Origin of the sequence: Gordonia zhenghanii (assembly GCF_021738965.1) — a bacterium.
Classification (GTDB): Bacteria; Actinomycetota; Actinomycetes; order Mycobacteriales; family Mycobacteriaceae; genus Gordonia; species Gordonia zhenghanii.
Genome location: NZ_JAKKOQ010000001.1, coordinates 1 through 56174 on the forward strand (window position 1 = coordinate 1; position 56174 = coordinate 56174).

Below are 56174 nucleotides of genomic sequence, written 5' to 3' on the forward strand. Positions count from 1 at the left end.
CGCGTGGCTGGCCCACCTGAGCTCCGGTCTGCGCATGCACGATCGCGTACACATGGTTACGGGCGTGGGTGTCCACGCCGATGACATAGGAATGGGTTTCTGCGACACTGGGCATCGGTGATCTCCTCCGTCGAGTCTGGTTGCAACCAACTACCGAGCACGGAGATAGATCCCCGCACCGGCGCGGTGCCGGTCAACCAAAATGGGTTGCGGCGAGACAGGTCTCTAACAAGTCAGTCACGCTCTCGACGACAGGCTTCTATTCAGTCATCGCCGCACAGGGAAGGCCGGCACCGACGCCCCGGGTAGACATGTCGAGACAAAGCCAACCCCACCAAAATGTAGGGCGGCAAGACTCCGCGAAGTCATACCCGAAGCGCCAGCAACCATCCTCCCCCAACCAGCCTCCGGCCAGTCACCATCTATTAGAGACTCCGCTCGACCAACGACAAAAAGGGCTCGACCAACGACAGAGATGGGCTCGACGAACGTCGACGAACAACTCTACCAGCGTCGAACGTTCAGGCAGCGAGCGACGACCGGCGCCGACTGCGCGACTTCAGTTCGGCGAGTGCGGTCCGCAGACCGGTGGCGCGCGGAGTGATGGAGTCGAATCGGCGTTCGGACGCGGTCTCCGGGGCGTCGTCGACCGAGTCGCGGAGGAAGCGGTCCGGCAACGCCAACTTGTTGATGGTCCGCAGCGTGCGCAGGTACTGCATGGTGAACGACCCCGTGTTGTACGGCAGGTCGTATTTGTCGCAGAGTTCACGCACGCGGACCGACATGTCGGCGTACCTGTTGCTCGGCAGGTCGGGGAACAGGTGGTGCTCGATCTGGTACGAGAGGTTGCCGCTCATGAACGCGAGGGTCGGGCCTGCGTCGAAGTTGGCGCTGCCGAGCATCTGACGCAGATACCACTGACCCTGCGTCTCGTTCTCGAGGGTGTCCATCGTGAACTTCTCGGCGCCGTCCGGGAAGTGACCGCAGAAGATCACCACGTACGCCCACAGGTTGCGGACGAAGTTCGCCGTCAGGTTCGCGGTCAGCGTCGACTTCGCGTTGGGGCCCGACAGCGCCGGGAACAGCACGTAGTCCTTGGCCATCTGGCGGGCGGCCTTGTGCACGAACTTCCGGATCTCCGGCCGCGCGACCTCCATCGGCTTACGGCCGCCGATCACCTCTTTGAGTTCGAGGTCGTGCAGGGCGATCCCCCACTCGAATGTCGCGGCGAGCATGACGTTGAAGAACGGCTGGAACGCGCGCCGCGGCTCCCACGGCTCGTCACGCGTCACCCGCAGGATCTTGTAGCCGACGTCGTGATCCATGCCGAGCACGTTCGTGTACTTGTGATGGATGTAGTTGTGCGAGTGCTTCCAATGGGGTGCCGCACAGACCATGTCCCACTCCCACGACGTGGAGTGCACTTCGGGATCGTTCATCCAATCCCACTGACCGTGCATCACGTTGTGGCCGAGTTCCATGTTCTCGATGATCTTCGCCAACGAGAGAGCACCGGTGCCCAGCCACCACAGCGACCGGCGGTTGCTGCCCAGCAGAGCTGCGCGGCCAACGATTTCCAGGGTGCGCTGCGCGCGGATCGTCCGACGCAGATACGTCGCGTCGCGCTCGCCTCGACTGGATTCGACGTCCCGACGCAGAGCGTCGAGTTCCGCGCCGAGAGCTTCGACGTCCGCGTCGGTCAGGTGTGCATACTCATTGATATCGGAGATCGCCATCAGGCCCCATTATGCGCTTGCGCGCTCCCTGCGGCGCGACCGGCTGTCCGAGATGGCCGTCTTCAAACCTCGGCGGCGTCCTGTACTCGCATCGATCACCGGCGCCAAGCGCGGTCCGTCGTCTTCTCGGAACCGGCGCTCGGACGCGGTCTCCGGCGCGTCGTCGCTGGTAGCGCTCAGATACTCGTTCGGCAGCGACAGCTTGGCGATGGTCCGCCACGACTTCCCGTACTGGACCAGGAACGAGCCTGTCGTGTACGGGAGGTCGTATTTGTCGCACAATGCCTGCACGCGCACCGAGATCTCGGCCAGCCGATTGCTCGGCAGGTCCGGGAACAGGTGATGTTCGATCTGGTACGAGAGGTTTCCGCTCATGAATCCCAGCACCGGGCCGGAGCGGAAGTTGGCACTGCCGAGCATCTGCCGCAGGTACCACTGGGCCTGCGACTCGTTGGTCATGTCGGCCTTGGTGAACTTCTCGGCGCCGTCCGGGAAGTGCCCGCAGAAGATCACCGCATTGGTCCACACGTTGCGCATCATGTTCGCGAAGAGGTTCGCGGTCGCGGTCTTGCGTGCCGCCCGCGGCGAACGGTTCAGGACGCCCGAGATCGCAGGCGCGAGCACGAAGTCCTTCCCGACCTGCCGACCGATCTTGCGGCCGACGTCAGTCATGTCGCGCTTGAGCTCGGCCTTGGCCTCGGGGGTCTTCCGCTTCTTGCCCAGCTCGAGATGCTGTGCGGCGACGCCGTATTCGAAGAACAGCGCGAGCAGCGTGTTGTAGGCCAGGTTGCCGAGGTTGAAGGGGCGCCAACGCTGGTCACGCGTCACTCGAAGCAGGCCGTAGCCCACGTCGTCGTCCATGCCGAGCACGTTCGTGTACTTGTGATGGATGTAATTGTGGGTGTGCTTCCAGTGCGCGCTGGGCCCGGTGATGTCCCACTCCCACGACGTGGAGTGCACTTCGGGGTCGTTCATCCAATCCCACTGCCCGTGCATCACGTTGTGGCCGAGTTCCATGTTCTCGACGATCTTTGCGACGCCCAGCGTCACCGCGCCCGCCCACCAGACCGGTCGGCGGCTCGCGCCCATCGTCAGCATGCGGCCGGTGAACTCCAGACCACGCTGGAACCGGATCGTGTTGTGCAGGTATCGAGCGTCCCGCGCACCGCGGTCGGCCTCGATGTCGGCACGGATCGCATCCAACTCGGCGCCCAATGCTTCGACGTCGGCAGCGGTCAGGTGTGCGTACTCGGGTACGTCGGCGATCGCCATCGTGACTCCTTCTCGCGTGGATAACTAACTTACGCAATCGTAGGTTACGCATCCGTAGGTTGTCCAGGAGTACTACCCCATGAGGCCGATCACACGTCGAGGGTGCAGTCTCCCGCAGCGGCCGTCACGCACGTCTGAACCCGTTCGCCCTCGACGTGTTCGACTCCGGTGCGCAGGTCACGGACGCACCCCTTGTCGAGCATGACGACGCAACTCTGGCAGATGCCCATCCGGCAGCCGAACGGCATGAGGACGCCCGCCTGCTCCCCCGCCTCCAATAGCGTCTGCGCCCCGTCGACCTCGGTAGTCCTGCCGCCGCGACCGAAGGTCACGGTGCCGCCCTGGGCGCCTACCGCACCGCGATCGAGTGCGAAGCGCTCCACATGCAGACGGTCGTCGCGACCGCCTTCCCGGAACATCGCCGTGAGCATGTCCACGAACCCGCCCGGACCACACGCCCACGTCTGCCGTTCGTCCCAGTCGGGGACCAACTCAGTCAGGGTGGCGGCGTCGACGCGGCCGTCGACGCTCGTCAGCCGGAGCTTGAGGTCCACCAGGCCGGCGTCGGCCAACGACCGAAGTTCGTCGAGGAACAGCACGCCGTCCTCGTCGGGCGCCGAGTGCACGAGCACCGCGTCGACGCGCTGCCCGCGCCGCGCCATGGTCCGCAACATCGACATGATCGGCGTGACGCCGCTGCCCGCCGTCGCGAACAACATCTTCTCGGGCGGCGGATCGGGCAGGACGAACTCGCCGGCGGGCGCAGCCAGTCGCACCACGGTGCCGGGCGTCAGTCCGTTCACCAAGTGCGACGAGAGGAAGCCCTCCGGCATCGCCTTCACCGTGATCGCCACGGTCCGGTCGGCCACCGAACTGTCGGGCTCCGAGGTCAGCGAGTACGAGCGCCAGGTCCAGCGTCCACCGACCAGGACGCCGATCCCGATGTACTGCCCCGGGTGGTAGTCGAACGAGAACCCCCACCCCGGCGCAATGACGATGGTCGCACTGTCGGCGGTCACCGGAGTCACTGCGACGACCTTGCCGCGCAGTTCCCGCGCCGACCACAGCGGGTTCACGAGATGCAGGTAGTCGTCGGGAAGCAGCGGCGTCGTCACCCGCGCCGCAGCAGCACGCAGCCAATTGCCGCCCTTACCGCCGGACACCCCTGCAACCGGTGCCTCGAATACTTCCCGCCAGCCCATGTTCGACTCCTCCGCCGTCCCGGTCCGATCGTCGAACCGCTAACTTACGCCTCCGTAGGTTAGCGGCTCGACGGCCAGAGGGCGAACGCTGAGGCTCACGCCAACAACGTGCCCGGCTCCGCCCGATACGGCGTGAAGAAATCATTGGCGGGCGCACCCGCGAGCGACGAGACCAGCCCCGGCACCGACTGCCCGTCGATCTCCTCGCGGATGATGTCGGCGTGCCCCGCGTGGCGCGCGTACTCCTCGAGAAGGTGCCCGAGGTAGTAGCGATTCTTGATCGGACGGGAGTCGAAGATCCCGGCCCACGGCGCGGGCAGTTCCATCGAATCGCCGTCCGGGTCACAGCCGCGGGCGGCCGCGATGAACTCCACCCGATCGGCGTCGAACCGTTCGATGAGCGCGGCAGCCGTCTCGTCGTCGGTCAGGGCGAAGCTGCCCATGTACTCCGCGAAACCGGCTTCGTCGAAGACTCGCTCGACCTTCTCGCCGCGCAGACGAGCCGCAGCGTTCGGAAGGTCACGCGCGATGTGCTTGAGCAGTCCGCCGACCGACAGTGCGCTCCGGCAAGGCGTGAGACGCGCCTGCTCCTCGGTCAGGCCGTAGAGCGCGGCGCGCAGGTGGTCGAGCTGCTGGTCGAGGTAGTTGACGAAGCCGGTGATCTCGTCGTCGCGAGCTGGTGCGTACATGATGTCCTCCAGGTGGTCTGATCTGCGTGTGCCCTCAGTCTCACAGCCCTTGCGGTCAGTTCTTGTCCTGAATTCGATCAATTGCCGGTCGAGACCTCCTACCGCGCGGGTGGAGTGCCTCCCCCGCTGGTCGAGCGGAGTCGAGACTTGATCGCTCGGTGCGGAAGGCCATGCTGGATCTAACCAACACGCCGGTCGAGCGGAGTCGAGACACTCAGCTGCGTCGTGCGAGGTCTCGACTCCGCTCGACCAGCAGGTTGGCGCGTCTCGCTTCAACGTGCAGCTACGATCCCGACTCCGCTCGACCAACAGGGGTGGAACGTGACCACTCGGTGCGCAAGATCGTGCTGGATCTAACCAACACGCCGGTCGAGCGGAGTCGAGACAAACAGCCGGGTCGGGAGAGGTCCCGACTCCGCTCGACCAGCAGGTTGGCGGCTCTCGCTTCAACGTGCAGCTACGATCTCGACTCCGCTCGATCAACATCGATGGCGAGTCCCGCGTGACCGCGCGGGTGCGGTCCCGAATCCGCTCGACCAGCGGGTTGGCTAGAGGAGTTCCAGAAGGAACGGGAGTTCTTGGGTGGCGTACCAGCCGAGGTCGTGGTCTTCCACGTCGCCGATGGTGAGTTCGGCGTCCTCGTCGCCGAGATCGGCGGCGTCGACGGCCTTCACTGCGGCCTGGACAGCGGACTCGGCGGCAGCTCCGTCAACGTGGACCGCGACGATGTCGGACGTCGCCACGCCACCGGCCACGCGCACGACAGCGTCGTCGAGGTCGGGGCGCACGGTCGCGTCTGCGTCCGCGACCACCACCACGCGCCGCGCGGGCAGATCCGACTCGTCTGCCGACAACAGCCGCAACGATGCGCGCGCGGCCTCACGCAAAGCCACTTCGCCTAGTTCCTCGTCGTCGCCCGACGTGTACGCCTCGCGCAGTGTTGGCGTCACAGCGAAACCCGTACCGCTGACCGGCAGGAACCGAGCTTCGTCCGCGGTGGTCAACTCCTGGATCATCGCCAACGTCGCAGGCAGATAGACACGCATCTATTTGATTCCCTCTCTCCTGGAAGCTCAGATTCTCATGGCTGCTCGGGCCCTCATGGATGCTTGGGCGCCAGGCCGACGGGCCCCGCCTGCAGCAGTTCGTCGAACGACTCGACGAGATATCCAGCCATCGCAGGCAGGTCGGTCACTACGGACCGGTCGGCGAGGAACGCGAACTGCACGGAGTCGCCGTACTCGTTCACGCTGATCGCCAGTGCACGTTGCGCGGAGAGCGTCGGGACCGTGTAAATCTGATCCACGCGACAACCCTTCAAGAAACGTTCGGAGACGCCGTCGCTCCAGAAGATCGGCACGTTGTACGCCCGCTGGAACATGTTGCTGAACGCGCGGCTCGAGAATTCGCCGAACGGGACGATCCCCAGTTCCGGGAGCAGCGGCTTCATCTCCGACGTCAATCGGCTGCTCGATCCCGAGTACCGGTCCGCGAGGCCGGCCACCTGCATCAACCGCACCACCGGCGAGTCCTCCCCGACCGGGAGGTCCGTGACGAACTCCGGGCCGCTCGCCGGCATCCAGGATCCGGCCCCGTCCGACCTGCCGGACCCCGTGTCGGCGTCTCGGGCCCGCAGCGGGACGATCACGCGCACGGTCTCACCGTGGCTCACCGAGTCCTTGACCGACAGCGACCACCGGCGCAGGACACCGGCAACGACGGCGAGCAGAACGTCGTTGAACGTGCAGTCGAAGCGGTTCGCGATCTTCACACAGTCGCGGCGCGGGATCTCGGCAGTCGTGAACAGCCGCGCCGACGTGGTGACGGTGTTGAGCGGGCTGTCCGGGGCCGCGTCGACGAGTTGCTGGACCGCCGAGGTCACCAGACGCGCCGACTTGTCGGCCACCGACCAGACGTCGGCGACCGGACCGTTGCCGCGCAACAGCGAATCGACGAGGTCCCGTGGACGGGTAATGGCTTCGGCGAGCGCGCCGACGGTCATCGACGTCTGCTTAGGAGGGGAACTCGGCATCCACAGGTCCTCGTCGAGGCTGCGGCCGGCCGGAGTGTCGTCGGTGACGGCCTCACTCAGGTCGCGGTCGGCCGGTCCCCCGATCAGGCAGCGGTGCGACTTGGTGAGGACCGCGGTGCGACCGCCCGCGAGGCCTTCGATCAAGTACATCTCCCACAGCGGACGCGTCCGGTCGAGCGGCCGCGACATCAAGCGGGCGATCAGTTCTTCCAACTGCTTAGCGGTCCCCGGTTGCGGGAGAGCCGACAGGCGCACGTGGTACGTGACGTCGAATTCAGGGTCGTCCACCCACAGCGGGCGGCCGAGTCCGAGAGCCACCTCTTTGACGACCTGCCGGTAACGCGGGACCAATTGCAAGCGACGCTCCACCAACGACACCAGCGACGGGTAGTCGAGTTGGCCCCCGCGCACCGAGTCGCTGGACGCCGAGGCACCGGACGTCGAGTCGACGATCATCAGCGCCCCGGTGAGCACGCTGGTACCTGGTCCGTCGAGGAAGTAGTACATCGCGTCTTCGGCCGACAATCGATTAACCATGATGCGTTCGAGTCTAAGGCGTTTCGCCGTCCGTGGCGCTATAGCCCCGACGTCTCCGGTCACAGGATGTGCCCCGACGTCTCCCGTCACAGGATCGCGAACTCGGTGAGCATCCACCGCTCGACCGCCTGCCGTCCCGGCGACCGAACCGTCCGGAGTTCCACGCGACCGGCGACCGCCCGGGTCCGCGCACCTCGTTCGACGGTGCCGAAGTAGTTCGCCGCCCGCAGCGACACCATCTGCAGGTGGACGCGACGCAACCGGACGGCTGGCCCGCGGACCGGAGCCCGGGCCACGTCGTCCTCACGCCTTCGCAGCGCGACCGCGATCTGCTCGAATACTTCGACGGTGACGACCGGCGACAGGTGGTCGGACGGCCGCCGCCCATCGAGCACTTCGACGATCCGCTGCAGGACCGCGATGACGCAGCCGCGCGCCGCGCGCGCCGCCTCGACCGGCGGCCCCGTCGTCGAGCGGCGGGGATCCTGCGTCGTTCCGGGACGATCTCGTGTGACGGTGCTCATACTCTTTGGACGCACGCAGAAGCCGTGCGGTTCCATGACACGCCGAGTCAGTCGAGCGACGGCGAGACCCTCACTTCGCGATCTCGACTCCGCTCGATCAGCGGGGTCGCGTTGCGCTCGATGAACGGCGGACCTTCTCGCCACGGTCAGTGGGCTGGGCTGGTCTCCTTCTTCCGCCGCGGCCACGGGATCACGTGCACGACGGCAAGCACGACGCCGCCCCACAGCGCACCAAACACCGCGGATGCGAGTGTGTTCGCGATCCAGCCGACCACCCCGCCGATGGCCGGGATCAGGTCGTGGAACCAGTGCTCGATGCTGTGCACGACGCCGTACGGGAACGCCCAGCCGAGTTCGTCGACGCCCTGCAGGACGATGTGGCCGCCCACCCAGCACATCGCGACCACGCCCACGGTGCTGAGGGTCGACAGCACCACCGGCATCGCGGTCACCAGACCGCGGCCGAACGCTGCGACCGCCTTCTGTTCGCGGCCGGCCAACGCGAGACCGATGTCGTCCATCTTCACGATCAGCGCGACGACGCCGTACACCAGAGCGGTGATCAGGATTGCGACGATCACCAGGATGATCGCGCGGGACAGGAACGCCTCCGAAGCCACCTCGTTCAGCGCGATCACCATGATCTCGGCGGACAGGATGAAGTCGGTGCGGACCGCACCGGACACGACTGCTTTCTCCTGCTCGGGACCGACTTTGTCGACGGTCTCTTCGGCTTTCCCGTGGCCGGAGAGCATCTCCCAGATCTTCTCGGCGCCCTCATAACAGAGGTATGTTCCGCCGATCATCAGGATCGGGGTGAGCAGCCACGGCAGCCACTGGCTCAGGATCAACGCGATCGGAAGGATGATGAGAAGTTTGTTGCGCAGCGATCCCTTCGCGATCTTGCCGATGATCGGCAACTCGCGATTCGGTCGCACACCGTGCACGTACCGCGGGGTCACCGCGGTGTCGTCGACGACGACGCCCACCGCTTTCGCGCTGGCCCGCCCGGTGGCCGCTGCGACGTCGTCCAACGACGCCGCAGCCATTTTGGCCAGCACGGCGATGTCGTCGAGAAGGGCTGCGAGTCCTGCGCTCATATCCAGACACGATAGCGCCCGGCGGCCGAAGCCACCGGGCGCTGCCTGTCAGTCTTACTTCTTGCGACGGTTACGTCGCTCGGCCTCACGGCGTTCCCGCCGACTTCCGCCGCTCGCGGCGCCGTTGTTCTGCACGGCCGTACGCGCAGGTGCAGGCGCGGAGCCCGCGAGTTCCTGCGCCTGCGAATGGATCTCGGCTGCCCCGTCCTCGCCGGGCCCGCTGAACATCTGCGACTGTTCGTCGTCAGCGGATCCGCCGCTGAGCCCGGCGAGCATGTCGCTGACGCTCGTGCCGAGCGCGGGCGCGGGAGCCTCCACCTGGACCTGCGCGTTGAACAGGATCGAGACGGTCTCTTCTTTCATCGCGTCGAGCATCGCGGTGAACATGTCGTAGCCTTCGCGCTGGTACTCGACCACGGGGTCGCGCTGCGCCATCGACCGGAGGTGGATGCCTTCGCGGAGGTAGTCCATCTCGTACAGGTGATCGCGCCATTTGCGGTCGAGCACCTGCAGGAGCACGGACTGTTCCAGGTTGGACATGCCCTCTTCGCCTGCGACACCGACGATCTCCTCGACTCGCTTGTCGTAGGCGCCGAGCGCGTCGTCGACGATCAGTTGGCGCAGCTCGTCGCGCGAGATGTCGTCGCGTTCGCCGAACTCGTTCTCGCCGACGACTTCCTTCGCGTCGACCCCGATCGGGTACAGCTCCTTCAACGCCGTCCACAGGGTGTCGAGATCCCAGTCCTCGGCGTATCCGGTGGCGGTCGCGCCGTCGACGTAGGCGCCGACCACTGTGGAGACCATGTCGCGGATCTGGTCGCGGTGGGTGTCCCCTTCAAGGATGTCGCGGCGTTCGCCGTAGATCACCTTGCGCTGGGAGTTCATCACCTCGTCGTACTTGAGAACGTTCTTGCGGATCTCGAAGTTCTGCTCCTCGACCTGCGTCTGCGCACTGCGGATGGCGCGGGTCACCATCTTCGCTTCGATCGGCACGTCCTCGGGCAGGTTGACGCGCGTCATGATCGACTCGAGCGCCGCACCGTTGAACCGTCGCATCAGCTCGTCGCCGAGCGAGAGGTAGAAGCGGGACTCGCCGGGGTCGCCCTGACGGCCGGAACGACCGCGCAGCTGGTTGTCGATTCGACGCGACTCGTGACGCTCGGTGCCGAGCACGTAGAGCCCGCCTGCCTCACGGACGTCGTCGACCTCTGCTGCCGCCTTCTCCCGCGCGGCGGTGATGGCGTCCTCCCACGCGGCCTCGTACTCCTCGGAGGTGTTCACCGGGTCGAGGCCCGCCTTGCGGAGACGCGTGTCGGCGATGATGTCCGGGTTGCCGCCCAGGACGACGTCGGTGCCTCGGCCTGCCATGTTCGTGGCGACCGTGACCGCGCCCAGACGTCCAGCCTCGGCGATGATCTGGGCTTCCTGCTCGTGGAACTTCGCGTTCAGGACCGAGTGGTCGACGCCTGCCTCGGCGAGCTGCTGCGACAGGTACTCCGACCGTTCGACGCTCGTCGTACCGATCAGCACCGGCTGACCCTTCGCATGCCGCTCGACGATGTCGTCGACGACGGCCGCGAACTTGGACTCCTCAGTCTTGTAGATGAGGTCGGCGCGGTCGGCACGAACCATCGGCCGGTTTGTCGGGATCGCCACGACGCCCAGCTTGTAGATCTGCTGGAACTCGGCCGCCTCGGTCTCGGCGGTACCCGTCATGCCCGAGAGGGTGTCGTACAGACGGAAGTAGTTCTGGAGCGTGATCGTGGCGAGCGTCTGGTTCTCGGCCTTGATCTCGACGCCTTCCTTCGCCTCGATGGCCTGGTGCAGGCCTTCGTTGAAGCGACGGCCGTCGAGCACACGACCGGTGAACTCGTCGACGATCATCACCTCGCCCTTGCGGACGATGTAGTCCTTGTCGCGGTGGAACAACTCTTTGACCTTGATGGAGTTGTTCAAGTAGCTGACGAGCTGTGCGTTCTCCGGCTCGTACAGGTTTTCGATGCCCAGCCGGTCCTCGACGAAAGCGACGCCTTCCTCGTGAACGCCGACGGTCTTCTTCTTGATGTCCACTTCGTAGTGGACGTCCTTCTCCAGCAGCGGCGCGATCCTCGCGAACTCGCCGAACCACTTGCTCGACGAGTCCGTCGGGCCGGAGATGATGAGCGGTGTCCTCGCCTCGTCGACCAGGATCGAGTCGACCTCGTCCACCACCGCGAAGTTGTGACCGCGCTGCACGAGTTCCTCGAGGGAGTTCGCCATGTTGTCGCGCAGGTAGTCGAAGCCGAACTCGTTGTTGGTTCCGTACGTGATGTCGGCGGCGTACGCGGCGCGACGCTGGTCCGGGCTCATCCCCGTCAAGATCACATCGGTGTCCAGGCCGAGGAAGCGGTGGACGCGGCCCATCCACTCCGCGTCACGCTTGGCCAGGTAGTCGTTGACGGTGACGACGTGGACGCCCTTGCCCGAGAGCGCATTGAGGTAAGCGGGTAGCACACAGGTCAGGGTCTTGCCCTCACCGGTCTTCATTTCGGCGATGTTGCCGAAGTGCAGTGCGGCGCCGCCCATGATCTGGACGTGGAAGTGCTTCTGGTCCAGGACACGCCAGGCGCCTTCGCGGGCGACGGCGAACGCTTCGAGAAGGATGTCGTCGAGGGTCTCCCCGTCCGCCAGCCGCTTCTTGAACTCGTCGGTCTTGCCGCGCAGTTCGGCGTCGCTGAGCGCTTCCATCTCGTCCGAGAGCGCCTCGACGCTCGTCGCGTACGAATCCAGTCGTTTGACCAGACGTCCTTCGCCGAGTCGGAGCAGCTTGTTGAGCAACGGTAATCCTCTTGGTAGGCGGTCGAGTTCGCCGCCGACCCACCGCCTTCGAGGCGACGGGCCGAACAGACCTCCAACCATGGTACGGGGCGCGCCGACGCAGGCACGTCGAGCACGCCGCTAAGGGGTGTCGGTGAGGCCCGAAGCACAACGATCCGGCCGCCCCCGAACGAGCGTGGGGACGGCCGGATCGGTGAACGGGTCAGGCCAGTCTGATCAGCCCGTAATCGAATGCGTGGCGTCGATAGACGACGGATGCCTTGTCGGTCTCCGCGTCGTGGAACAGGAAGAAGTCGTGACCGACGAGTTCCATCTCGTAGAGCGCGTCGTCGACGCTCATCGGCGACGCCGGGTGGTCCTTCACCCGGACGACCTGCCCTGGGCGGTACTCGTCGGTGCCGTCGTCCCACGGATCCCACGGGTCAGCGCCGTTCTCCTCGAGTTCGCCGACCTCCGCGAGCGGGGGCATCGCGTCGAGCGACACCTCGCCGAGTGACGGCGGCCGGTGTTGCCCGTCCTTGCGGATCTGCTTGCGTCGTTTCGAGCGCCGCAACCGCTTCTGCAGCTTGTCGAACGCGAGTTCTGTTGCGGCGTAGAAGTTCTCGCCCGTTCCCTGAGCTCGGATGATGGGACCGCGGCCGATGGCCGTCACCTCGACGACCTCGCTGTCCTTGGCTCGACGAGGGTTGGGTTCGTGATACAAGACGACGTCGAAGCGGAAGATCGAGTCGTCGAAGTGCTCGAGGCGGGAGAGTTTGTCACCGAGATATGCGCGGAAGTGGTCGGGAATCTCCACGTTGCGCCCGTTCCAGGAGACGTCGGCCTTCGGAACGGACAGCTCGCCCGCGTTCGACGAGTTCGGCGGTGGGGCGAACGCTCGCGCCGCCTCCTCCCGCGACTGCGGCTCGGGACCCTTCGGTTCGCGCTGACCTTTACGGTGAACGACCGTCATATCGAGTTCCTCCTCTGAATGCTCCCACTCGGGGCCCGCCCGGATGGGAAACCGATTTGCGTAGCGCACTGCGCGGTCCTGTTGTCGCAAGGACCCCGTGCGCTGCAGTGCAACGGCACATCTGGCAGCGACGTCTCCCCGACCACGGGCGTAGGCGTCAGGCTCGGAGAAAAGGTGCTTCACCTCCCGGCACTCGACGTTCATCACTGCCACTTCCGAAGGTATCCGCAAACTCGCCTTCCGGCCACGGTTTCGTGATTCGTCATCGCCTCGGAGCCACATCCTGACCACACTCTTGGCGTTCGCACAGATTTCACGCTCCCGCGAGCACGACGACGGCGTCCACACCGACCCCGGCGCGGGCCAGTCGCCGCGTCGACGCCGCGGCCGTCGCCCCCGTGGTGAGGACGTCGTCGACGAGGACGACGACGGTGCCTGCCGCGGTCACCGCGTCGGGTGGGGGCCGGGTCAACTCGATCGCACCCGCCAGGTTCGAGGCACGTGCTCCGGCGCCGAGGCCGGCGGAGTCGCGCGTCAGGCCTGCGGTCGCCAACAGCGGCAGCACTGCGGCTCGCGGCCCCAGCAGGCCGACCGCGACTCGCGCGACCGCAGTGACCGGGTCGCCGCCGCGCCGTCGGGCGGCTGATCGCCTGGTCGGAGCGGGAATCACCGCGAGCCGCCTGCCGGCAGGCAGATCGCCCCATTGCGCCAACGTCATCAGCGCACCGGCCAGGCCCTCCCCGAATGTCCGCGCGAGGTCGCGGCGACCGTGCTCTTTGAGCGCGAGGACGGCCGCCCGGAGCGGCCCGTCGTAGCGGCCGAGGGCCCACGCCGGAGCGTCGACCTCCACCCGCGGTGCGAGCACGCGGGGCGCGTCGCGCAGACGATCCGCGCACGCCCGGCACCAGGAGGTGCCCGGGCGTCCGCAGCCACCGCACACCAACGGCACGGCGAGGTCGCCGACGGCAGCGGCGACCTCGCGCAACGCACGAGCCGGCCCTCCGAGTCCCATCACCTGATCATCGTCGATCGCGACGCGCACGTCACCTGTGCCATCCACAGGCCCGGATCATCCACAGGCCGGTCATTCACCGGTCTGGATCATCCACAGACCGGGCGTGGACTCACCCCTCGGGAACCACCGGGACCGTTCCCGGGCTCATGTCCGGGGCGACGCCGGTCCAATACTGGTCCGGACGCCCCTTGCCGGTTCCCAATTGCTGCACTCCCTGGGTGTCGCCGACGTACACGGTCTCATCGCTGGCGGCGACCGTCGTCAACGGCGGTTTCAGGTTGCCTGCCACGAGACCGTCCGACGGTCCCCCGGCGAGCGAGATCCGCATGACGGGCGATTCCGTGCCTGCTCGGACCACGTACAGCACAGACGACGTCGCCCAGGCGACGTCCCGGACTGCGGTGTCGATGTCGTCGGCGGCCTTCCGCACCCCGGTCAGCGACGGGACGCCGCGCTCGTTGATCGAGATCACCGCGAGCACGGGCTCGCCCGCGACAACGAGCGCCACACGCACGCCGTCGGGAGCGACGCTCATCGCGGTGATCGGCCCCGGTGACTTCTCGGTCACCTCGGTCAGGTCCAGGTCGATGGTGCCCGTCGTGCCCTGCGTGTCCAGCGACCACTGGATGGGGCGTCCGTCGACGATTGCGTAGCCGACGCTCGAATCGGCGCCGTACGAGGGCGACGTCATCGTGCGTCCGGCTGCGATCTCTACGGGGTCGCTGCCGTACGGCCCCTCCACGAGGACCATGCGGTTGCCCTTGTCGAGAACGGCGGCAGCACGCGACATGTCGGCGGTCACCGCCGCGGCCCGCACCTCGCGGGTCGTGCCGAGGAGTCCGGGTACCGGGATCGCGCGGCCCGCCGTCGACCGGACGAGCGCACCGTCGTGGACCAGGTGCAGCGGCGGCGGCACGGCGTCCGGCTCGGCCTCGAACGACTGGACGTCGGCCGTCCGCCAGCCGCCGTCGTGTCCCCGGACGAGCGGTGCGCCGTCGGCGTTCAGGATGTACGTCCCGTTGACGCCCGCGCTGTCGAGCGTCCAGATCAGCTGTGCTGCGAGCACTGTCCGGTTGCGGGTGTCGTCGTCGGTCACGTTGCCGAGGTCGACGGTCACCGTGTCGCCGTCGGTGACGACCGGACCCGACAATGTTGCGCCCTTGTCGGCTCCGGAGCCGACAGCGCCCGCCAGGTCGGGCGCCGGGCCGCGCAGGAGCAACGCGACGACGTCGGTCGCCGACGGCGTGGCGCCGAATACCCAGCGCGGGTCGGTCACCAGTCTGGTCATGGTGCGTTCGGGGAAGTAGAGGTTCACCTGTCGATACGCCGTAAGGAACTGGGCGCGGTCGGTGATGGTGCCGCGCGGCAGGTCGCCCGAGATCCGCCAGGCGCCGCGCACCCGAGTCAAGGAGAGCGGAAGCACGACTGGTCCGGAGGCGGGCAGCAGCTGCCCGGACGAGGTGAGGACGCCGACCTGGTCGGCGGTGATCCGCAGCCGGACAGCGTCTTCGGTCCGCTCGTCGACGACCACTCCGACGTTGTCGACGACCCTCATGTCTCCCTGGTCGTCCCACCGGCCGGAGGCCCCCGACGTCAGGAACTTTCGGGCCGCGCGATGTCCGGAACTGGGATCGGCCATCGCCTTGATCGCGTTGCGGGCCAACGTCTCCGGGTCGTCATTGCGGCGCGGCACCGGAACTGCGTTTGCGGGGTCCTTGCGGTCGAACGCCTCGATCGGCTGCGGGGCAGACGAATCGGGCACCGCGACGCACCCCGTCGACAACGCGGTGGCGACGACGAGGACGATCGCGACGACAGTGCGGGCTGCGTGCGTCACTTGTTCACCTCCGGGGTCGGTCTGAGCGGCAGCGGACTGCCCAGCAGTTTGTGCCCGCGGAGCAGCGGGAGGGTCAGCCGGAAACACGATCCGACGCCGGGCTCACCCCACGCCTCGAGTCGTCCGGCGTGCAGGCGTGCGTCTTCGATGCTGATGGCCAGACCAAGACCGGTGCCGCCGGATCGTCGGACCCGTGACGGATCCGATCGCCAGAACCTGTTGAACACCAGTTTCTCCTCGCCTGCCCGCAGTCCGATCCCTTGATCGCGCACCGTGATCGCGACAGCGTCGCCGTCCGATCGCATGGTGAGGACCACCGGCCGGTGTTCGCCGTGGTCGATCGCGTTGGCGAGCAGGTTCCGCAGGATGCGTTCCACGCGGCGCGGATCGATCTCGGCGAGCACCGGTTCGGCAGGCAGGTTGACGACCAGTTCGGTGTCCGACTCGACAGCGAGGTGGGTCACCGTCGACACCGCGCCGTCGATGGGGATCGCGACGTCCATCCGCTCGGCGGCCAGATCGGCCATGCCGGCATCGTGTCGGGAGATCTCGAGGAGTTCGGTGAGCAACGTCTCGAACCTGTCTAGTTCCTTCGACAGCAGTTCCACCGACCGCCGCTGCATCGGATCGAGTTCGTCCCGACTCTCGTACAGCACGTCGGCGGCCATCTTGACGGTCGTCAGCGGCGTCCTCAGTTCGTGGCTGACGTCACTGGTGAACTGGCGTTGCAATCCGCCGAACTCCTCCAGATGGTTGATCTGTCTGGACAGGCTCTCGGCCATGTCGTTGAAGCTGACGGCCAACCGCCCGAACTCGTCGTCGCCGTTCACCGGCATCCGCTCGGTGAGGCGTCCGTCGGCGAATCGGACGGCGATGCGTGAGGCCGACCGCAGCGGCGCGATCACCTGACGGGACACCAGCCATGCGATCGCCGCGAGCAGTCCGAACAAGACGATGCCACCCGCCAGCAGAGTGCCGCGGACCAGTGCGACCGTGTTCTCCTCACCGGTCAGCGGGAAGACGAGATACAGCTCGAGGTCCTGCAACGGCGACTCGACGGGGGTGCCGACGACGAGGGCAGGCACGCTGTTGCCGTCACGTTCGACGGATGTGTACTGGTAGGCGACCTGTCCCCCGCCGACCATCGACAACAGCGATCGCGGGATCTCTTCGATCGGTCCGACCGACAGTCCGGCGTTGACCGAACCGCGGTCGCCGACCGTCAGCACGCTGTCGAAGGTGCCGACACCGGGCGAGGACTGCGCGGTCTCCGAGTCGGCGTCCGACAGCAGCGAGCGGGCGCGCGCCATGAGATTCTGAGCCGACGAGTTGCTGTCCGACGAGCTGAGCACACGTTCGACGGCGCCCCGAGCCCGATCGACCTCTTCGGTCGCCGCGGCCTGCTTCGCGTCGAGCAGCCGTCCGGTGATCTGGCTGATGAGCAGGAAGCCGACGATCAGCAGGACCACGAACGAGAGCATGAGCGTCGAGACGACGACGCGCATCTGCAGCGACCGCGACCACATCGCGCCGAACGCGCGGCCGACAGAGGCGGCCGCGCGTTGGAGTCGTGCGATGAGCCGGTTGAACCGGCGTCGACCACTCATGGCGGTCCGGCCTTGTAGCCGACTCCCCTCACCGTGAGCACGATCTCGGGGTTCTCCGGATCGGTCTCGACCTTGGCGCGCAGACGCTGCACGTGAACGTTCACCAGCCGGGTGTCCGCCGGATGACGGTAGCCCCACACCTGTTCGAGGAGGACGTCACGCGTGAACACTTGGCGCGGTTTGCGGGCGAGCGCGACGAGCAGGTCGAACTCGAGCGGAGTCAACGAGATCAGCTCGCCGTCGCGCGTCACCTTGTGTGCCGGTACGTCGATCTCCACCGGACCGATCGCGAGCAGTTCGGCGGGCTCGTCCTCGGTGCGACGCAGCCGTGCGCGGATGCGTGCGACCAGTTCTTTCGGTTTGAACGGCTTCACCATGTAGTCGTCGGCACCGGACTCGAGCCCGAGGACGACGTCGACCGTGTCGGATTTCGCGGTCAGCATGACGATCGGGACACCGGAGTCCGAGCGCAGCACACGGCACACGTCGATTCCGTTCATGCCGGGCAGCATCAGGTCGAGCAGGACTAGGTCGGGACGGACTTCGCGGACTGCGGTGAGCGCCTGCGTACCGTCTCCGACGACGAACGGCTCGAAGCCTTCGTTGCGAAGCACGATGGTCAGCATCTCGGCGAGGGCGGCGTCGTCGTCGACGACCAGGACGCGTGGCTTCATGGGAACCCATGGTGTCACCTCTTCTGTCCAGAAGGGGCTCCGACTCGCCGGACGACCCTCGACGCCTGCCTGCCCGGCACTCGCCGGGTGAGTCCGTAGACTGGGAGTCGTGGGGATCCTGGTAGCCATCGAAGGTCTGGACGGAGCCGGTAAGCGAACGATCGTCGGCCGCGTCCACGACGCCGCGACCGCACGCGGAGCCCGCACCACGACCTTCACTTTCCCCCGATACGGCGAGTCGATCACCGCCGATCTGGCGTCGGAGGCGCTTCACGGCGAGCACGGCGACCTGCGCGACAGCGTGTACGGGATGGCGGTGATGTTCGCCCTCGACCGTGCGGCTTCGGGCGCCGCCCTGACAGCGGCCTGCCGTGAGTACGACCTCGTTCTGTGCGATCGTTTCGTCGCCTCGAACGCCGCCTACAGCGCGGCGCGCCTCGGCGAGCGCATCGGATCGTCGCCGGTCGTCGACTGGGTAGCCGACCTCGAGTTCGGCCGTTTCCGCCTGCCGACCCCCGACCATCAGCTGCTGTTGGGCGTTCCACCCGAGGTCGCGATGGCTCGCGCGTCGGGCCGAGCGGCCACCGACGTCGACCGCCCCGTCGACCACTACGAACGCGACGGCGACCTGCAGTCCGCCGTCTACCGCGCCTACTCCGACCTCGCCGCCACCGGCTGGATGTCCACCTGGTCGCACGCCGCCGACGACGACGCCGTCACTGCCGTGCTCGACCTCCTGGCGTAGCCCCACTCGCCGGTCGAGCCCCACCCCGTCGGTCGAGCCTTACCCCGCCGGTCGAGCCTTACCCCGCTGGTCGAGCGGAGTCGAGACCCGTTCTTCCGCTGGTCGAGCCCTACCCCGCCGGTCGAGCGAAGTCGAGACCCCCCACGCGCGAGAGCTTCGACTCGCTTCGCTCGCTCAACCGACTACATGGCCACACGCCGGTCGAGCCCCCACACGCCGGTCGAGCCCCACACGTTGATCGAGCCCCACACGTTGATCGAGCCCCACACGTTGATCGAGCGGAGTCGAGATCCCTCCCGACTCCGCTCGATCGAACCGCACAACGCCGCTAGGGCTCAGTAGCGGTAGTGCTCCGGCTTGTACGGGCCTTCGACGTCGACGCCGATGTACTCGGCCTGGTCCTTGGTGAGCTTGGTCAGCGTTCCGCCGAGTGCCTCGACGTGGATGCGTGCGACCTTCTCGTCGAGGTGCTTGGGCAGGCGGTAGACCTCGTTGTCGTACTCGTCGTTCTTGGTCCACAGCTCGATCTGGGCGATGACCTGGTTCGAGAAGCTGTTGCTCATCACGAACGACGGGTGACCGGTTGCGTTGCCGAGGTTCAGCAGACGGCCTTCGGACAGCACGATGATCGAGCGGCCGTCGTCGAACACCCACTGGTCGACCTGCGGCTTGATGTTGATGCGGGTCACCCCGGAAGCCGACTCGAGGCCCGCCATGTCGATCTCGTTGTCGAAGTGACCGATGTTTCCGAGGATGGCCTGGTTCTTCATCTTCGTCATCTGCTCGAAGGTGATGATGCCGAGGTTGCCGGTGGAGGTGATGACGATGTCGGCGTCGGCGATCACGTCGTCGACGGTGACGACGTCGAAGCCGTCCATCAGTGCCTGGAGCGCGTTGATCGGGTCGACTTCGGTCACCTGGACGCGGGCGCCCTGGCCTGCGAGCGACTCGGCGCAGCCCTTGCCGACGTCGCCGTAACCGCAGACGAGCGCCTTCTTGCCGCCGATGAGGACGTCGGTGCCGCGGTTGATGCCGTCGATCAGCGAGTGGCGGGTGCCGTACTTGTTGTCGAACTTGCTCTTGGTGACCGAGTCGTTGACGTTGATCGCGGGGAACGTGAGGTCGCCTGCCGCTGCGAACTGGTAGAGGCGGAGCACGCCGGTGGTGGTCTCCTCGGTAACGCCCTGGACCGATCCGGCGATGGTCGTCCACTTGGCGGTGTCGGCGGCCATCGACTTGCGCAGCAGTTCGAGGAACACCTTGTACTCGACGGGGTGGCTCTCGTCGGTCGGCGGGACGACGCCAGCCTTCTCGAACTCGGCGCCTCGCAGGACCAGCATGGTCGCGTCGCCACCGTCGTCGAGGATCATGTTTGCCGGACGCGCTTCGCCGTCGGCGCCAGCAGGCCAGGTCAGCATCTTCTCGGCGGACCACCAGTACTCTTCGAGGCTCTCGCCCTTCCACGCGAACACGGGGACGCCCTGCGGCGCTTCCGGGGTGCCGTGCGGTCCGACGACGATCGCGGCTGCGGCCTCGTCCTGGGTGGAGAAGATGTTGCACGACGCCCAGCGGACTTCGGCGCCGAGCGAGGTCAGCGTCTCGATGAGGACGGCCGTCTGCACGGTCATGTGCAGCGAGCCCGAGATCCGTGCGCCCTTGAGCGGTGCGACGTCAGCGTATTCGCGACGCAGTTCCATCAGACCAGGCATCTCGTGCTCGGCGAGGCGGATCTCCTTGCGGCCGTACTCGGCGAGCGACAGGTCGGCGACCTTGAACTCGAGTCCGTTCACGGTCTGGCTGGTCATGGCGTCCGAAGGCGCTGTCATCTGATCCCTCTCACGTTCTACGTCGTTAACAGTCAAACGGTACCGGCAGCCCGTCGGGGCCACCGGTACCGTGTGTCCAGGTCTTCTACAGTAACGCGCTCAGTCGTGCGCGCCGGGACCGCCGTCGACCAACGGCTCGGAGCCGTCGGGGTCGGGCAAGTCTGTGACTTCCGGGTATCGGCGGATGAAGAGCACGCTGCCGATGAGGCCGCCCCAGACGATCAGGGCAGCCACAACCAGCATGATGATCGCGGTGGTGCTCATCGCTTGACCTCCTTCTTAACCGTCACGGATTTCGCTGGGCGGCCGAGTTCGGGCCACGGCCGGAAGCCGGGGTCGTCCCGTCCCTTCCAGGCGAACAACGGCCCGACCACGGCGAACAGGACGAGGAGGACGAGGGTGCCCCACCCGAACACGCCGACGAACCAGGTCGGATAGCCCTCATACCCTTCGGTGATCAGGTCGATGAGTTTGTCGACGAGAATGACGCCCAAGAAGATCGGCGCGTAGACGCCGATCACGACGACCCACCATTTGCCGACCTTGAACGTCGACACCGCACTCAGGTGCAGCCGGAGTTCTTCGATGTTGCGCATCACCCACACGGACAGCACGCACATCACGATGGCGGAGAACACGATGCCGACATTGTTCGAGAAGGCGTCGACGGTGTCCAGGGTGTAGAGGCCGGTGGTCGTCGAGAACAGCGCGAACGAGATGATCGCGGCGACGATGCCGACCGCGACAGCCGCCGTCCGACGGTTGAGTCCGAACTTCTCCTGCACGGCCGCGGACACACCCTGCACGATCGACACCAACGACGTGAACCCGGCGATCACCAGCGCACCGAAGAAGAGGGCGCCGAACAGGGCGCTGCCGGGCATCTCGGAGATGACGGCCGGGAACGTGACGAACGAGAGGATCGGGCCGGTCAGTCCCTCGAGCTCGGCCACCGGGACGTGGGACTGGTGCGCGAGGAAGCCGAGTGCGGAGAACACGCCGATGCCTGCGAGGAGTTCGAAGGACGAGTTCGCGAATCCCACGACCAGACCGGACGACGTCATGTTGGCCTTGCGGCGCTGGTACGACGCGTACGAGATCATGATGCCGAATGCGATCGACATGGAGAAGAAGATCTGGCCGTAGGCCGCGATCCACACCGAGAGGTCGGTGAGTGCGTTCCAGTCCGGGGTGAACAGCGCGTTCAGTCCGTCGGAGGCTCCGGGAAGGGTCACCGCGCGGATCACCAACGCACCGAAGCCGATCACCAGCAGCGGGATCCCGAAGACGTTGAGCTTCTCGACGCCCTTGGCCACGCCGAGCGCGAGCACCGCGACGATGGCGACCCAGACTCCGACGAGTGGCCACGCGACACCGGCGACCAATTCCGTGGAGACGCCGACCTCGTCGGGCAGTTTCAGATACTCACCGGTGAAGAAGTCGGCCGGTTTGTCGCCCCACTTGGTGCCGAACGAGAAGTAGAAGAAGCTGAGCGACCACGCGATGATCACCGCGTAGTAGACGGAGATGACGAAGAGCAGGCCCACCTGGAACCACCCGAGGCCCTCGGCCTTGCGCTTCATCCGTCGGAAGGCCAGCGGAGGTGCGCCGCGGTACCGGTGGCCGATCGCGTAGTCGAGGAACAGCACCGGGATGCCGACTGTCAGCAGCGCGATCAGATACGGGACCAGGAATGCGCCGCCGCCGCTCTCGTAGGCGACGCCGGGGAATCGCCAGATGTTGCCGAGCCCCACGGCGGAGCCGATCGCCGCCATGATGAAGCCGCTGTTACTAGTCCACGACTCCCTCGCGGCACCGCTCTTCGGCTGCACTTGCGTCAAGGCGTGGCCCCTTTCGTTGCTGAAACTGATGCCGCTGAAAACTGATGCGAACCTATCGCATCGAACTTGTGCGTCCGGCCACATTGCCGACTCTGACGCGAGAAGAGAATATGCATCGCGCCGAATGCGCTTTCATCGACACCCCGTAACCGCCCCTGGAATTAATCGGACCGCGGTCCGGTTATGCTGGATGACGACGCGCGCAAGCGCACGAGACCAGACGAAAGCGAGAGGTCAATGCAGTTCGGCATCTTCAGCGTCGGCGATCTGACCGCCGACCCCACCACCGGCACCACCGTCAGCGAGCACGAGCGACTCAAGGCGATCATGGCCCTCGCGTTGAAGGCCGAAGAGGTCGGCCTCGACGTCTTCGCCACGGGCGAGCACCACAACCCGCCGTTCGTCCCCAGTTCGCCGACCACCATGCTCGGCTGGATCGCCGCGCGCACCGAGACACTGCAACTGTCGACCGCGACGACCCTGATCACCACGAACGATCCGGTCAAGATCGCCGAGGACTACGCGATGCTCCAGCATCTGTCCGACGGCCGGGTCGACCTGACGCTCGGCCGCGGCAACACCGGTCCGGTGTACCCGTGGTTCGGCAAGGACATCCGCAAGGGCATCCCGATGGCCGTCGAGAACTACCACCTGTTGCGTCGCCTGTGGCGTGAGGAGTCCGTCGACTGGCAGGGCGAGTTCCGTACGCCCCTACAGGGATTCACCTCCACGCCTGCGCCGCTCGACGGTACGCCGCCGTTCGTGTGGCACGGCTCGATCCGGTCGCCGGAGATCGCCGAGCAGGCCGCGTTCTACGGTGACGGGTTCTTCCACAACAACATCTTCTGGAACAAGGAGCACACCGAGCAGATGGTGAATCTGTATCGGCAGCGCTTCGAGCACTACGGCCACGGCAGTGCCGACCAGGCGATCGTCGGACTCGGCGGCCAGGTGTTCATGGCGTCGACCGAAGCCGAGGCCAAGCGCCGGTTCCGGCCGTACTTCGACAACGCGCCCGTCTACGGGCACGGCCCGTCGCTCGAGGAGTTCACCGAGATGACGCCGCTGACTGTCGGCACCCCCGAGCAGGTCATCGAGAAGACGTTGGCGTTCGCCGACTACGCGGGCGACTACCAGCGCCAGATGTTCTTGATCGACCATGCGGGACTGCCGCTCGAGGCCGTCTTGGAGCAGGTCGAGATCCTGGGACGCGACGTGGTTCCGACGTTGCGGGCCGAGTTCGAGCGTCGCCGTCCGGCACACGTTCCGTCCGATCCGCCGTCGCATGCCGATCTCGTCGCCGCGGGCGCCGACAGCAAGCACCGTCTGGTGATCCCGAATCAGGGTGTCGCCGCAGGAGCAGCGCAGTGACCCGCCGTGTAGTGGTCGTCAACGCCGGGGTCTCGGCCGCGTCGTCGACGCGGCTGCTCGCCGAGCAGTTGGCGGGTGCGGTCGATGCGGCCGTGTCCGCGCGCGGTGAGCAGGTGCAGATCGACTACGTCGACGTGGCCTCGCTCGCTCGCGACCTGGCGACCGCCGTCACCTCCGGCGTGCTGTCGACGCAGGTGCGTGCGGCGCACGATCTGGTCGCCGACGCGGACGGCCTGATCGTCGCCACGCCGGTGTTCGCGGCGTCGTACAGCGGCATCTTCAAGATGTTCTTCGACACCCTCGATCCCGACTCGATCTCCGGGGTGCCGGTCCTCGCGGCGGCGACCGCCGGGACGCCGCGGCACTCGCTGGTGATCGATCACGCGATCCGGCCGTTGCTCGCCTACCTGCGTGCTGACGTGCTGCCGACCGGAACCTTCGCGGCGACCGACGACTTCGGGTCGGCCGAGCTCAGCGGTCGCATCTCGCGGGCGGGAGCCGAGTTGGCGCACCGCCTGGTGTCCGACGGCGCGGTCGCAGGCTTCGGCGGACCGACCGAGTCGGCGCCTCGTCGCAGCGGCCACAGCACCGATCTCGGTCCGGTGACCGATTTCGCGAGCCTCCTGCAAGGGCACACCGGGCAGGCTTGACCGGGCACGCCCCCCCAACACCGACGCCGACCGGTGCCGCATCCCCCGACGAGATGCGGCACCGGCGGTCTCGGTCAGGCGCTGAACGTGCGGCTGACGCGCAGATCAGTCTCCCGCATCGTCGTCGCCGCCCGCTGCACGCCGACGCCGAGCCCGTCGAGACGGGTCCGCGCATCCGCGAACAGTCTGTCCCACTGCGCCTGAGCCTGCTGATACGACATCGCGCCCCCGGAGTCCCAGTGGCTTCCCAACGCGGTCACTTGCCTCTTCAATTGCCCCGACAGTTCCTCGAGTCGCTGGAACTGCGATCGTAGGTCGCCCGACAAGTTGTCGAGCCCTGCGAAGTTGTAACGGATCACTCCGGACATGTCTGTTCTCCCCCTGTGAATCGTCGATTGGCCGGTCGGCGGCTACATCGCCAACGTGCCGTTGCCCGAGGCGCCGACCATCGTCGCCGCCGTCGCATCCTCGTCGTCGTACCCTCGGAATCCGGTCGTCAGCTTCGCCTCGATCTCGTCGAGCGCGTGCTGCAGCCTGGTCGCAGTCCCATGCCAGTCGGCGTGCGTACCCCCGAATGCGTTGGACGCCTTGCCGTCCCACGTGCTCTGCCCGGTCCCGGCCGCCGACTGGATCCGGCTGATGATGCCCTGCATCTCGGACACGATCCCTTTGATCGACGACGCCGACGCCTGCGAGGCTCCGAGGTCGACGTTGAGTCCTGTCGCCATGTGGTCTTCCCTTTCTCTATGCCGGATCAGACGGATCCGGCGAGGTCTGTGTGCGTCGCGTCGAGGCGGAGCCCGACGTCGGTTCCGAACGGCTGCGCGAGCAGCGCCGCGAACTCGTCGAGCTGATCGCCGGGCGAAACAGTCGGTTCATCGACGGTCGGCGGCGGCGCGGTCAGACGGAGCCCGGTGTCGTCGACGGGTCGGGCCGCACCGCTCGCCGACATAGGTGCCATAGGCACGCCGCCGACGCCGCCGCCAGTGTGAGATGCGGAGACCACACTCCCGGCAGGCGTGGTTCCGTTCGGCGAGGCCCCTACGGTCATCGACGCGTTGCTGGTGACCGGGCGGTCGGCCAACTCGATCGGCGTCTCACTGACGCCCATGGCGGGCGCCGCACTGCTCGAGACGGCCCCGGCGCCTGCCCCGACCGTCGCCGCCCCGATCGACGCGGGCCGCACGGACGGCGTTGCATTCCCGCCGGTTCCACTCGATGTACTCGTACTCCCCGCGGTCGTGGCGGTCCCGGTCGTCGTCCGATCGCAGGGAGCACAGCAGGCCCCCGCCGTTGTCGGCGCCGGTACTCCGGCGGCTCCCGCGAGGTCGGCGCTTGTGCTCTGCGTGGTCGATGGGTCGCCGCCGACTCCGAGCATGCCGCCGACGAGCTCGACACCCGCGTCGAACAGCGGTCCCGCCTGCTGCAGCACGGTGGACAGCGTGTCGCCCGACAGGCCTGTCGGAGCCTCCGACACGGCGACCGGACTCCCGACCGCACTGATGTGCGCGGTCGGTGCGGTCAGTTGGGCGCGAGTGTCTGCGACGACGGCGAGTCCTTCGGTGAGGCCTTCGGCCGCGATCCCGAGCGCCGCTACCTGGCCGGCAGGCGTCACGAGTGTCGGAGCCGCAGCCGTGAGCAGCCCGACGGTCTTGGCGACCACTCCCTGCAACTGCACGAGTCCGGCTCCGACGATCGTCGCGGCGGTCTGCACGTCTGCCGCCATCGCTGTGCCTTGCGCGGCGATCTGTTCGGACTGTCCCACGGTCCGGGCTGCGGTCCCGGTCGCGGCGGCCGCGGCCTGGCCGACCCAGTCGGCGTCGACGCTCGAGATCGCGTTCAGGAGGGTCGACGCACCCGACTGAAGCAGGCCCGCGAGGCTCCCCAACGACTCGATCGGACTGCCCGCACCCGACAGGCTTCCCGATCCGAAGGTGCCGAGAAGGTCGACGATCGGCTTCACCAGCGCGGTGGGATCCAGACCCGGCAACGTCGGCAATGCCGGCAACCCGAGGTCCGACAGGTCGGGCAGGCCCACCGACATCGGCGCACCGAACGCTGGCAGCCCGAGATCGTTGAGCACGTCGGCGACGGGAGTGTCGAGGAAAGACGTGAGACCGGTCGGCTCGAGCAGGTCACCCACTGTCACGGCCTCCCCCGACGTGCCGCCCGACGCGACAACCTCGTCGCACACCGTCATCGCGGGCTCACACCGATCGCGGACGCCGTGTCAGCGGCGGTGAAACCGGCGAGTCCAGCGGCGGTGGCGGCCGCTGTCCCCGCGTGAACGGCGGCGAGTCGGCCGACCGCGTGCAGGTGGTTGGTCTCGGCTACCGCGTACGCGGCGAGGAACTCTTGGCCGATGAGACCGAAGGCCGCGGCTATGACCGCGGCCTGTGCGGCGTCGACCGTCGCAGCGCCTGCCGTCGCCGTGGCGAGCGCTCCCGACTGCGCACCGAACGCTGCGACGCCTGCCGGCACCACCTGTACCTGACCACTCATGACTCCCCCTCGGTGAACGGCTCTCGATAACTTGGACGCACGCCGCGGCCGTTCGGTTCCATCGACTCGCCGGTGAGCTCGGCGAAGTCGTCCACGAACACGGCCATGATCTCCGCGCGTTCGGTGAAGGCCTGGGTCGCTGCGCGCACTGCGGTCCGCACGATCGCGTCGGCCAAGGCCGCGGGCCGCCCGTTTCCGGCACCGGGCAGCAGTTGCAGACCCGTCATCGCACCGGACACGTCGACGTCCACGATCACGCGCCCGTCGTCGCCTGTCTCACGGACCGTCAACGCGGCCAACGTGCGTTGCACGTCCTCGAGCATGTCGAGTTGCCGCTCAGCCGTGCGTTGCACGTCGTCCATCACGCTCATCGCACACTCCGCGCCGTGCGTGCCTTACCTGTGTCGGCCGCGTCTTCGGATGCCAGGAGGTCGGCACGCGACGGCAGCCCCAGCAGGGAGAGCGTCTCCTCCGGGACCCCGTCGGCAGCCAGTGCGGTCCGACGCCGAACGCCTGCGGTGACCCCGGCGAGACGGCACAACGCGACGATGTCGTCGGCCAGCGCCGACATGTCGCGTCGACATTGCGCAGGCTCGAGCTTCATCGCGACGGGCAGACCGGCGGGTGTGCAGGTCACCGTGATTCCGCCGCCACGCGAGCGCACCGTGGTCATCCGTTCGGGTGCAGAGGCGTCGGCACCGGTCTGATCGAGTGATTTCTGTGTCTCCATGAAAGGTCAGACGCACGCCGCACCCGTCCGGTTCCATTGAGTTTCTTTCGGGCGAGTCGCGAGACAGCGGGCGTAGCGTTCGCCCTCACCGCATCCCAGACACCAGCGCGCCACGACGCGGCACCGAAGGGGACCAAGCACATGACCACGGACATCACCTCGCCTTCGGGCACCGGATCGTACGACGCCGACACCCCGCCGTGGCTGATCGCGCCCCAGTCAGCCCAGCCGAGTCAGTCAACCCAGCCGAGCCAGCCAGCCCAGCCGGGTGAGCCCAATCGGCTCGAGAGCGGAGTCTCCACGCAGGGCGATGAGGTCGATCTGTCGGGGATCGTGCCGCCGCCCGCAGCGGCGTTCGGCCCGCCGCCCCGACCGCCGGTCGCACCCATGCCTCAACCGGTGCCGCCCGCCCAGCCGTACGCCCCGCCGATCCAGTCCCCGGTCCCGTCTGCGCCCCGCCCGTCTGCACCTGGCCCGTCAGGTCACCGTGCCGGACCGGCTCTGGACGAAGTCGCGTTGATCCGGAAGGCTCGGCGCCCACCGGTCCGAGGCTGGCGGCGAGCGGTCCACACGTTGAGCGGCGGCACCGTCAACCCCGGCGAGTCCGCAGCCGAACTCGACTACCGCGACCTGCTCGAGCGCGTTCGGCAGCCGGTCCGCGGCGACTACCGGATCGCGGTCCTCTCCCTCAAGGGCGGTGTCGGTAAGACCACGACGACCATCGGACTCGGATCGACGTTCGCGTCATTGCGCGGTGACCGCGTCATCGCCGTCGACGCGAACCCCGATCTCGGCACCCTCGCGCAGCGGGTGCCACTTCAGACCCAGTCGACGGTCCGCGACCTTCTCGCCGACCCGGTCGTCGCCCGCTACTCCGATGTCCGCGCCCACACGTCCCAGGCGCCGAGCCGTCTGGAAGTCCTTGCCTCCGAACGAGACCCAGCCGCAGCCGAAGCCTTCGACGAGAACGAGTACCGCGGTGTCATGTCGATCCTGCAGCGCTTCTACAACATCATCCTCACCGACTGCGGCACCGGAATGTCGCACAGTGCGATGCGCGGCGTACTCGACCTCGCAGACGCGATCGTCCTGGTCAGCTCGCCCGCGCTCGACGGCGCGCGCAGTGCAGGCGCCACCCTCGACTGGCTCGCAGGCCACGGATTCGGGCACCTGATCGCGCGCAGCGTGGTCGTCCTGAGTTCGGCGCGGCCGGGTGCGTCGTCGATCGACATGGGCGACCTGACTCAACATTTCCTCACGCGGTGCCGCGCCGTCCACGAGATCTCCTTCGACGATCATCTCGCCGAAGGCGCCGACATCGACCTCGATCTACTCGGCAAGCACGCTCGACGGTCCTTCGTCGAACTGGCGGCCACCATCGCCGACGACTTCGGCGGCACCGTGCTGCGACGTCATCCGCCTTTCGAGGGGTGAGGCGGCGACGCGCAGCGGCCTGGAGGGCGGGTTGGACGCTCTCCAGGCCGGGTGATGCGAAGTGGTGTCAGGCGGCGGTCTCGACTCCGCTCGACCGGCGAGAAGAACCGCTCGAGTCACGAGAAGATCCGCTCGAGTCACGAGAAGAACCGCTCGAGTCGCGAGGGGAACCACTGGAGTCACACGAAGACTTCATCGGCGCGCCGCCACGCGCGGCCTGCACGAATCCGGGGCGCGCACGCCCGGCGAAGGCCTTGAACCACGATGCGACGGCGGCGACGCGGTTACGGAAGCCGACGAGGTAGAACAGGTGGACGCCGAGCCACGCCAGCCAACCGAGCACACCCGTCAGCTTGATGCCGAACGGCGCGTCGACGACGGCGTTGTGCCGGTTCACCACGGCCATGCTGCCCTTGTCCGTGTACATGAACTCGCTGCCCGCGGCCTTCTTGCCGCGGATCACGTCGGCGACGTGGCGGCCCTGCTGCATGGCGACCGGGCTCTGCCCGGGCAAGCCCTTGAGGCTCGTCATGTCGCCGATGGCGAAGACGTCGTCTCGCTCGCCGACTGTCAGGTCGTCGTCGATGAGGAGGCGTCCGGCACGGTCGGTCTCGCAGCCGGTCGCCTCGGCGATCACGGACGCGAGGCCGGTCGCCTGCACGCCGGCCGACCACACGATGGTCGCGGCCGTCAGGACCCGCTCGTCGTCGCCGCTGCGGATCACGACCTTGCGGCCGTCGATGTCGGTGACGAACGTGTCGGTGAGGACCTCGACGCCCGCCTTCTCCAAGGTCTTGCGAGTGAACGCCGACAGCTTTCCGCCGTACACGGGGAGCAGGTCGCCCGCTCCTTCGACGAGGTACACGTCGGCGGGCGCCTCGGTGAAGTATCGGGCGCTCAACTCACGGATCTGGCCGGCGATCTCCACACCCGTCGCACCGCCGCCGACCACCACGAAGGTGTGCGCCTCGGTGTCGCCTGCCGGGGCGGCGAAGCAGTCCATGAGGTGTGCGCGCAGAGCCACTGCGTCGTCGAGGGTCTTCAGGGAGAACGTGCGGTCGGCCCACTCGTCGTGGCCGAAATAGCCCTGTGCGACACCGGCCGCGGCCACGAGTTCGCGATAGGAGACCTGCTCGGAGCCCTCGTCGGTGCGGTAGGTGACGATCTTTCGCTCGACGTCGATGTCGGTCACGTATCCGCGAACGACTGACACGGACTCCTTCGAGGCGAGGACGTCTGCGATCTTCGGCGCGATCTCCTCGGTCGGGAGCACACCGGTCGCCACCTGGTAGAGCAGCGGCTGGAACAGATGCTCGTCGGTCGCCGAGATGAGCATCGTGTCGATCTTCGACTTCGCGAGCCTCTTAGCGGCAGCCAAGCCGCCGAATCCCGAGCCTATGATCACCACGTCGGTGTTGCGCATGTCCGATGCTCCTCTCGCGTCGTGTGCGTCTACAACCAGGTTGCTAGAACTGCGATCTATCGACAAGGCGGACGAGCAGGCATTCTCTTGTACTTTCGATCTGTTCTCTTCATAGAATGGCGGAATGGAGTTTCGTCAGCTCGAGTACGTGGTCGCCGTCGCCGAGACCGGCGGGTTCTCGCGCGCGGCACAGCGCTGTTTCGTGTCCCAGTCGGCCATCAGCCACCAGGTGGCCGCACTAGAACGCGAGTTGGGCGCCGAACTGTTCGACCGTTCGCAGCGCCGGGTCCGCCCGACCGAAGCGGGCGAGACGCTCGTGCCGTACGCCAGGGACCTGCTCGCACTGCGCGACGACGCGATCGCCGCGACGGCTCCGCGCCCGGACCGCGTCCGCGTCGCCGCCAACATGTCGTTCGCCCGCGCCGCCCTGACCGCGGTCTCCGCAGTCCGGGAACGCAACCCCGAAGCCGAGATCGACTTCTTGATCAAACCGTTCAACCAACGAATCGAGGCGGTCGCCTCCGGCGAGGCCGACCTCGCGCTGATCCGCGGCACCGTCGACCGCGACGGTCTGTACTTGGATCCGTTGTGGGTGGACCAGCCGGTCATCGCCTTCAGCTCCCGGCACCCGCTGGCTGCGGGCGGTCAGGCTCCGACGCCCACCGACCTCGCCGACTACCCGTTGATCCTGCCGCCCGCCGATCGCCAAGTCCTCTTGCATCAACTCGTGGACCGCGCATTCGCACGCGCCGATGCCGAGGTCACCTACGGCCCGGAGATCAGGGAGGGCCATTCCGTCGCGTTCGAACTCATCAACCGTCCGACGGCGTGGACGCTCCTGTACGAGGATCCGCTGCAACCGGGCATCTCGTGCCGCCGGAGCCTGAACTTCACCCTCCCGGTCTCGGCCGTCCTCCGCGTCGACGCGACCCCGAACGAACTGGTCGCCGAACTGCTCACCGAACTGGCGAACGGATTCCGGCGGACCTGAGCGTCGGGCCCGTCCCGCGTCACGATTCGAGAAGCCTGCGCGGCCCGGCGCCGCGCAACCCGTACTCGTCGCCGGGGTTCACCAGCGCACACCGCTCCAGGGACAGGCAGCCACAGCCGATGCAGCCGGTGAAGTCGTCGCGCAACTGCTGCAGTCGGTGTATCCGCTCGTCGAGTTCGTCCCGCCACCCCTCCGACAGCCGCGTCCAGTCGGCGGCCGTCGGCGTCCGACCTTCAGGGAGTCGCTGCAATGCGGCTCGGATGTCGGCCAACGGGATCCCGACGCGCTGCGCGATCCTGATCAGCGCGACTCGTCGCAGAGCGTCGCGACGGTACCGTCGCTGGTTTCCGCTCGTCCGGCGCGCCTCGATCAGGCCTTCCCGTTCGTAGAAATGCAGCGCCGACACCGCGACGCCGCTGCGCACCGACAACTCGCCCACAGTGAGCTCCCTGCTGCGCCCCACCTGCCGATCGGTCACCGTTCACCCCTTCCGTCGAACCCCAGCGCTTGACCTCAACCTTAGTTGATGTTTCAGACTCGAGGCATGAGTATGGAGACGACAGCGTGGAGCACGATGCACGCCACGATGAACGCCCAGACCGGACACCGACGGATCGACCCGGCGCTGCTTCGCCGAATCGCGCGCTTCGCCGCACCGCACCGACGACGCCTCGCCGGGTTCGCGGTGGTCAGCGTCGTCGTCGCGGGTCTCACCGTCGCGACGCCGCTGCTCGCCGGACGCGTCATCGACGCGATCACCCGGTCCGCACCGTCGTCCACCGTGGTGGTGCTGGCGTCGATCATCGCCGGGGTGGCGCTCGCCGAAGCCGGATTCGGACTCGTGCAGCGGTGGCTGTCGTCGACGATCGGCGAACGCCTCATCTTCGACCTGCGCACGGCCGTCTACGACCACGTCCAGACCATGCCGGTCGCTTTCTTCAGTCGAACCAGGACGGGCGCGCTGGTCAGCCGATTGAACAACGACGTCATCGGCGCGCAACGCGCGTTCAGCGACGCGTTCTCGGGCGTCATCAGCAACACCGTCACGCTGCTGCTGGCGCTCGTCGCGATGGTGAGTCTGTCGTGGCAGATCACGCTCGCGACGTTGGTGCTCTTGCCCGTGTTCCTCTTGCCCGCACGACGTTTCGGTGCTCGCGTCGCCGAGTTGCAGCGCACCCGTGCTGCGCACAACGCGGCGATGGGCGACCGCATGACCGAACGGTTCAGCGCGCCGGGAGCCACGTTGATCAAGTTGTTCGGCGGGGCCGATCGCGAGTCGGTGGAGTTCGCCGATCGAGCCGCCCGGGTCCGCGATGTCGGCGTCCGGTCGGCGATGGTGCAGGAGATCTTCTACCTGGCGTTGATGGCGGTGTCGGCTCTCGCGTTGGCGCTCGTCTACGGCGTCGGCGGGGTGCTGGCGTTGAACGGGCAGATCCAGACGGGCACCGTCGTGTCGCTGGCGATGCTGCTCACCCGGCTGTACGCGCCATTGACCGCGCTGGCCAACACCCGGGTCGAAGCGATGAGCGCGATGGTCAGTTTCGAGCGAGTCTTCGAGGTGCTCGACCTCGCGCCGCTCATCGCCGATCGCACCGACGCGCGCCGAGTCCCGGACGGCCCGATCGGCGTCGAGTTCGACGGCGTCGCATTCGCGTATCCGGCGGCCACGCAGATCTCGTTGGCGTCGCTGGAGGACGTGGCCGTCCTCGATCCACGAGTCGGGGGCCAGGTGCTGCACGACGTGTCGTTCACCGTGGAGCCGGGGCAGACGGTGGCGCTGGTCGGCACGTCCGGTGCCGGCAAGTCCACGATCGCCAGTCTGCTCCCCCGCTTGTTCGACGTGGACGAGGGTTCGGTGCGCGTCGGCGGGGTCGACGTCCGCGACCTGGCCGCTGCGTCGCTGCACTCGGCGGTCGGCATGGTGACCCAGGACGGGCATCTGTTCCACGACACGGTGCGCGCCAATCTCACGCTGGCTCGACGCGACGCGAGCGACGACGAACTGTGGGACGTCTTGCGGCGGGCCCGCCTCGACGGTGTCGTCGCCGCACTGCAGGAAGGCCTCGACACGATCGTCGGCGAACGCGGGTACCGGTTCTCCGGTGGTGAACGCCAACGGCTGACGATCGCGCGCGTCCTGCTCGCCAAGCCGCGCGTGGTGATTCTCGACGAGGCCACCGCTCATCTGGACACGACGTCGGAGGCCCAGGTTCAGCTCGCCTTGTCCGAGGCGCTCACCGGCCGCACCGCGATCGTGATCGCCCACCGGCTGGCCACGGTCCGCGACGCCGACCGGATCCTCGTCGTCGAAGACGGTCGAGTCATTGAGTCCGGTTCGCATCTGGAGCTGGTCGACGCGGGCGGACGGTACGCCGAGTTGTACAGCGCCTGACCCCTGGTCCGGCGGGTCGAGTCAGTCGCCGCAGCAGCCGCCTGCGCCGCCGGCGAGATCGCTCTCGTCCCGGACGTCGCGCGTGAGTTCGGCGCGCGTCGCCCACTGGTCTGCGGGCGGGTACGCGACGTGGACGAGGCTCAGTCCGCGAGCCTGTGCGACGGGCACCTGGGCGGACCGCGCCTTCTCGCGGAGCAGCCCGGCACACCAGTCGAGGTCGCGTCGTCCGTCGCCGACGACGGCCACTGCACCGACGAGGGACCGGACCATCGACCAGCAGAACGCGTCGGCGCGGACCACGGCGACGAGCACGCCGTGTCGGTCACGAGTCCAGGAGAACTCTTGGAGTTCGCGGATCGTGGTGGATCCGGGACGGAATCGACAGAAGGCCGCGAAGTCGTTGAGGCCGACGAGGACCGCGGACGCCGCGTTCATCACGTCGACGTCGAGGGGTCGCTGCCAGTCGGCGGTGGAACGGGCGAGAGTCGGTTCGGCGCCCCACGGCGCGTCGGCGAGCCGATATTCGTAGGTGCGGGCGAGCGCGGCGAAGCGCGCGTCGAAGTCGGTGGAGACGGCGTCGACGGCTTTGACGCGGACGTCGTCGGGAAGCATCTTGGCGAGGCGGCGGACGAGGCGGGCGGGGTCGCCTCCGATCGAGCGGGTCTGCAGCGATTCGGTCGGCACGTCGCAGTGGGCGACCTGTCCGGATGCGTGCACACCGGCGTCGGTGCGGCCTGCGACAGTGAGGCGGACCGAAGTCCGCAGGATGGTGGCGAGGGTCGTCTCGATCGTCTCGCACACGGTGCGTCTGCCGGGTTGGGTGGCCCAGCCAGAGAAGTCGGTCCCGTCGTATCCGATCGTGAGGCGGAGACGACACTGCCCGCCTTCGTCAGTGACGAAGGCGGGCAGGTGCGTGTCTGGAAGGATCAGTCTTCCTGCTGTGACGGCGGCAGCGAGTAGCCCGCAGCCTCCGCGTCCGCCTCAGTGGCGAACCAGATCTCCGCGACGGTCGACTCGTAGAAACGAGTGCCCGGGCGGTGGTACAGCTTCGACTGGGCGTTGCCCTTGATCGGGAAGCCCTCCGGCTGCGCGTCGCCCTCGATCGGGGCGTGCGAGCCTGCCGGAGCGTCGGCGTCGGCGACCACGGCTGCGGTCGACTCGTCGTCGACTGCCTCGGCGATTGCGTCGGCGTTCTCGACCTCAGCGTCCGTCGCGTCGGCCTCGACGGCCTCGACGACGTTGTCGGCTGCGGCAGCCTTCTTCTTGGAGGCCGCGGCGCGGGTTGCGCGGTTGGCCTCGTTCGACGCTGTGGCTTCGCGAACCAGCTCGATCACTGCCATGGGGGCGTTGTCGCCCTTGCGCGGCAGAGTCTTGACGATGCGCGTGTACCCGCCGTTACGCTCCGCGAAGTGCGGACCGATCTCGGCGAACAGCGTGTGGACGACATCCTTGTCACGGATGTCCTTGAGCACCTCGCGACGATTGGCCAGCTGGCCGGTCTTCGCGTGGGTGATGAGCTTCTCGGCGTACGGACGGAGCCGCTTTGCCTTCGCTTCGGTGGTGGTGATGCGGCCGTGCTCGAAGAGCGCCGTGGCAAGGTTCGCCAAGATCGCCTTCTGGTGGCTGGCCGACCCGCCGAGGCGGGCACCCTTTGTGGGCTTGGGCATTTCTCTCTCCTAGGAGGGGACTTGCGATCTGCAGACCGAAAGTCGTAGTGGTTCTAGCAGCCCCTTAGAGCTGTTCGGTCTCCGCGAAATCCTCACCGGAATCGGCGTCGTACGACGCCTCGTCCGTCCATGTGCCGGTGGCCGGGTCGTAACCGGCGACCTGCGACGGGTCGAAGCTGGCCGGGCTGTCCTTGAGGGCCAGACCCAGACCGTGGAGCTTCACCTTCACCTCGTCGATCGACTTCTGACCGAAGTTGCGGATGTCGAGCAGATCCGACTCGGTGCGTGCAACCAGCTCGCCGACGGTGTGAACACCTTCGCGCTTGAGGCAGTTGTACGAACGGACGGTCAGCTCCAGATCCTCGATCGGCAGCGTGAACGCAGCGATGTGATCGGCCTCGGCAGGCGACGGCCCGATCTCGATGCCCTCGGCCTCGACGTTGAGCTCCCGAGCCAGGCCGAAGAGCTCGACCAGGGTCTTGCCTGCGGATGCGAGTGCATCGCGGGCGGTGATGGAGTTCTTCGTCTCGACGTCGAGCACCAGACGATCGAAGTCGGTGCGCTGCTCGACACGGGTGGCCTCGACGTTGTAGGTCACCTTGAGGACCGGCGAGTAGATCGAGTCGACCGGGATACGGCCGATCTCGGCGCCGGACGCCTTGTTCTGCACTGCGGGCACGTAGCCGCGGCCCCGCTCGACGACGAGCTCGATCTCGAGCTTGCCCTTGTCGTTGAGGGTCGCGATGTGCAGGTCCGGGTTGTGAACCGTGACGCCTGCCGGCGGCACGATGTCAGCACCGGTGACGGCGCCCGGACCCTGCTTGCGGACGTACATGGTGACCGGCTCGTCCTCTTCGGAGCTCACGACGAGTCCCTTGAGGTTCAGGATGATGTTGGTGACATCTTCCTTGACTCCGGGGACGGTGGTGAACTCGTGCAGGACGCCGTCGATGCGGATGCTGGTCACTGCTGCGCCCGGGATGGACGACAGCAGCGTACGCCGCAGCGAGTTGCCGAGGGTGTAACCGAAGCCCGGCTCGAGAGGTTCGATGACGAACTTCGACCGGTCCTCGGCAATGACCTCTTCGGACAGTGAAGGCCGCTGTGAGATGAGCATGTGAGGGTGTTTCTCCTTCGTGACCGCCCGCTATTTGACGGTCTGGAAGCGGATACCGAACAGCAGCAGCTTGCTGCCATTTGGTCTTTTCTTGTTTGATCGAACGGCTCAGGCGTTCGAGTCTTCTCTGCAGTAACTCGGGGGACGGAGTCCCCTGAGGGTTACTTGGAGTAGAACTCGACGATGAGCTGCTCGGTCAGCGGGACCTCGATCTGAGCACGCTCGGGCACGGAGTGCACGAGGATGCGCAGCGTGGAGGGAACCACCTGGAGCCATGCCGGGGTCGGACGATCGCCGAGGGTCTCCTTGGCGATCTGGAACGGCGTGGTCTGCAGCGACTTCTGACGAACGTCGATGATGTCGTACTGGCTGACGCGGTAGCTGGGCACGTCCACGCGGACACCGTTGACGGTGAAGTGGCCGTGGCTGACCATCTGGCGAGCCTGACGACGCGTGCGGGCGAGGCCTGCACGGTAGACGACGTTGTCGAGACGAGTCTCCAGGATCTGGAGCAGCACGTCGCCGGTCTTGCCGGTGCGACGGTTCGCCTCTTCGTAGTAGCGGCGGAACTGCTTCTCCATGACGCCGTAGGTGAAGCGAGCCTTCTGCTTCTCCTGCAGCTGGAGCAAGTACTCGGATTCCTTGATCCGCGCGCGGCCGTGCTGGCCGGGCGGGTAGGGACGACGCTCGAACGATGCGTCTCCACCGATGAGGTCGACGCGGAGTCGACGCGACTTCTTAGTTGCGGGGCCGGTATAGCGAGCCATTTGTTATCTCTTCCTTCCCGCTTAGACCCGGCGCCGCTTGGGCGGGCGGCAGCCGTTGTGCGGCTGCGGGGTCACGTCGGAGATGGTGCCGACCTCGAGGCCGGCTGCCTGCAGTGAACGGATTGCGGTCTCGCGGCCGGAGCCCGGTCCCTTGACGAACACGTCGACCTTCTTGACGCCGTTCTCCTGCGCCTTGCGAGCAGCGTTCTCGGCAGCGAGCTGCGCGGCGAACGGGGTGCTCTTACGCGAGCCCTTGAAGCCCACGTGGCCGGACGAGGCCCAGCTGATCACGTTGCCCTCGGGATCGGTGATCGAGACGATGGTGTTGTTGAACGTCGATTTGATGTGCGCGTGGCCGAGCGGGATGTTCTTTTTATCGCGACGGCGGGTGCCCTTCTTCGGGCCTGCGCTTCGTGACTTCGGAGGCATTACTTCTTCTTCCCGGCGATGGTCTTCTTCGGGCCCTTGCGAGTGCGGGCGTTGGTCTTGGTGCGCTGACCGTGGACCGGCAGGCCGCGACGGTGGCGCAGACCCTGGTAGCAGCCGATCTCGATCTTGCGACGGATGTCGGCCTGCACCTCGCGGCGGAGGTCACCCTCGACCTTCACCGAGGCTTCGATGTATTCACGCAGCTTCGAGACGTCTGCGTCAGACAGATCCTTCGCGCGGAGGTCGGCCGAGAGACCGGTTCCGGCGAGAATCTGCTTCGAGGTGGTGCGACCCACCCCGTAGATGTACGTGAGTGCGATCTCCAGCCGCTTTTCGCGGGGAAGATCCACACCAGCAACACGTGCCATGTGGCGATTCCTTCGTATCTTTCAGAGGTCTGCTTCCAGTCCGTCCCGAACTCATATGTCGGGCCCCGGCCTCTGAACCGGGGGTAGGTGTCCACGCGTCTGCGAACACTGGTGCTGGAAGTACATTCGCGATATTCAGTTGTCTGTGTTCAAGCGACCCAAAGAAGGGCGTTGATCAGCCCTGACGCTGCTTGTGACGCAGGTTGTCGCAGATCACCATGACCCGGCCGTTACGGCGGATCACTTTGCACTTCTCGCAGATCGGCTTGACGCTCGGCTTGACCTTCACGTCAGCGTTCTCCTTGTTGAACTTCGAGGGTTACTTGTACCGGTAGACGATGCGTCCACGGGCCAGGTCGTAAGGCGAGAGCTCTACGACCACGCGGTCCTCGGGCAGGATGCGGATGTAGTGCTGCCGCATCTTGCCACTGATGTGGGCGAGAACTTTGTGTCCGTTCTCCAGCTCAATGCGAAACATTGCATTGGGCAGGGGTTCGACCACGCGACCCTCGACCTCGATGGCTCCGTCTTTCTTCGCCATTTCCTCCGCGATTCTCCGGAGGCACGCTTGTACGCGACTCCGGGCCTGGATCCTTCGACTTCCGGTACGGTGGCACGCATTGGTTCCCTCCTCGCCGAGTGATTCACACCACTCGGTTGCGGACACGCGGAAACCGCACGACGCACCGACGTTCGAGTCTACGCGAGGTCAGCGGCTACGACCAACTCGCGCCGTGTGACGTCTTCTCGATACCCAGCGATGCCACTCCGACCATCGCCGCGCACGCTTTCAGTCGTTTCGGACGATTGCCGAGTTCTGCCGACCGGGCGCGCCGTCGCACATATGCACCAGAGCCCCGATGACACAATTCTCGCGTTCTTGTTACATACGTGGTAGAAATCTTCTCGTCGCCCAGAAGTGGCGACCACCACAGCAGGTGACGGTCGGGGCGCGGGCACGGTTCCGCAGGCGAGTAGGACGGGGTCGGGAATCCAGTGGGAATTCCATCAACATACGAACCCGGACCCGTCCGATGGTTCATCCGGACCAAGGACGGCATCGACCTGTCCCTGTCGTACGTCGGCCAGTTCCTCACCTTCGTGTGGCAGACGGTCCGGTACGTCCCCGTCACCCCGTTCCGGTATCCGCGTCAGACCATCCGCACCATCACGGACCTCACCTGGGGCCGAGGCGCTGTCGTAGTCGGCGGCGGAACCGCACTGCTCATGGCGGGTCTCGGCGTGGCGGCCGGAGCGACTGTCGCGATCATCGCCGACAGCACCCTCGACCTCGTCGGCCTCGGCTCGGTGACCGGTTCGGTGTCGTCGTTCGCGATCACCCGCGAGTTCGCTCCGATCCTCGCCGCCGTCGCCTTCGCCATCCAGGCCGGTTGCCGCATGACCGCCGAGATCGGCTCCATGCGTATCAGTGAGGAGATCGACGCCCTTGAGGTGATCGGCGTGCACTCGATGTCGTTCGTCGTGTCCACCCGCGTCATCGCGGGCATCCTCACCACGATCCCGACCTTCCTCGTCGCACTGGTCGCCAGCTACCTGAGCAGTGCGTTCGTCGTGGTGTTCCGGGGCGGGTCCCGCGGCGCATACGCCCACTACTTCGACCAGTTCGTGAACTTCCCCGACCTGGTGGCCGCGACCGTGAAGGTCGTCTCGTTCATCGTGGCGATCACCCTCATCCACTGCTACAAGGGGTTCTTCGCTCACGGCGGACCCGAAGGCGTCGGCATCGCGTCGGGCCGAGCAGTCCGCGCCAGCCTCGTCGCCATCATGGTCCTCGACCTCGCCCTGACCCTGGTCTTCTGGGGCGTCAACTCGCCGTTCCTGTTCCGAGGGTGAGCCGATGACCGAGTTCCGTATCCCCGGCATGTCCGCCTCGGCGGGCGCCTACCGCAACCGCGCGCTGATCACGATCGCCGCAGTCGCCGTCGTCACGACCGGAGTCGTCGTCGGACTCAAGCTCGTCCCCGACGACACGACCGAGATCACCGTGCTAGCGAGTTCCGTGGCCGGCGGCATCCGACCCGGAGCCGCCGTCGTCCTCAACGGCTCGGAAGTCGGCGTCGTCAGCGGCATCGCCGCGACCGCTCCGGACAGCTACTCCGTGACGCTCGACCTCACCGGCGACCGCGCGGACGACGCCCTCGCCGTCCTCAGCGACCAGACCGTCGTCTCGTACGCGCCGAAGAACCTGTTCGGGATATCCGCCGTCGTCCTGACGAGCCAGTCGGGTGGGACTGCACTGCACAATGGATCCACGCTCGACGCGGGCGACCCCGAGGACGCGACGATGACGACGTTGCTGCGCAAGCTCAGCGACGTTCAGAACGAGGCGTTCGACCCGTACATGAGCGATATCCTGACCGTCGCCGCGAAGGCGACCGACGGCCTGCTCCCGATCCTCGGTGTGGCCGGTCAGATCATGAACGACGTCGCCGAGACCCAGGTCGTGAGTCCGCGCCAGACGTTGCCGCAGTTCGCGCAGCTGGTCGGCGGGGTGCGCGGCACCGTCGACGACCTGCTTCCGCCCATCCGCCGACTGATGGACTGGCAGGCTCCACGACGAGCGGGCTTCAGCGAGCTCGCCGAGCAGGGGCTGTCGTTCACCGAGGGGCCGGTCATGGACGAGATCACCGCGCTGCTCTCCGATTCCGAACTCGGGCAGACGTCTCCCCTCATGCCGGTGCTGACCGCATTCTTCGACCGCGTCAACGACACGTTCCCCGATTCGCGGACCAACGGAATCCAGATCGCGACGCTGATCGAGAGACTCCGCAAGGCCCTGCCCGCAGGCCCCGACGGCAAGCCGGTGCTCACCGTCAACGCGGTACTCGAATCCGCGCCGGGACTGAAAGCCGCCCTGGATCTGACACCCGAGAAGGGACGGGGTGCGAAATGACCAAGTTTCCCCGCGCCCTGGTCTACCTGATCGTGTTCGCCGTGTTCTGTGTGGCAGGCGGACTGTTCATCAGCAATGCCATCGTCCGCCCCATCGACACCGCGACCACGAAGTACACCGCCGACTTCACCAGCGTCGCCGGACTGAAGGTCGGCAGCGACGTGCGCGTCCTCGGCGCGCGCATCGGCAAGGTCACCGACGTCCGGGTCCACCATGACGACCAGGACGGCACATCGGTCGGCCGCGTCGAATTCGAGATGGACGAGAACCAGAAGATCTACGACGACACCCGGCTCGCGATCCGGTACCTCAACCTGACGGGGATCCGCTACGTCGACGTGCAGCATCAGGCGAAGACGGGTGCCGGAGTCCGTGCGGGTCGGGTGGTCGGCACCGACAAGACCGATCCGTCGTTCGACGTGACCCGCGTGTTCCACGGCCTGGCTCCGGTGTTCGCGACCATGAACACCGAGGACATCAACCACTTCTCCGAGAGCCTGCTCGCGGTGATCGAGGGCGACGGCTCCGACTTCAGCGAGTTCGTGGCCTCCCTCACCGACGTCGTGCGGTTCGCCGACGACCGCGCCGCCGTGATCAACACGCTCGTGGACAACCTGGCCGAGCTCTCCGGCTCGGCGACGGGCCGCTCGCAGTACATCACGCCGATCATCGACTACATCTCCCGCTTCGGCAGCGTCCTCGCGCGGTGGACGCCGTCGCTGCGTGAACTCGCCGACACCACCGGCGACCTCTTGATTCAAGCCGACAGCCTGCTGGCCTCGCTCGGTATCGAACCGAACGGGACCCCGGACGCGAGTTCGTTTCTGGCACAGGCGAAGCCGACGCTCGAAGCCGCCGTCTCGTTGCTGTCGCTGGCCCCCGTCCTGCTCGACACACTCAATTCGGTGCTGCCCGCTCCGGGTGCGACCCCGACCGCGTCGACGTGCGGCAAGGGTCGCGCCGAGATCCCGAAGCAGGTCCAGCTGTTTCTCCGCGAGAGCCAGGTGACCTTGTGCAAGCGATGAAGATCGTCACCGCGCCGTTCCGGTGGATCGGCGCGCTCATCGGGTGGGTCATCAACCCGCGCAATCGAACCGCTTCGCACGACCGTGCGCTCGACTTCGGATGGGGCGTCGCAGCGCTCGGCGTCACCGTGGTCGCGCTCGTGGCGGGCGTCGCCGTCTACTGGTACTCCCCCGGCCACTACCGGGTCGTCGCCCAGTTCGCCGAAGCCGGCCAGCTCGAGTCCGGCGACAGCGTCCGAGTCGCGGGCGTACCCGTCGGCACAGTCAAGAAGGTCGAACTGCGCAGCGACCACGTCGACGTCGAGATGGCCGTCGACTGGGGCACGTTCCTGGGCGACGAGACCAACGCCGACGTGAAGATGCTGACCCTCGTCGGCGGCAGCTACATCGATCTGACCACCGTCGGCACCGATCCGCTCCGCGAGCCGATCCCCGAGAGCCGGACCAGCATCCCGTTCACGCTCGCCGAGACGTTCCAGAAGATGCAGCCCAAGCTCGACCAGATCGATGCGGCGCCCGCACGCACGAGCATCGCCCAGATCGGCCAGGCGCTCGACGACAATCCCGACGCCCTGCGCGAGAACCTGACGACGATGCGATCGATGCTCACCAACCTGCAGAACCGTCAGGACGAGTTCGGCTCCATGCTTGCGCTGGCCGCCGACTACTCCGAACAGATCAACGCCAACGGCGACGTGCTCACCCAGCTGGCGCGCAACCTCGACTCGTTCGTCACCGAGTACTCGGTGTTCGGATCACGACTCAACGTCGTCCTCGACCACCTGGCGCTGCTCCTCGAACGAGTCCGCGGCTTGTCGATGATCTACCTGGCCGACATCCAGCCGCTCGTCGACCAGATCGACGCCGTCGGTCGCGAGTTCGGGCCCGCGCTGGAGCGCTACGGACCGATGATCGGCCAGGCTCGCGACCTCATCTATCGCCTCGAGGGGATGGTGCAGCCCGACGGCTCGATCGTCGTCGATCAGGGCAAGATCGTGCTGACCTCCGACTTCTGCATCCCCATGCCGGGGGTGAAGTGCTGATGATCGCCAAGGTCCTCGCATCGCGCTGGCTGATCACCGCGGGCGCCATCGCCGTCGTGCTCGCCGTCGCCGCCGGGTTCCTCATCGCCGACGCACGGTCGTCACGCACCGCGCAGTACTGCGCAGAGTTCAACGACGCGATCGGGCTGTTCACCGGCAATCAGGTGACCCGGCGCGGCGTCCCCGTCGGCGAGATCACCGGCGTCGAGTCGACGGGCGGGCACGCCGTCGTCCGATTCACCGTCAGCGACGACGTGCAGATACCGGCCGACGCCGAAGCTGCGACGGTGGCTCCGTCGGTGATCGCCGTCCGACAACTCGCGCTCCTCGGCGACTACGACGGCGGCCCCGAGCTGCAGCCCGGACACTGTGTCCGGCTGGCGAACACGAACACCCCGGCATCCATCTCCGAGTCGCTCCAGAGCCTGTCGGACGTCGCGTCTCAGCTGACCACCGCGGGACCGCTCAGCGAGACCAAGCAGATACTGTCGGCGATGTCGAACCTCGACAAGGCCCTGGACGGCACCGGCCCGCTGCTGAACACCATCATCAAACAACTCGCGACGCCCGGGAACTCGCCGATCACCGGTGCGCTGGACGACACGTCGCGCATCATCGACAGCGTCAGTTCCCTCTCGACCGGTCTCGCAGACAACTGGCCGTTCCTCGAATCGTTCATCACGCAGATCTCCGACGTCGTGAAGCCACTGATCCTGCCGACCATCGGCAGCGTGAGCCGGATCATCGGCGCCCTCCCGGAGACCCTCACCGTGCTGAGCACAGTGATCGACCGGTACAGCCACTTCGTGTGGCCCGCCGCCGACGTCGTCGTCCCGATTGCGCGGGTGGTCGGCAACGGCATGCGCAACTTCGGCGACATCCTCGGGATCGTGCCGGTGCTCATCCGCGCCTTCGACATCTCGTTCGACCAGCGCTCACTCGGTCTGCGCATCAAGTACACCCCTCCGACCACGCGTGTCCCCGCCGAGGACCCGACGAGGACGTGCGCCAACATCAACCGCTACGCGCCGGGCCAATGCACCGTGACCGATCCCTCCGGGATGGAGATCGACGCGTTGACGCTGGCCTTGACCTTGACGGGAGCGGCCCGATGACCGCCTCGATTCGCGCGGCAGCACGTCCCGTCGTCCGCATGATCGTGCTCGTCGTCGCGTCCGCCCTCGCTCTCACCGGCTGCTCGACGTACGCCGAGTTCGCGCCCGAGAACCTGCCGACACCGCAGGGACTCCGGGACGGACGCCAGATCAGTGCGCTGGTCCCGACCGCCGTCAACCTCCCGCTCGATTCGACGGTGCTCGTCAACGGCCTCGACGCAGGCGGGGTGTCGGCGATCGAGCCTGCCGACGGCGCCACCCGGATCACGATGCGCATCGACGACGCGACCGCCGTCTCGGCGCGGGCACGATTGGAACTCAAGCAAGACACCCTGCTCGGCGACACCTACGTGTCGATCACCAACCCTTCCGACCCGACGGCCGACGCGTTGCCTGCGGGCGGGACGCTGGGCATCGAGCAGGTCGCCGAGCCGGTCCAGATCGAGCAACTGCTCTCGAGCCTCGCGAACTTCCTCGGCAGCGGAAGTCTGCTGCAACTCGGCGCCACCTTCAACCGGATCGACGGCCAGTTCCCCGAGGACCCGAAGGACATCGTCAAGATCCGGTCGGTCCTCGCCGACACGCTCGACACCTGGGCGTCGAACACCTCCGACCTCGGATCGATCCTCACCGACGTCGCGGGCCTCTCCCAGAAGCTCGCATCGACGAAGGGCACGCTCGAATTCGCGCTGAGCCCGGCGGGCGTCAACCAGTTCCGCGCCATCAGCAGCACCACCTACATGGTCGCCATCCTCGCCCGACTGTCCGACGCGCTCGGTCCGGCGATGCCGCTGGTGCCGGTCCTCTCGAGCTTGACCCGAGTGGTCCGGGACGTCGTCACTCCGCTCCTGATCCCCGGGTTCCCACAGAACGACGTCTCGAACGCCGAACTGCTCACCGACGTGATCGACGACAAGGTCCTGCCGTGGCTCAAGAACGCGCCGGGAGTGAATCTGCGGTCGGTGACTGTCGCGAACGGCGTGTCCGATCGTGACCTCTCCCGCGAGATGGCCCGCGTCTTCCGCATGTTGGGCATGGTCCGATGAACCGGAACAGTCGGATCGAGCTGGCACTGAACATCATAGCGTTCGCGACGGTGATCATCGTCTGCGGGGCCTACCTCGCGACCCAGGCCTACCACTGGCGACCGCTCCAGGACACGAGGACCGCGTACGTCGAAGTCACCGACACCAACCTGGTCCTCGAAGACACCGGCGTGTTCGTCAGCGGCATCCGGATCGGGAAGGTGTCCGACGTCAGGATCCAGCCGGACGGCGCCACCCTGGTGCTCCGATACGACGCCGCCCATACGCTGCCCGCCGACTCCGTTCTATCGATCGGCCTGCAGTCGGCCCTCGGCGAGCCCTACCTGAACTTCACCCCCGGCTCCAGCGGCGGACCTGCACTCCAGAACGGTGCGACGATCGCCGCGGAGAATCTGAACGAACCCGAATCGATCCCCGGGATCTTCGATCAGGTCTCGACGATGTCGTCGGTGTTCGACGCCGGTCCGATGTCGGGGATCTTGGAGTCCGTCGCGCAAGCCCTCGACGGCACGGAGGGATCGCTCGACCGCATCAGCGACGGAACTCGCCTGGTGGCGACGATGCTGATGACGCACTCACCGCAGATGCGAAAGATGTTCGCCAACACGCAGGTCTACACGTCCAACCTGGACTGGATCATCAAGACGCTCCCCCAGTTCTCGGGCGGTCTGCGCGACATCGTCGTCAAGTTCCTGGCCGCGTTGGAGGCGACCGGCGACCTCGTCGACAAGGGGCATCTGAACTCGGCGGCGCGCGACTCCCTTCAGCCCTTCCTCGCGAAGCTCAACCCCTATGTCGCGGACATCATCCCGCCGGTGATGGACGCCGTCGGTCCGCTGATGCCGATCGCGGTCGCGGTCGACGACACCGTTCCGCAGATCGACATGAGCGCCTTCCTCGCCCAAGCACTGAAACTGTTCGGCGGCGGCGACGGCGTCGACCTCGTCATAACTCAACCGAACTGACCCACTCACCCCGACTGCATTTCCGTATCGAACAGGAGTATCCGATGTCTGAGAACGATCCCGACACGAGCGGCGTGGCCACGGTCGACGACGCGGTCGACGAGAAGACCGCCCCAGAGATGGCTAACACAGAGACGACCAACGCCGAGACGACCGACACCGAGACCTTGTCTCAGAAGAACGCCCGGGAACCGGGTCGACGGGGGCAGGTGACGATGTCGATTCCCGCCCTGGTCGCCTCGCTGATCGCCGGACTGCTGATCGTCGTGCTGGCTGCGACGACAGCACTGTTCGTGCTCCGGGACTCGTCCGCGCGCAGCGATCTCGACACGATGCGTGCGACCGCCGCCGATGAAGCCGGAGCCGAAGAGGTGGCGGGCAAGTACGCGGTGTCGGCGGCGACGCTCGACTACCAGGATCTGACGCCGTGGATCACGGCGATGAAGAAGGGCGTCAGCCCGGAACTGTCCAAACGCTACGACGCGGTCGGTCAGACGATGGAACAGATCATCACCCCGTTGCGTATGAAGACGAGCGCCGAACTGGTGACGACGTCGGTCTCCGACTCCGAAGGCGACCTGTTTCGGGTCGACGCCGTCGTCAACGTCAACACCGCTACCGTGCAGAATCCGGGCGGCGCCAATGCCGTCGCCGTCTACAAGCTGACGCTGGACCGGTCGAAGGACTGGCTCATCACCGAAGTCGGCGACCCGACGAACACCGTCGCAGGGAACCTCGGATCCGCACCCGATGCACCGGCGCCTGCCGCGCCCGCGCCTGCCGCCCCGGCCCCCGCTGCCCCCGCCGACGGGGCGCCCGGTAACTGACATGCGTATCGATGACCGGCCGCGGCCGTCCGCGATCGGCGGCTTCACCGACAACTTCAACGACAACGCACTCGGCCCGGTCCGCACGTTAGGACGCACGTTCCGGCTGGCGATCGTCTCGATCGTCCAGATGTTCCTGGACATCGTCCGCGGCGAGTTGAAGATCCGCGAGACCATCGTCATGGGCTGGTATCTCGTCAGCGTCACTGCGGTGCCCGCGTTCTTGATGGCGATCCCGTTCGGTGTCATCGTCACCATCCAGATCGGCAACATCATCAACCAACTGGGCGCCCAGTCGTTGCTGGGCGCCGCGAGCGGCTTCGCCGTGATCCAACAGGCGGCCCCGCTGGCGTCGGGGGTCCTCCTCGGCGGCGCGGGAGCGTCGGCCATCGCAGCCGATCTGGGCGCACGAACCGTGCGTGAGGAGATCGACGCGATGCGCACGATGGGCATCGACCCGATCCAACGTCTCGTCGTCCCGCGCGTGCTCGCTGCCGCGATCGTCGCACCGCTGCTCGCGCTGTTCATCATCCTGGTCGGTGTGATCGCGGCGTTCTACCTCGCGGTGACGATCCAGGGCGTCGGCCCCGGCAGTTACTGGCAGTCGTTCGGCGCGTTCGCATCCGGCCGCGACCTGATCCTCGGCGTGATCAAAGCGATCGTCTTCGGCATCATCATCGGTGTCATCGGCTGCCAGCGCGGACTCGAAGCACGCGGTGGTCCGCAGGGCGTCGCGAACGGCGTCAACGCCACCGTCGTCATCTCGACGGTCGGCATCATCGGAGTCAACTTCATCATGACGCTCGTCTACACGGTGTTCTTCCCGATCCAGATCGGTTAGCCGCGCACATCGCGCGATCAGATCTGCGCCCATGACAATATGGACCCTATGCGTGCATTTCTGGTCCGAAGCGCCCTCACCGGCGTCGCCTTGTGGATCGCGACTCTCATCGTCCCCGGCGTCGAGTTCGACTTCGGCGATCTGACGTCCTGGTGGACCAAACTCGGTGTCGTCCTGCTCGTCGCCGCCGTCTTCGGCCTCGTCAACGGCTTCATCAAGCCGATCGTCCAGATCCTCTCGATCCCGCTGTACATCCTGACCCTCGGCCTGATCCACGTGATCATCAATGCGCTGATGCTCAGACTGACGGCGTGGCTCACCGACAACGTCTTCCATGTCGGACTCGAAGTGGACGACATCTTCTGGTCGGGGATCTTCGGAGCCATCGTCATCTCCATCGTCGGCTGGCTGACCGCACTGGTCATGAGGGACCGGCTGGAGAACCTGTGAGAGCAGTCCTCCAACGGGTCAGCGCAGCGTCGGTCACGGTCGACGACGAGATGGTCGGGTCGCTCGATCTGCCGGCGGGCACGCAGGGGCTCGTCGCCCTCGTCGGCGTCACGCATGGCGACGACGAAGCGCGCGCACGTGCTCTCGCCGACAAGATCCGAGGTCTCCGGATCCTCGACGGCGACGACGAACGACCACAGGTGTCGGCCGCCGACCTCGACGCCCCGATCCTCGTGATCAGCCAGTTCACCCTGTACGCCGACACCGCGAAGGGCCGTCGCCCGTCGTGGAACGCGGCGGCGCCCGGGCCGGTAGCCGAACCGTTGGTCGACGCCGTCGTCACTGCGTTGCGCGATGCGGGCTCCACTGTGGCGACCGGCCGGTTCGGCGCTCACATGCACGTCGACCTCGTGAACGACGGACCGGTGACGATCGTTCTCGACGTGTGACCGCCGACCCCATCCAGGTCGGCGTTTCCGCAGGCAGCACTGGTATTCTTGCGCGGTGCCAACGCCGTTCACCGCCCGTGTCCGATCTCTGGGCGACCGCTCGCCCCTAGTGCTCGTCGGTGCCGCGGCACTGCTGTTGGCCGTGGCCACCGCGATCGGTCTCGCACTCGGCGTCTGGCACGGATACCTGGACTTGATGGTGTACCGACTCGGTGCGCAGGCGTGGCTCGACGGCGACGGCGTCTACGGCCCGCTACCCGCACTGGGCAACGGCGACATCCATCTACCGTTCACCTATCCCCCGCTCGCCGCCATCGTCTTCGCGCCGCTCGCCGCCCTCCCCGAGGCTGCCGCGAGCGCCGTCATGTTCGTGTTGTCTCTCGCCGCCATCGGGCTCACCGTCTGGCTCGTCCTGGACCGGATCCGACCGTCGACCGACCGAGGTGTGCGGTTCGCGATCGTCCTGGCCGTCCTCGCAGCGGCCGAGTACATCGAGCCGGTCCGCGAGACTCTCGGCTTCGGACAGGTCAACGCATTGCTCATGGCCGCCGTGGCGTTCGACGTCCTGACCAGATCGGACAAGTGGCCGCGCGGCGTCCTCATCGGGATCGCGATCTCGATCAAGTTGACGCCCGCAGGCTTTCTCCTGCTGTTCCTGTTGCGCAAGGACTGGCGAGCCTTCGCGACGACGATCTTCTCCACCGTCGTCGCCGTCGGCGTCGCCTGGCTCGTGATGCCCGACGACTCCCGTGAGTACTGGTTCCACAAGCTCAGCGAGACGGGCCGGATCGGAGCCCCGCACTTCGCCGGCAATCAGTCGTTGAAGGGCATGGTGTTCCGCTTCGGCCTCAGCGAGTCGGCGTCGACGGTGCTGTGGCTGGGGCTGTCGGCCATCGCGGTTGTCCTGGCTGCAGTGTGGATGCGCCGTCTGCTCGCCGACGGCAAGCTGGCCGCGGCGCTGATGGTCAACGCCGCGGCGATCCTGTTGGTGTCACCGATCAGTTGGTCCCACCACTGGGTGTGGGTGGTCCCCGCTCTCCTCATCGCTGTGAACGCCGTCGCCGTCAACAAGGCCGCGACCGGACACCGCGACCGCTGGCTCACTGCGGCGATCGCGCTGACCGTCGTCCTGTTCTATGTGGGCCCGCATTGGTTGCTGCCGGCCCGCGACGATCTCGAACTGACGTGGACGTGGTGGCAGCAGATCATCGGGGCGTCGTACGTGATCGTCACGGTCGCGGTGATCGCTGTCGGAGCCTGGCACGCTCGCGACGCAGCGCGCGTCACTGCACGTCGGTGATGCACCAGCCGTCGCTCTCGCGGCGGAGCGTCATCGGCATGTCGACCGAGGCCGAGCCGTAGCGGAGCGCTCCTGCCACTGTCGCAGTATCGCCGGTGATGGTGACGTCGTCGACGACGACCTCTCCCTTCCGTGTTCCCTCGCCGCCTGCCGGCAGCTCCGGGCCTTGGCCGCTGACGACGGGACCGAGCGCCTGGCACATGCGATCCGTCGCTCCGCGCAGGTCTCCGTCCGACATGTCGTCGAGGTAGCCGCGCGCCTGGTCCTCGACTTGTTCGGTGTCGGACTTGGGCCCGTCGCCCGAGGTCGCCGCCCGGTAGATCGCGTAGCCGCCGATGATCACCGCGAGCACGCAGATCGCGGCGATTCCGAGCGCAGCGAGCCGTCGCCGCCGGTCCGGGGCGGACAACTCGGTGTCGGGTTCGTTCGATCGCGTCGTCATAGTGGATGGAATCGTACTCTGGCCCACACGCGAGAATCGCGCCGTCGCACATAATCGTGCGACGACGCGATCGTCGGATATCTAGGTCAGATTCCGGTCACGGCCGGACGGTGAGGATCCGCGGACCGTCCTCGGTGACGGCGACGGTGTGCTCCCAGTGCGAGGCCCGGGTGCCGTCGTCGGTCACGACGGTCCAGCCGTCGTCGAGTTCGGTGGTGTCCTCGGTGCCGAGCGTGAGCATCGGTTCGATGGCGAGCGTCGAACCGACCACCAGACGCGGACCGCGGTTGGCTTTGCCCTCGTTCGGAAGGAACGGCTCCATGTGCATCTCGCGGCCGATCCCGTGGCCGCCGTAGCCTGCGACGATCCCGAACTTACGACCGAACTTCTCTTCGGCCGCACGGGTTCCCGCTTCGATCGCGGCCGAGACGTCGGTGAGACGTCCGCCCGGGATCATGGCGGCGATCCCCGCCTCCATCGACAGCCGGGTCGCCTCGTTGAGCTCGTCGTCCGGCGTCGACAGGTCGCCCACGCCGAACGTCCACGCCGAGTCGCCGTGCCAGCCGTCGAAGATGGCTCCGCAGTCGATGGACACGAGGTCGTGCTCGGCCAGGACGACGTCCTTGGACGGGATCCCGTGCACCACGACCTCGTTCACCGACGCGCAGATCGATCCGGTGAAGCCGTGGTAGCCCTTGAACGACGGGACCGCTCCGGCCTCGCGGATCACGGTCTCGGCGACGTCGTCGAGGTCGAGCGTCGTGGCTCCGGCGACGGCGGCCGAACGGACGGCGACCAGCGCGGCCCCGACGATCTCGCCTGCGGCGGCCATCACGTCGAGTTCGCCTGCCGTCCGGAACGGCACGGCTTTGGGTTTGCGGAATCCCACGTGCGTGTCAGGCCTTGCCGAGGGCCGACATGACGCGCTGGTGGACCTCTGGCAGCTCACCGACGGCGTCGATGGTCTTGACGGTGCCCGCGTAGTGGGTCAGCAACGGAGCGGTCTCCGCCTCGTACACCGACATCCGGTTGCGGATGACGTCTTCGGTGTCGTCGGCGCGGCCGCGAGCCAGCATGCGTTCGACGACCACGTCCGCGTCGACCTCGAACGACAGCACGCCGTCGAGCTCGGTGCCCAGATCGTCGAGGATGCCCTCGAGTGCCACGGCCTGCTCTGTGGAGCGCGGGAAGCCGTCGAGGATGAATCCCTTGGCGGCGTCCGGCTCGGCCAGACGTTCACGAACCATGTTGATGGTGATCTCCGGCGGGACGAGGTTGCCGGCGTCGAGGAACTTCTTGGCCTCGACCCCGATCGGGGTGCCCTGCGAGATATTCGCCCGGAAGAGGTCTCCGGTCGAGATGTGCGGAATGCCTAAGGCTTCCGACAACAGCTCTGCCTGCGTGCCCTTGCCTGCTCCGGGAGGACCTAGGATGACGAGTCTCATTTCAGGAACCCTTCGTACTTGCGTTGCATCAACTGGCTGTTGACCTGCTTGATGGTGTCGAGGCCGACGGCCACGATGATCAGGAGCGCCGTGCCACCGAACGGAATGTTCTGCGCGCTGCTCCCACCAAGGTCCATGAACAGGTTCGGGAGGATCGAGATTATGCCGAGGTACAGCGAGCCCGGCAGGGTGATTCGGTTGAGCACGTAGCCCAGGTATTGCGCGGTCGGCCTGCCCGGTCGGATGCCCGGGATGAAGCCGCCGTAGCGCTTCATGTCGTCGGCGCGCTCTTCAGGATTGAACGTCACCGCGACGTAGAAGAACGTGAAGAACATGATCAGCAGGAAGTACAGCACGATGTGGAACCAGCTGGACGGGTTGATCAAGTTGTCCTGCATCCAGACCTGCCAGCCCGACACCTCGGTGTTGTTCTGGTTGGTGATCTGGAGGATCAGCTGCGGGATGTACAGGAGCGACGACGCGAAGATCACCGGGATGACGCCTGCGGTGTTCACCTTGATCGGCATGTACGTCGACGATCCGCCGTACATCTTTCTGCCGACCATGCGTTTGGCGTACTGGACGGGGATCCGCCTCATGCCCTGCTCGATGAACACGACGGCGACGAGGATGATCAACACCGCCACACACACGAGCCCGAAGGCGAGGCCGCCGCGCGACTGCAGGATGGAGCGACCCTCGGATGGCAGACGCGCCACGATGCCCGCGAAGATCAGGATCGACATGCCGTTGCCGATGCCGCGCTCGGTGATGATCTCGCCGAACCACATGACGAGCATGGCGCCCGCGGTCATGACGAGAACGATGATGATGAGGCCGAAGATCGACCGGTCGGAGATGATCTCCTGAGAGTTACAGTCGCCTCCGGTCGTCGGCAGCAAGTTACCGCTGGCGGCGAGTGCGACGATGCCCGTGGACTGCAACAGTGCCAGTGCCAACGTCAGGTAACGCGTGTACTGCGTCATCTTCGTCTGGCCGGACTGGCCTTCTTTTCGCAACTGCTCGAACCGGGGGATGACCACGGTGAGGAGCTGAACGATGATGCTGGCCGTGATGTACGGCATGATGCCGATCGCGAACACTGACAGCTGCAGCAATGCGCCGCCGGAGAACATGTTGATCAGCGAGTAGATCTGGCCGGAGTCACCTTGACTGGCGGCTTCGACACAACGGTCGATCTCTTTGAAGTTCACCCCTGGCGACGGCATCGTCGCGCCAAGGCGGTACAGCACGATGATGCCGAGGACGTAGAGGATCTTCTTCCTCAATTCGGGCGTCCGAAAGGTCGCCACGACGGGGGAAAGCACCAAGTCCTCCTATAAGCACCTGAGTCTGCGGACCGCTGGCCAGCATTCTCGGCGTTCACGCTCGAAAGATTCCGGGCACCCTGTCTTCAGGGCGCCCCTACGAACTCTAACAGTCGTCCAACCACCGCCGGTCAGGCGAGCGGGTCGCGGACACGAGTGTCCGTTTTCCGCTCGCCTGACCGGGTGATCAGATGTGCACCAAGCTCTTACTGCTCGGTTGCACTGCCGCCGGCGGCGGCAATCTTCTCTTTGGCGGAACCGGTGAACTTGTCGGCGGTGACGTCGACCTTCACGTTCAGTTCGCCGTCGCCGAGAACCTTGACGAGACGGTTCTTGCGGACTGCGCCTGCTGCCACGAGCTCGGCGACGCCGATGGCGCCACCCTCGGGGAACAGCTCGGCGAGGTCGCCGACGTTGACGACCTGGTATTCCACGCGGTTGCGGTTGGTGAAGCCCTTGAGCTTCGGCAGACGCATGTGAATGGGCATCTGTCCGCCTTCGAAGCCGGCAGGCACATTCTTGCGGGCCTTGGTTCCCTTGGTGCCGCGACCCGCGGTCTTACCCTTGGAGCCTTCACCGCGACCCACGCGGGTCTTATCGGTCTTCGAGCCCGGTGCGGGACGAAGGTGGTGCAGCTTGATGGTCATGACTTAAACCTCTTCGACTGTCACGAGGTGCCGCACCACGTTGATGAGACCGCGGTTGATCGACGTGTCCTCGCGGGTGACGGTCTTGCGGATGCCCTTGAGGCCAAGGGTGCGCAGGCTGTCACGCTGGTTCTTCTTGGTACCGATGGTGCCCTTGATCTGGGTGATCTTCAGCTCAGCCATGGCTTATGCTCCCTTGCTCGCTGCGGCGGCTGCGCGTGCACGCAGCATGCCGGCGGGGGTGACCTCTTCGACGGTCAGCCCACGACGAGCAGCGACCTCTTCGGGCTGCTGCAGCATCTTCAGGGCGGCGACCGTCGCGTGAACGACGTTGATCGCGTTGTCCGAGCCGAGGCTCTTCGCCAGGACGTCGCTGACGCCTGCGCACTCGAGGACGGCGCGCACAGCGCCACCGGCGATCACACCGGTACCGGAGCTGGCCGGGCGCAGCATGACCACACCGGCCGCTGCCTCACCCTGAACCGGGTGGGTCACCGTGCCGGCGATCAGCGGGACGCGGAAGAAGTTCTTGCGAGCCTCTTCGACACCCTTCTGGATCGCTGCGGGAACTTCCTTGGCCTTGCCGTAGCCGACGCCGACCATGCCGTTGCCGTCACCGACGACGACGAGAGCGGTGAAGCTGAAGCGACGACCACCCTTGACGACCTTGGAGACACGGTTGATCGTGACGACGCGCTCGAGCTGGTTGCGCTCCTGGTCACGGCCTCCGCGGCTGTCGCGACGGTCGCCGCGACCGCGGCCGCGGTCGTTGCTGTTGTTGCTGTTTGCGTTGCTGTTGTTTCCGGCGGGTCCGTTGCCGCCATCACGCTGACGTCCGGGCATCAGATGTCCCCTCCAGTGTTGATCTTGTTCGTCATCATCAGAACTCCAGGCCTCCCTCGCGGGCAGCGTCGGCCAGGGCCGCGATGCGACCGTGGTACGCCTTGCCGCCGCGGTCGAAGACCACCGCGTCGACTCCTGCTGCCTTGGCGCGGGCGGCGACGAGCTCGCCGACCTTGGTCGCCTGTGCCGACTTGTCGCCACCGGCCGAGCGGACATCCGCCTCGATGGTGCTGGCTGCTGCCAGGGTGCGACCGGTCAGATCGTCGATGACCTGCACGTGGATGTGACGGCTGCTGCGCTTGACGGCGAGGCGCGGACGCTCTGCCGTGCCGGACACGTTCTTGCGCAGACGGAAGTGACGACGCTTGGTCGCGGTGCGACGACGAGTCGAAACGTCCTTGCCGAGGGGCTTGCGCGCCTTTGCGGTCGTTTGAGTTGTTTCAGCCATGTCTTACTTACCCGTCTTTCCGACCTTGCGGCGGATCTGCTCACCCTCGTAACGCACGCCCTTGCCCTTGTACGGGTCGGGGCGGCGCAGGCGGCGGATGTTCGCCGAGATCTGGCCGACTTGCTGCTTGTCGATGCCCGACACCGAGAACTTGGTGGGCGATTCGACGGCGAAGGTGATGCCTTCCGGTGCCTCGATCGGCACGGGGTGGCTGTAGCCCAGGGCGAACTCGAGGTCCTTGCCCTTGGCCTGGACGCGGTAACCGACACCGAAGATTTCCATCTTCGTGGTGTAGCCGGTGGTCACGCCGACGACCAGGTTGTTGACGAGGGTGCGGCTCAGGCCGTGCAGTGCACGGCTGCGACGCTCGTCGTTCGGGCGTGCGACGACGAGGGAGTTCTCTTCCTTCGTCACCACGATCGGCTCGGAGACGGTGAGGCTCAGTTCGCCCTTAGGGCCCTTGACCTTCACGTCCTGGCCGTCGACGGTCACGTCGACGCCTGCCGGGATTTCGATGGGATTCTTACCAATACGCGACATTTTTTAGCTCCCCTACCAGACGTAAGCGAGGACTTCGCCGCCCACGCCCTGGTTGGCTGCCTGGCGATCAGTGAGCAGGCCGGACGACGTGGAGATGATGGCCACGCCGAGGCCGCCGAGGACCTTGGGCAGGTTGGTGGACTTCGCGTACACCCGGAGTCCCGGCTTCGAGACGCGGCGCAGACCGGTGAGGCTGCGCTCTCGGCTCTGGCCGTACTTCAGGGTGACGACGAGCTTCTTGCCGACCTCTGCGTCTTGG

At 66.6% G+C, this 56174-nt stretch carries 61 protein-coding genes and 1 pseudogene (1 of these 62 running past the window's edge); 18 read left to right on the forward strand and 44 right to left on the reverse strand.

What is annotated here, in order from left to right; all coding sequences use genetic code 11:
* The 15 genes and pseudogenes from L5G32_RS00005 to mtrA all read right to left on the reverse strand — a co-directional run.
* Positions 1-115: pseudogene (locus L5G32_RS00005) on the reverse strand (IS110 family transposase); the annotation flags it as partial.
* Between the two features lie 406 nt (positions 116-521).
* Positions 522-1736, reverse strand: a complete 1215-nt coding sequence (locus L5G32_RS00010; RefSeq protein WP_237008966.1) for a fatty acid desaturase family protein — start codon at positions 1734-1736, stop codon at positions 522-524.
* A 9-nt stretch (positions 1737-1745) separates the two neighbouring features.
* Positions 1746-3008: a fatty acid desaturase family protein gene (locus L5G32_RS00015; RefSeq protein WP_237008967.1), complete on the reverse strand. Its 1263-nt coding sequence runs from the start codon at positions 3006-3008 to the stop codon at positions 1746-1748.
* 89 nt (positions 3009-3097) lie between these two features.
* Complete coding sequence (locus tag L5G32_RS00020; RefSeq protein ID WP_237008968.1) at positions 3098-4210, reverse strand: ferredoxin reductase; 1113 nt, start codon at positions 4208-4210, stop codon at positions 3098-3100.
* A 95-nt stretch (positions 4211-4305) separates the two neighbouring features.
* A complete protein-coding gene (locus L5G32_RS00025) occupies positions 4306-4899 on the reverse strand; it encodes a mycothiol transferase (RefSeq protein ID WP_237008969.1) in 594 nt (197 codons plus the stop codon).
* A 548-nt stretch (positions 4900-5447) separates the two neighbouring features.
* On the reverse strand, positions 5448-5945 hold the full coding sequence (locus L5G32_RS00030) for a DUF6912 family protein (RefSeq protein WP_237008970.1): 498 nt from the start codon (positions 5943-5945) through the stop codon (positions 5448-5450).
* A 53-nt stretch (positions 5946-5998) separates the two neighbouring features.
* The gene (locus tag L5G32_RS00035) at positions 5999-7468 is read right to left on the reverse strand and encodes a wax ester/triacylglycerol synthase family O-acyltransferase (RefSeq protein ID WP_237008971.1); all 1470 of its coding nucleotides are present in this window, start codon (positions 7466-7468) and stop codon (positions 5999-6001) included.
* 86 nt (positions 7469-7554) lie between these two features.
* Complete coding sequence (locus L5G32_RS00040) at positions 7555-7992, reverse strand: Rv3235 family protein (RefSeq protein ID WP_237008972.1); 438 nt, start codon at positions 7990-7992, stop codon at positions 7555-7557.
* Between the two features lie 146 nt (positions 7993-8138).
* On the reverse strand, positions 8139-9092 hold the full coding sequence (locus tag L5G32_RS00045; protein ID WP_237008973.1) for a DUF808 domain-containing protein: 954 nt from the start codon (positions 9090-9092) through the stop codon (positions 8139-8141).
* Positions 9093-9146: 54 nt separating this feature from the next.
* Positions 9147-11909 carry a preprotein translocase subunit SecA gene (gene secA / locus L5G32_RS00050; protein WP_237008974.1) on the reverse strand — a complete coding sequence of 921 codons (2763 nt, stop codon included), beginning with the start codon at positions 11907-11909 and terminating at the stop codon, positions 9147-9149.
* A gap of 202 nt (positions 11910-12111) precedes the next feature.
* Positions 12112-12861, reverse strand: coding sequence for a ribosome hibernation-promoting factor, HPF/YfiA family (gene hpf / locus L5G32_RS00055; RefSeq protein ID WP_237008975.1), 750 nt, complete (start codon positions 12859-12861; stop codon positions 12112-12114).
* A gap of 313 nt (positions 12862-13174) precedes the next feature.
* Positions 13175-13873 carry a ComF family protein gene (locus L5G32_RS00060; RefSeq protein ID WP_237009602.1) on the reverse strand — a complete coding sequence of 233 codons (699 nt, stop codon included), beginning with the start codon at positions 13871-13873 and terminating at the stop codon, positions 13175-13177.
* 112 nt (positions 13874-13985) lie between these two features.
* Positions 13986-15713, reverse strand: coding sequence for an LpqB family beta-propeller domain-containing protein (locus L5G32_RS00065; protein WP_237008976.1), 1728 nt, complete (start codon positions 15711-15713; stop codon positions 13986-13988).
* Positions 15710-17320 (reverse strand): MtrAB system histidine kinase MtrB, encoded by a 1611-nt coding sequence (gene mtrB, locus L5G32_RS00070; RefSeq protein WP_237008977.1) that lies wholly within the window; start codon positions 17318-17320, stop codon positions 15710-15712. The genes L5G32_RS00065 and mtrB overlap by 4 nt, the downstream gene beginning before the upstream one ends.
* Positions 17317-17994: an MtrAB system response regulator MtrA gene (gene mtrA / locus L5G32_RS00075; RefSeq protein WP_237008978.1), complete on the reverse strand. Its 678-nt coding sequence runs from the start codon at positions 17992-17994 to the stop codon at positions 17317-17319. The genes mtrB and mtrA overlap by 4 nt, the downstream gene beginning before the upstream one ends.
* A 109-nt stretch (positions 17995-18103) precedes the next feature.
* On the opposite strand from mtrA, the gene L5G32_RS00080 reads away from it, so the two are divergent.
* Entirely contained in the window at positions 18104-18739 is a 636-nt protein-coding gene (locus L5G32_RS00080; protein WP_237008979.1) for a dTMP kinase, read from the forward strand.
* Positions 18740-19074: 335 nt separating this feature from the next.
* Here the strand turns inward: L5G32_RS00080 and ahcY are convergent, their stop codons facing one another.
* The 3 genes from ahcY to L5G32_RS00095 all read right to left on the reverse strand — a co-directional run bounded on the left by ahcY (position 19075) and on the right by L5G32_RS00095 (position 22406).
* Positions 19075-20565, reverse strand: coding sequence for an adenosylhomocysteinase (gene ahcY, locus L5G32_RS00085; protein ID WP_237008980.1), 1491 nt, complete (start codon positions 20563-20565; stop codon positions 19075-19077).
* Between the two features lie 99 nt (positions 20566-20664).
* Positions 20665-20829: a methionine/alanine import family NSS transporter small subunit gene (locus tag L5G32_RS00090; protein WP_237008981.1), complete on the reverse strand. Its 165-nt coding sequence runs from the start codon at positions 20827-20829 to the stop codon at positions 20665-20667.
* The gene (locus L5G32_RS00095) at positions 20826-22406 is read right to left on the reverse strand and encodes a sodium-dependent transporter (protein ID WP_237008982.1); all 1581 of its coding nucleotides are present in this window, start codon (positions 22404-22406) and stop codon (positions 20826-20828) included. The genes L5G32_RS00090 and L5G32_RS00095 overlap by 4 nt, the downstream gene beginning before the upstream one ends.
* Before the next feature lie 237 nt (positions 22407-22643).
* Here L5G32_RS00095 and L5G32_RS00100 point away from each other — a divergent pair, with 237 nt between their 5' ends.
* Positions 22644-23777, forward strand: a complete 1134-nt coding sequence (locus tag L5G32_RS00100; RefSeq protein ID WP_237008983.1) for an LLM class flavin-dependent oxidoreductase — start codon at positions 22644-22646, stop codon at positions 23775-23777.
* Positions 23774-24427, forward strand: a complete 654-nt coding sequence (locus tag L5G32_RS00105) for a CE1759 family FMN reductase (RefSeq protein ID WP_237008984.1) — start codon at positions 23774-23776, stop codon at positions 24425-24427. The genes L5G32_RS00100 and L5G32_RS00105 overlap by 4 nt, the downstream gene beginning before the upstream one ends.
* 74 nt (positions 24428-24501) lie before the next feature.
* On the opposite strand, the gene L5G32_RS00110 is transcribed toward L5G32_RS00105, so the two are convergent.
* Genes L5G32_RS00110 through L5G32_RS00135 form a run of 6 tightly spaced genes read right to left on the reverse strand, consistent with a single transcriptional unit; the run spans position 24502 to position 27659 of the window.
* The gene (locus L5G32_RS00110) at positions 24502-24795 is read right to left on the reverse strand and encodes a WXG100 family type VII secretion target (RefSeq protein ID WP_237008985.1); all 294 of its coding nucleotides are present in this window, start codon (positions 24793-24795) and stop codon (positions 24502-24504) included.
* 42 nt (positions 24796-24837) lie between these two features.
* Positions 24838-25155 carry a WXG100 family type VII secretion target gene (locus L5G32_RS00115; protein WP_237008986.1) on the reverse strand — a complete coding sequence of 106 codons (318 nt, stop codon included), beginning with the start codon at positions 25153-25155 and terminating at the stop codon, positions 24838-24840.
* Between the two features lie 26 nt (positions 25156-25181).
* On the reverse strand, positions 25182-26576 hold the full coding sequence (locus tag L5G32_RS00120; protein ID WP_237008987.1) for a hypothetical protein: 1395 nt from the start codon (positions 26574-26576) through the stop codon (positions 25182-25184).
* A 47-nt stretch (positions 26577-26623) separates the two neighbouring features.
* A complete protein-coding gene (locus tag L5G32_RS00125; RefSeq protein ID WP_237008988.1) occupies positions 26624-26929 on the reverse strand; it encodes a type VII secretion target in 306 nt (101 codons plus the stop codon).
* On the reverse strand, positions 26926-27300 hold the full coding sequence (locus L5G32_RS00130; RefSeq protein WP_237008989.1) for a YbaB/EbfC family nucleoid-associated protein: 375 nt from the start codon (positions 27298-27300) through the stop codon (positions 26926-26928). The genes L5G32_RS00125 and L5G32_RS00130 overlap by 4 nt, the downstream gene beginning before the upstream one ends.
* Positions 27297-27659 (reverse strand): hypothetical protein, encoded by a 363-nt coding sequence (locus L5G32_RS00135; RefSeq protein WP_237008990.1) that lies wholly within the window; start codon positions 27657-27659, stop codon positions 27297-27299. The genes L5G32_RS00130 and L5G32_RS00135 overlap by 4 nt, the downstream gene beginning before the upstream one ends.
* A 141-nt stretch (positions 27660-27800) precedes the next feature.
* Between L5G32_RS00135 and L5G32_RS00140 the strand changes: the two genes are divergently transcribed.
* Positions 27801-29093: a MinD/ParA family ATP-binding protein gene (locus L5G32_RS00140; protein ID WP_237008991.1), complete on the forward strand. Its 1293-nt coding sequence runs from the start codon at positions 27801-27803 to the stop codon at positions 29091-29093.
* Between the two features lie 67 nt (positions 29094-29160).
* On the opposite strand, the gene L5G32_RS00145 is transcribed toward L5G32_RS00140, so the two are convergent.
* Entirely contained in the window at positions 29161-30516 is a 1356-nt protein-coding gene (locus L5G32_RS00145; protein WP_237008992.1) for an NAD(P)/FAD-dependent oxidoreductase, read from the reverse strand.
* 124 nt (positions 30517-30640) lie between these two features.
* Here L5G32_RS00145 and L5G32_RS00150 point away from each other — a divergent pair, with 124 nt between their 5' ends.
* The gene (locus L5G32_RS00150) at positions 30641-31507 is read left to right on the forward strand and encodes a LysR family transcriptional regulator (protein ID WP_237008993.1); all 867 of its coding nucleotides are present in this window, start codon (positions 30641-30643) and stop codon (positions 31505-31507) included.
* A 19-nt stretch (positions 31508-31526) separates the two neighbouring features.
* Here L5G32_RS00150 and soxR read toward each other — a convergent pair whose 3' ends face one another.
* Positions 31527-31985, reverse strand: a complete 459-nt coding sequence (soxR, locus tag L5G32_RS00155) for a redox-sensitive transcriptional activator SoxR (protein WP_237008994.1) — start codon at positions 31983-31985, stop codon at positions 31527-31529.
* Positions 31986-32051: 66 nt separating this feature from the next.
* Between soxR and L5G32_RS00160 the strand changes: the two genes are divergently transcribed.
* Positions 32052-33899 carry an ABC transporter ATP-binding protein gene (locus L5G32_RS00160; RefSeq protein ID WP_237008995.1) on the forward strand — a complete coding sequence of 616 codons (1848 nt, stop codon included), beginning with the start codon at positions 32052-32054 and terminating at the stop codon, positions 33897-33899.
* 21 nt (positions 33900-33920) lie between these two features.
* On the opposite strand, the gene truA is transcribed toward L5G32_RS00160, so the two are convergent.
* The 8 genes from truA to infA all read right to left on the reverse strand — a co-directional run bounded on the left by truA (position 33921) and on the right by infA (position 38788).
* Complete coding sequence (gene truA / locus L5G32_RS00165; RefSeq protein WP_237009603.1) at positions 33921-34808, reverse strand: tRNA pseudouridine(38-40) synthase TruA; 888 nt, start codon at positions 34806-34808, stop codon at positions 33921-33923.
* Positions 34809-34825: 17 nt separating this feature from the next.
* On the reverse strand, positions 34826-35566 hold the full coding sequence (rplQ, locus tag L5G32_RS00170) for a 50S ribosomal protein L17, sunset domain variant (RefSeq protein WP_237008996.1): 741 nt from the start codon (positions 35564-35566) through the stop codon (positions 34826-34828).
* A gap of 64 nt (positions 35567-35630) precedes the next feature.
* Entirely contained in the window at positions 35631-36683 is a 1053-nt protein-coding gene (locus L5G32_RS00175) for a DNA-directed RNA polymerase subunit alpha (RefSeq protein ID WP_237008997.1), read from the reverse strand.
* A gap of 161 nt (positions 36684-36844) precedes the next feature.
* A complete protein-coding gene (gene rpsD, locus L5G32_RS00180; protein WP_237008998.1) occupies positions 36845-37450 on the reverse strand; it encodes a 30S ribosomal protein S4 in 606 nt (201 codons plus the stop codon).
* Positions 37451-37471: 21 nt separating this feature from the next.
* Positions 37472-37879: a 30S ribosomal protein S11 gene (rpsK, locus tag L5G32_RS00185; protein ID WP_237008999.1), complete on the reverse strand. Its 408-nt coding sequence runs from the start codon at positions 37877-37879 to the stop codon at positions 37472-37474.
* Entirely contained in the window at positions 37879-38247 is a 369-nt protein-coding gene (gene rpsM / locus L5G32_RS00190; RefSeq protein ID WP_237009000.1) for a 30S ribosomal protein S13, read from the reverse strand. The genes rpsK and rpsM overlap by 1 nt, the downstream gene beginning before the upstream one ends.
* Positions 38248-38422: 175 nt before the next feature.
* The gene (rpmJ, locus tag L5G32_RS00195) at positions 38423-38536 is read right to left on the reverse strand and encodes a 50S ribosomal protein L36 (protein ID WP_009679193.1); all 114 of its coding nucleotides are present in this window, start codon (positions 38534-38536) and stop codon (positions 38423-38425) included.
* 30 nt (positions 38537-38566) lie between these two features.
* Positions 38567-38788 carry a translation initiation factor IF-1 gene (gene infA / locus L5G32_RS00200; RefSeq protein ID WP_007616247.1) on the reverse strand — a complete coding sequence of 74 codons (222 nt, stop codon included), beginning with the start codon at positions 38786-38788 and terminating at the stop codon, positions 38567-38569.
* Between the two features lie 455 nt (positions 38789-39243).
* Between infA and L5G32_RS00205 the strand changes: the two genes are divergently transcribed.
* Genes L5G32_RS00205 through L5G32_RS00260 form a run of 12 tightly spaced genes read left to right on the forward strand, consistent with a single transcriptional unit; the run spans position 39244 to position 50222 of the window.
* Positions 39244-40101 (forward strand): MlaE family ABC transporter permease, encoded by an 858-nt coding sequence (locus L5G32_RS00205; RefSeq protein ID WP_237009001.1) that lies wholly within the window; start codon positions 39244-39246, stop codon positions 40099-40101.
* Positions 40102-40105: 4 nt separating this feature from the next.
* A complete protein-coding gene (locus L5G32_RS00210) occupies positions 40106-41161 on the forward strand; it encodes an MlaD family protein (RefSeq protein WP_237009002.1) in 1056 nt (351 codons plus the stop codon).
* Positions 41158-42186 carry an MlaD family protein gene (locus tag L5G32_RS00215; protein ID WP_237009003.1) on the forward strand — a complete coding sequence of 343 codons (1029 nt, stop codon included), beginning with the start codon at positions 41158-41160 and terminating at the stop codon, positions 42184-42186. The genes L5G32_RS00210 and L5G32_RS00215 overlap by 4 nt, the downstream gene beginning before the upstream one ends.
* Positions 42183-43229, forward strand: coding sequence for an MCE family protein (locus L5G32_RS00220; protein ID WP_237009004.1), 1047 nt, complete (start codon positions 42183-42185; stop codon positions 43227-43229). Before L5G32_RS00215 ends, L5G32_RS00220 begins: the two co-directional genes overlap by 4 nt.
* Complete coding sequence (locus tag L5G32_RS00225; protein WP_237009005.1) at positions 43229-44344, forward strand: MlaD family protein; 1116 nt, start codon at positions 43229-43231, stop codon at positions 44342-44344. Before L5G32_RS00220 ends, L5G32_RS00225 begins: the two co-directional genes overlap by 1 nt.
* Positions 44341-45390, forward strand: a complete 1050-nt coding sequence (locus L5G32_RS00230) for an MlaD family protein (RefSeq protein ID WP_237009006.1) — start codon at positions 44341-44343, stop codon at positions 45388-45390. Before L5G32_RS00225 ends, L5G32_RS00230 begins: the two co-directional genes overlap by 4 nt.
* On the forward strand, positions 45387-46355 hold the full coding sequence (locus L5G32_RS00235) for an MlaD family protein (protein WP_237009007.1): 969 nt from the start codon (positions 45387-45389) through the stop codon (positions 46353-46355). Before L5G32_RS00230 ends, L5G32_RS00235 begins: the two co-directional genes overlap by 4 nt.
* A 44-nt stretch (positions 46356-46399) precedes the next feature.
* Positions 46400-47182 carry a hypothetical protein gene (locus L5G32_RS00240; protein WP_237009008.1) on the forward strand — a complete coding sequence of 261 codons (783 nt, stop codon included), beginning with the start codon at positions 46400-46402 and terminating at the stop codon, positions 47180-47182.
* A 1-nt stretch (position 47183) separates the two neighbouring features.
* Positions 47184-48023 carry an MlaE family ABC transporter permease gene (locus L5G32_RS00245; protein ID WP_237009009.1) on the forward strand — a complete coding sequence of 280 codons (840 nt, stop codon included), beginning with the start codon at positions 47184-47186 and terminating at the stop codon, positions 48021-48023.
* Positions 48024-48071: 48 nt separating this feature from the next.
* On the forward strand, positions 48072-48473 hold the full coding sequence (locus L5G32_RS00250) for a phage holin family protein (RefSeq protein ID WP_237009010.1): 402 nt from the start codon (positions 48072-48074) through the stop codon (positions 48471-48473).
* Entirely contained in the window at positions 48470-48922 is a 453-nt protein-coding gene (gene dtd / locus L5G32_RS00255; protein WP_237009011.1) for a D-aminoacyl-tRNA deacylase, read from the forward strand. Before L5G32_RS00250 ends, dtd begins: the two co-directional genes overlap by 4 nt.
* A 55-nt stretch (positions 48923-48977) precedes the next feature.
* Entirely contained in the window at positions 48978-50222 is a 1245-nt protein-coding gene (locus L5G32_RS00260; protein ID WP_237009012.1) for a glycosyltransferase 87 family protein, read from the forward strand.
* On the opposite strand, the gene L5G32_RS00265 is transcribed toward L5G32_RS00260, so the two are convergent.
* The 10 genes from L5G32_RS00265 to rpsH form a co-directional block, all read right to left on the reverse strand.
* On the reverse strand, positions 50206-50664 hold the full coding sequence (locus L5G32_RS00265) for an Rv0361 family membrane protein (RefSeq protein WP_237009013.1): 459 nt from the start codon (positions 50662-50664) through the stop codon (positions 50206-50208). The genes L5G32_RS00260 and L5G32_RS00265 overlap by 17 nt on opposite strands.
* A gap of 97 nt (positions 50665-50761) precedes the next feature.
* A complete protein-coding gene (gene map, locus L5G32_RS00270) occupies positions 50762-51553 on the reverse strand; it encodes a type I methionyl aminopeptidase (protein ID WP_237009014.1) in 792 nt (263 codons plus the stop codon).
* Between the two features lie 7 nt (positions 51554-51560).
* A complete protein-coding gene (locus tag L5G32_RS00275; protein ID WP_237009015.1) occupies positions 51561-52109 on the reverse strand; it encodes an adenylate kinase in 549 nt (182 codons plus the stop codon).
* On the reverse strand, positions 52106-53437 hold the full coding sequence (gene secY / locus L5G32_RS00280; RefSeq protein ID WP_237009016.1) for a preprotein translocase subunit SecY: 1332 nt from the start codon (positions 53435-53437) through the stop codon (positions 52106-52108). The genes L5G32_RS00275 and secY overlap by 4 nt, the downstream gene beginning before the upstream one ends.
* Before the next feature lie 206 nt (positions 53438-53643).
* Complete coding sequence (gene rplO / locus L5G32_RS00285; RefSeq protein ID WP_237009017.1) at positions 53644-54084, reverse strand: 50S ribosomal protein L15; 441 nt, start codon at positions 54082-54084, stop codon at positions 53644-53646.
* Between the two features lie 3 nt (positions 54085-54087).
* On the reverse strand, positions 54088-54267 hold the full coding sequence (gene rpmD / locus L5G32_RS00290; RefSeq protein ID WP_237009018.1) for a 50S ribosomal protein L30: 180 nt from the start codon (positions 54265-54267) through the stop codon (positions 54088-54090).
* Between the two features lie 3 nt (positions 54268-54270).
* Complete coding sequence (rpsE, locus tag L5G32_RS00295) at positions 54271-54927, reverse strand: 30S ribosomal protein S5 (protein ID WP_237009019.1); 657 nt, start codon at positions 54925-54927, stop codon at positions 54271-54273.
* Positions 54928-54964: 37 nt separating this feature from the next.
* On the reverse strand, positions 54965-55375 hold the full coding sequence (gene rplR / locus L5G32_RS00300; RefSeq protein WP_237009020.1) for a 50S ribosomal protein L18: 411 nt from the start codon (positions 55373-55375) through the stop codon (positions 54965-54967).
* A 3-nt stretch (positions 55376-55378) separates the two neighbouring features.
* The gene (gene rplF / locus L5G32_RS00305) at positions 55379-55915 is read right to left on the reverse strand and encodes a 50S ribosomal protein L6 (protein WP_237009021.1); all 537 of its coding nucleotides are present in this window, start codon (positions 55913-55915) and stop codon (positions 55379-55381) included.
* A gap of 12 nt (positions 55916-55927) precedes the next feature.
* Positions 55928-56174: the 3' portion of a 30S ribosomal protein S8 gene (gene rpsH / locus L5G32_RS00310; protein ID WP_237009022.1), read on the reverse strand. 152 nt of this gene lie beyond the right edge of the window; the window shows 247 of its 399 coding nt (coding positions 153-399); the start codon falls outside the window, past its right edge; it ends in the stop codon at positions 55928-55930.

Bases quoted from the DNA above. Each gene is read 5' to 3' on its own strand.
- L5G32_RS00045 (WP_237008973.1), bottom strand. From the start codon at position 9,092: ATGAGCGCAGGACTCGCAGCCCTTCTCGACGACATCGCCGTGCTGGCC.
- mtrA (WP_237008978.1), bottom strand. From the start codon at position 17,994: ATGAAGCCACGCGTCCTGGTCGTCGACGACGACGCCGCCCTCGCCGAG.
- L5G32_RS00265 (WP_237009013.1), bottom strand. From the start codon at position 50,664: ATGACGACGCGATCGAACGAACCCGACACCGAGTTGTCCGCCCCGGAC.
- L5G32_RS00135 (WP_237008990.1), bottom strand. From the start codon at position 27,659: ATGGAGACACAGAAATCACTCGATCAGACCGGTGCCGACGCCTCTGCA.
- L5G32_RS00140 (WP_237008991.1), top strand. From the start codon at position 27,801: ATGACCACGGACATCACCTCGCCTTCGGGCACCGGATCGTACGACGCC.
- rpsM (WP_237009000.1), bottom strand. From the start codon at position 38,247: ATGGCACGTGTTGCTGGTGTGGATCTTCCCCGCGAAAAGCGGCTGGAG.
- L5G32_RS00060 (WP_237009602.1), bottom strand. From the start codon at position 13,873: ATGGGACTCGGAGGGCCGGCTCGTGCGTTGCGCGAGGTCGCCGCTGCC.
- L5G32_RS00110 (WP_237008985.1), bottom strand. From the start codon at position 24,795: ATGTCCGGAGTGATCCGTTACAACTTCGCAGGGCTCGACAACTTGTCG.
- L5G32_RS00210 (WP_237009002.1), top strand. From the start codon at position 40,106: ATGACCGAGTTCCGTATCCCCGGCATGTCCGCCTCGGCGGGCGCCTAC.
- L5G32_RS00220 (WP_237009004.1), top strand. From the start codon at position 42,183: ATGAAGATCGTCACCGCGCCGTTCCGGTGGATCGGCGCGCTCATCGGG.
- rpsK (WP_237008999.1), bottom strand. From the start codon at position 37,879: ATGCCTCCGAAGTCACGAAGCGCAGGCCCGAAGAAGGGCACCCGCCGT.
- rpsE (WP_237009019.1), bottom strand. From the start codon at position 54,927: ATGCCCGGACGTCAGCGTGATGGCGGCAACGGACCCGCCGGAAACAAC.
- L5G32_RS00025 (WP_237008969.1), bottom strand. From the start codon at position 4,899: ATGTACGCACCAGCTCGCGACGACGAGATCACCGGCTTCGTCAACTAC.
- L5G32_RS00100 (WP_237008983.1), top strand. From the start codon at position 22,644: ATGCAGTTCGGCATCTTCAGCGTCGGCGATCTGACCGCCGACCCCACC.
- rplR (WP_237009020.1), bottom strand. From the start codon at position 55,375: ATGGCTGAAACAACTCAAACGACCGCAAAGGCGCGCAAGCCCCTCGGC.
- L5G32_RS00090 (WP_237008981.1), bottom strand. From the start codon at position 20,829: ATGAGCACCACCGCGATCATCATGCTGGTTGTGGCTGCCCTGATCGTC.
- L5G32_RS00240 (WP_237009008.1), top strand. From the start codon at position 46,400: ATGTCTGAGAACGATCCCGACACGAGCGGCGTGGCCACGGTCGACGAC.
- L5G32_RS00160 (WP_237008995.1), top strand. From the start codon at position 32,052: ATGAGTATGGAGACGACAGCGTGGAGCACGATGCACGCCACGATGAAC.
- L5G32_RS00275 (WP_237009015.1), bottom strand. From the start codon at position 52,109: ATGAGACTCGTCATCCTAGGTCCTCCCGGAGCAGGCAAGGGCACGCAG.
- mtrB (WP_237008977.1), bottom strand. From the start codon at position 17,320: ATGAGTGGTCGACGCCGGTTCAACCGGCTCATCGCACGACTCCAACGC.
- L5G32_RS00040 (WP_237008972.1), bottom strand. From the start codon at position 7,992: ATGAGCACCGTCACACGAGATCGTCCCGGAACGACGCAGGATCCCCGC.
- L5G32_RS00145 (WP_237008992.1), bottom strand. From the start codon at position 30,516: ATGCGCAACACCGACGTGGTGATCATAGGCTCGGGATTCGGCGGCTTG.
- L5G32_RS00225 (WP_237009005.1), top strand. From the start codon at position 43,229: ATGATCGCCAAGGTCCTCGCATCGCGCTGGCTGATCACCGCGGGCGCC.
- L5G32_RS00125 (WP_237008988.1), bottom strand. From the start codon at position 26,929: ATGAGTGGTCAGGTACAGGTGGTGCCGGCAGGCGTCGCAGCGTTCGGT.
- L5G32_RS00215 (WP_237009003.1), top strand. From the start codon at position 41,158: ATGACCAAGTTTCCCCGCGCCCTGGTCTACCTGATCGTGTTCGCCGTG.
- L5G32_RS00130 (WP_237008989.1), bottom strand. From the start codon at position 27,300: ATGAGCGTGATGGACGACGTGCAACGCACGGCTGAGCGGCAACTCGAC.
- L5G32_RS00020 (WP_237008968.1), bottom strand. From the start codon at position 4,210: ATGGGCTGGCGGGAAGTATTCGAGGCACCGGTTGCAGGGGTGTCCGGC.
- L5G32_RS00010 (WP_237008966.1), bottom strand. From the start codon at position 1,736: ATGGCGATCTCCGATATCAATGAGTATGCACACCTGACCGACGCGGAC.
- rplF (WP_237009021.1), bottom strand. From the start codon at position 55,915: ATGTCGCGTATTGGTAAGAATCCCATCGAAATCCCGGCAGGCGTCGAC.
- hpf (WP_237008975.1), bottom strand. From the start codon at position 12,861: ATGACGGTCGTTCACCGTAAAGGTCAGCGCGAACCGAAGGGTCCCGAG.
- L5G32_RS00150 (WP_237008993.1), top strand. From the start codon at position 30,641: ATGGAGTTTCGTCAGCTCGAGTACGTGGTCGCCGTCGCCGAGACCGGC.
- L5G32_RS00250 (WP_237009010.1), top strand. From the start codon at position 48,072: ATGCGTGCATTTCTGGTCCGAAGCGCCCTCACCGGCGTCGCCTTGTGG.
- rpsD (WP_237008998.1), bottom strand. From the start codon at position 37,450: ATGGCTCGCTATACCGGCCCCGCAACTAAGAAGTCGCGTCGACTCCGC.
- rplO (WP_237009017.1), bottom strand. From the start codon at position 54,084: ATGACCATCAAGCTGCACCACCTTCGTCCCGCACCGGGCTCGAAGACC.
- L5G32_RS00175 (WP_237008997.1), bottom strand. From the start codon at position 36,683: ATGCTCATCTCACAGCGGCCTTCACTGTCCGAAGAGGTCATTGCCGAG.
- L5G32_RS00015 (WP_237008967.1), bottom strand. From the start codon at position 3,008: ATGGCGATCGCCGACGTACCCGAGTACGCACACCTGACCGCTGCCGAC.
- ahcY (WP_237008980.1), bottom strand. From the start codon at position 20,565: ATGACAGCGCCTTCGGACGCCATGACCAGCCAGACCGTGAACGGACTC.
- L5G32_RS00245 (WP_237009009.1), top strand. From the start codon at position 47,184: ATGCGTATCGATGACCGGCCGCGGCCGTCCGCGATCGGCGGCTTCACC.
- L5G32_RS00035 (WP_237008971.1), bottom strand. From the start codon at position 7,468: ATGGTTAATCGATTGTCGGCCGAAGACGCGATGTACTACTTCCTCGAC.
- L5G32_RS00030 (WP_237008970.1), bottom strand. From the start codon at position 5,945: ATGCGTGTCTATCTGCCTGCGACGTTGGCGATGATCCAGGAGTTGACC.
- L5G32_RS00230 (WP_237009006.1), top strand. From the start codon at position 44,341: ATGACCGCCTCGATTCGCGCGGCAGCACGTCCCGTCGTCCGCATGATC.
- rpmD (WP_237009018.1), bottom strand. From the start codon at position 54,267: ATGGCTGAGCTGAAGATCACCCAGATCAAGGGCACCATCGGTACCAAG.
- infA (WP_007616247.1), bottom strand. From the start codon at position 38,788: ATGGCGAAGAAAGACGGAGCCATCGAGGTCGAGGGTCGCGTGGTCGAA.
- rplQ (WP_237008996.1), bottom strand. From the start codon at position 35,566: ATGCCCAAGCCCACAAAGGGTGCCCGCCTCGGCGGGTCGGCCAGCCAC.
- L5G32_RS00235 (WP_237009007.1), top strand. From the start codon at position 45,387: ATGAACCGGAACAGTCGGATCGAGCTGGCACTGAACATCATAGCGTTC.
- L5G32_RS00115 (WP_237008986.1), bottom strand. From the start codon at position 25,155: ATGGCGACAGGACTCAACGTCGACCTCGGAGCCTCGCAGGCGTCGGCG.